Here is a 50,606-nt window from a genome sequence, read left to right as displayed (position 1 = left end):
GCACTAAGGTGAGTCGTGCATGGGTTACTTTCTGGCTGGCTTTCAGCTGCTGGTTTGTCGGTCTGGGCACTGTGTTCTCCTTCAATATCTGGAAGGAGGCCAAGTTCTTCGTGAACGAAGGCGGGATGTTCCACCTCTACCAATGGGGAGCCGCCGGTGGTCTCGACTTCTTTGGCGTGATCGATTTCTTCACCTCGCGACTCATGTTGCCGCTTGGCGGTTTGTGTTTCGTGGTGTTTGCGGGCTGGATCATGGGGCGTGAAGCGGTGCGCGACGAGTTGTCGATCCGCAACCCTGCGCTGTTTGGCCTGTCCTTGTTCTTGATGCGCTATGTGGCGCCCATCGGCATTCTCGTAGTGTTTGCCGCCCAGCTGTGGAAGTGACGCTGACATGACGACACATATTTCACGTTCGGCCTTGCTGCCGTACCCGGCACAAGCGCTGTATGACCTGGTCAACGACGTGGCGCGCTATCCGGAGTTTCTGCCGTGGTGTTCGTCGGCCGAAGTCCTGGAAAGCTCGCCTGAGCATATGAGGGCGAGCGTTGGCGTGGCGAAGGGCGGCCTCAGTCAGCACTTCGTGACGCGCAACGCTCTGGTTCCCGGTCAATCGATCGAAATGAATCTTGAAGAAGGCCCGTTCAATCAATTGCATGGTGTGTGGGTGTTCAAGCCGCTGGGCGAGAAGGCCTGCAAGATCAGTCTTGATCTGTCGTTCGATTATGCCGGGCCGCTGGTTCGCGCCACATTGGGGCCATTGTTCAATCAGGCCGCCAATACGCTGGTGGATGCGTTCTGTCAGCGCGCCAAGCAGATTCATGGTTGAAGCCGTGATCGATATCGAAGTGGTGTACGCCGCTGTGGACAGGCAGGTGCTACTTTCACTCGCGGTGCCGGTCGGCACTACGGTTCGGGCGGCCGTGCTCAAGTCTGGTGTAGGGGCAGAGTTTCCTGAGCTGGATCTTGCCGCCTGCCCGGTGGGTATCTTTGGCAAGGTGATCACCGACCCGGACACTCGAACGATTCAGGCGGGGGATCGAATCGAAATCTACCGGCCGCTGCTGGCGGATCCGAAAGAGGTCCGTCGCCTGCGTGCAGCAAAAGCGGCCGAGGCCAAGGCGCGGAATCAATGATTGAATTGCGCGCCAGGCACTAAAATTTCCGCCCACAGGTGGTTCAATCCCTGAGTGTAAATATGCTTTGTAGGCTTTTTATCGGGGGAATGTAGGATTGGTTTGAGTATTGAAGAGAATTTTCTCTTTGCTTCAATCTTGATTGAATGTGGTTCCGATTAAGCCTAAATCAAGTCTTGCCCTCGTTATGTGAGGGGCAAATAAACTCATTTAGGGATAAATCTGAAATGGACTTGATCAAGTCGTTGAAGCATATAAGTGTGCTGGCAGCAATGGCTGCGGCTTTCACTGTCATGCCGGCCAGTGCAGCCTCCAATGTGTTAACCGCCACGATAAGCGCACAAGGCAAGGTGGTGGCTCAGGCACCCGAGTGGATCTCTGCGGTAGAGTACTTCTCCCAGGCTGATTATTTTGCGAACTATAAGGTTAGCTTCAAGTCGGATGTCTTCATCCAGGCTCCACGGTTCTGCTCTGTATCCCTTACGAACAGCCGTTCCGAAGATGATATTTATTATGGGCGGGCGCGACTTGGGTCTACACCCAAGCAGAATAATTTGAGTGTGATCACTCAACTGGCAGGAATGAAGGGCCCTTCCGGTGATGGTTCCCAAGACTTTATGCTGATGTGTATTAAATAAGCGGGAATCATCGATAGTGATTCCGGCAAGCGATCCGGATCGATCACTATTGCCGGTACATAAAAAAATCCGCCGCCAGAGGTCTGGTAGCGGATTTTCAGAGCAGCCTTGCTGGAGCTTGAATGCCCAGGCAAGCGGCATCATTCGCCAATTACTGCGGCGAGGTGTCCAGCGGTTCAGGCGTCGGGACTGGAGCGGTTTCTACACCGTCGACGTCCTTCTGGATCTGATCCAGCAACGAACCTGGCTTGACCGGTTTTTCCGGTTTTGGCTTCTCGACGTTTTCTGCCGGGGCAGCCACTGTCGTGCCGCTGTCCTTACCAAGGATGGCTTCGTCGCGGCTCACGCCTGGCATGAAATCACCGGAGAGGCTGACAAGCTGGTCATTTGGGTTGAAGATAACGCTGATGCGTTCCTGTTGGCGTTCACCGCCACCGGGTTGCAGGCTGTACAGATAATCCCAGCGATCGGCATGGAAAGTGTCAGTCAGCAGAGGGTTGCCCATGATAAATCGTACTTGCTTACGGGTCATTCCCGGGCGCAACTGGTCTATCATGTCCTGCGTGACGACATTGCCCTGCTGGATGTCGATTTTGTAAACCCCGGGGAATGAACAACCGGCGAGTGCGAGCAGTCCCACAAAGGTGAAACTGGTTAGCAAGAGCTTGGTGTTTTGCATCGGTGGGCGACTTCCACTATCTTGGCTGGGACAACGTAAACGCCGATCATACCCGCATTAAGAGAAGCTGCGAAGCAGCATCGCGAGAAAGCTGACCATGGTTGAAAATAGCGAACTACGCAAAGCCGGCCTCAAAGTGACCCTGCCACGGGTCAAAATTCTGCAAATGCTCGATTCCGCCGAGCAGCGCCACATGAGTGCCGAGGATGTCTACAAGGCCCTTATGGAGGCTGGTGAGGACGTCGGTCTGGCCACGGTTTACCGTGTTCTGACCCAGTTCGAGGCAGCTGGCCTTGTGGTGCGGCACAACTTCGACGGAGGCCATGCGGTCTTCGAACTGGACGACGGAAAGCATCACGACCATATGGTCAACGTCGAAACCAGCGAAGTGATCGAATTCTTCGACGAGGAAATCGAGCGGCTTCAGAAAGCAATCGTCGACAAGTATGGCTTCGAGATGGTTGATCACAATCTGGTGCTGTACGTGCGCAAGAAAAAGTAAGCATGTCGCGCGAACTTGAGGTTCGCGAAACGAACGAAGGCGACCCCAGGGTCGCCTTCGTGCTTTCTGCCTTTATTCAGGCTTTTGCGGCAACCACCATTTTTTTTGCATGCGCCAAGGACTCTTTGGTGAGATCGATGCCCCCCAGCATCCGTGCGACTTCTTCGACGCGGTCGTTTTTGCTCAATCTGGAAACGGCAGTGCGGGTGGCATCTTCGCCGCGCACTTTATGTACAAATAAATGCTGATGACCTTGCGCTGCCACWTGCGGCAAGTGGGTCACGGTCAGTACCTGCCCGCGCTCGCCGAGCCTGCGCAGCAACTGGCCGACGATTTCTGCAGTCGGACCACCGATACCAACGTCCACTTCGTCGAACACCAGGGTGGGAACGCGAGATGTCTGCGCGGTGATGACCTGAATCGCCAGGCTGATCCGCGACAGTTCGCCCCCGGATGCGACTTTTGCCAAAGCTTTCAATGGTTGGCCCGGGTTGGCGCTGACCAGTAATTCAACCTGTTCAAGTCCGTTAGGCAGCAGTTCGTCGCTACTGTTTGGACGCAGCTCGATGGTGAATCGCCCACCAGGCATGCCCAGGCGCTGGATCTCCAGTTCCACGGCGCTGGCCAGGCTGCTCGAGGCTTGATGACGCAGATCGCTCAGTTCGCGAGCCTTTTCCTGATAATGGCGAGCGTATGAAGACAGCTCATCGCTTAGCCGCTCGATGGATTCGTCGTTGGCATTCAGGGTTTCGATTTCATCCAGCAGTTTCTGCTGCATCTCGGCGACTTCGGTCGGCTGGATGCGGTGTTTGCGCGCAAGGGTGTAGATCGCGTCGAGGCGCTCTTCGAGGTATTGAAGGCGCGACGGGTCGGCGTCGAAATTGTCGAGGAAGCGGTTCAGCTCGCCAACAGCCTCTTCAACCTGGATCTGTGCACTGGTCAACAAGCTGCTGGCTTCGCCCAGTGCACCAATCGAACTGTTCACGCTGGACAGGCGGTTGAGGCTGGCGGTGAGGGCGTTCAGTACATTCCCGGAATCGCTTTCACTGCATTGCTCGACGACTTGCCGGCAGATGCCCAGCAGGGTTTCGGCGTTGGTCAGGTTCTTGTGTTCCTGCTCTAGCTGCTCCAGTTCGTTGTCGCCAAGGCCGAGGTTTTCCAGTTCTTCGAGTTGATAGCTGAGCAGCTGATGGCGAGCGCGTTGTTCGTCGCCGGAGTTGGAGAGTCGCTCCAGCTCCTGGCGAGTCTGGCGCCAGCGCTGTGCGGCAAGCTGCACCTGGCGGGCAAGGTCCGTGGCCCCGGCGTACTCGTCGAGCAGGCGGCGATGGGTGTCGGTCTTGAGCAGGGATTGGTGTTCGTGCTGGCTGTGGATGTCGATCAGCAGCTCGCCCAGCGCCTTGAGGTCGCCAAGCGGGCAGGGTGTGCCGTTGATGTAGCCACGCGAGCGCCCTTCGGATGTGATGACCCGGCGCAGGATGCACGGGCCGTCGTTTTCGAGGTCGCGTTCGGCCAGCCAGGCGCTTGCTTCCGGAATGTCGACCAGATCGAAGGTGGCCAGGATGTCGGCCTTGTCGGCGCCGGGGCGGACCACGCCGCTGTCGGCGCGATCACCCAGGGTCAGGCCCAGCGCGTCGAGCATGATCGACTTGCCCGCGCCGGTTTCCCCGGTGATCACGCTCATCCCGCGATCGAGTTCGAGATCGAGATGTTCAACGATGGCGTAGTTGTGTACGGACAGGTGCACCAGCATATGGGCCGCTCCCAGGTGTTAGGTCTGGTTATTTATACAGTGTTTTGTTTCTGGCTGACAATGCCCCTCGTTAGCTCGATTCGCTCGACCCGACGAAAGCCTTATCGCGACCGGGAATGACAAAGCAGTTGTTTTTTGTAGGGTTAATCGTCGGCGCCCCTTGAAGCCGGATTTTGCGGCCCCATATAGCTGGGCAGAAGCGCGAGTTGAGCTCGCGGACGATATTGAAAGGAGAAATCTATGGCTGACGAACAGACAGTGGATACGCAAAACCCAGACGCCAACCAGGCGCCCGAGGCTTCGGGTGAAGACCTGGCGGCTCGTGTACAAGTGCTCGAAGAGCAACTGGCAGGCGCTCAGGATCAGGCTTTGCGTGTAGCCGCCGATCTGCAGAACGTCCGCCGTCGCGCCGAGCAGGATGTGGAGAAGGCTCACAAGTTCGCGCTGGAAAAATTCGCCGGCGACCTGCTGCCGATCGTCGACAGCCTGGAGCGCGGCCTGGAACTGTCCAGCCCGGACGACGAAAGCATCCGTCCGATGCGCGAGGGCATCGAGCTGACCCTGAAAATGTTCCAGGACACCCTCAAGCGTTATCAGCTTGAAGCGATCGATCCGCATGGCGAACCGTTCAACGCCGTTCAACATCAGGCGATGGCCATGCAGGAAAGCGCCGATGTCGAGCCGAACAGCGTTCTGAAGGTGTTCCAGAAGGGCTATCAGCTCAATGGTCGCTTGCTGCGCCYGGCGATGGTCGTGGTCAGCAAGGCGCCTGCGCCGGTTTCGCCTTCGATTGACGAGCAGGCTTGAAATCCGCCGCAAGGCCCCCATTTATAAGTCAAGCGTTTAAGTGCTACCGCAGTTAGCCACCACTGCTGCGGCAACCAAATCCAAAGTTTYGGGAGAGTGAACATGGGCAAAATTATCGGTATCGACCTGGGGACTACCAACTCCTGCGTCTCCGTGCTGGAAAACGGCAAGGCAAAAGTTATTGAAAACGCTGAAGGCGCGCGTACCACGCCGTCGATCATCGCTTACGCCAACGATGGCGAAATTCTGGTTGGCCAATCGGCCAAGCGTCAGGCTGTGACCAATCCGCATAACACCCTGTATGCGGTGAAGCGTCTGATCGGTCGTCGTTTCGACGAAGAAGTCGTGCAGAAAGACATTCAGATGGTCCCTTACAAGATCGTCAAGGCTGACAACAGCGACGCCTGGGTTGAAGTGAACGGCCAGAAAATGGCACCGCCACAAATCTCGGCTGAAATCCTGAAGAAAATGAAGAAGACCGCCGAAGACTACCTCGGCGAGACTGTGACTGAAGCGGTGATCACCGTTCCGGCCTACTTCAACGACAGCCAGCGTCAAGCCACCAAGGACGCCGGCCGCATCGCCGGTCTGGACGTAAAACGTATCATCAACGAACCAACCGCAGCTGCTCTGGCTTACGGTATGGACAAGGCGAAGGGCGATCACACCGTGATCGTTTACGACTTGGGCGGTGGTACTTTCGACGTTTCCGTGATCGAGATCGCTGAAGTCGATGGCGAGCACCAGTTCGAAGTATTGGCCACCAACGGTGACACGTTCCTGGGTGGTGAGGACTTTGACATTCGTCTGATCGACTACCTCGTCGACGAATTCAAGAAAGAAAGCGGCATGAACCTCAAGGGTGATCCGCTGGCCATGCAGCGCCTGAAAGAAGCCGCTGAAAAAGCCAAGATCGAGCTGTCTTCCGCTCAGTCGACCGACGTGAACCTGCCGTACATCACTGCGGACGCCACCGGTCCTAAGCACTTGAACGTGAAGATCTCCCGCGCCAAGCTCGAAGCGCTGGTGGAAGACCTGGTTCAGCGCACCATCGAACCTTGCCGCATCGCTCTGAAAGACTCCGGTATCGACGTTGGTGCGATCAACGACGTGATCCTGGTAGGCGGTCAGACCCGTATGCCTCTGGTGCAGAAGCTGGTAACCGAGTTCTTCGGTAAAGAAGCTCGTAAAGACGTTAATCCGGACGAAGCTGTTGCCATGGGTGCTGCTATCCAGGGCGCCGTACTGGCTGGCGACGTGAAAGACGTTCTGCTGTTGGACGTTAGCCCGCTGACCCTGGGTATCGAAACCATGGGTGGCGTGATGACCGCGCTGATCGAGAAAAACACCACGATTCCTACCAAGAAATCGCAAGTGTTCTCGACTGCCGACGACAACCAGGGTGCCGTGACCATTCACGTGCTGCAAGGTGAGCGTAAGCAAGCGGCGCAGAACAAGTCCTTGGGCAAGTTCGACCTGGCCGAGATTCCACCAGCTCCACGTGGTGTGCCGCAGATCGAAGTGACCTTCGACATCGACGCCAACGGCATCCTGCACGTAGGTGCGAAGGACAAGGCTACCGGCAAGACTCAGTCGATCGTGATCAAGGCTAACTCCGGTCTGTCCGACGAAGAAATCGAGCGCATGGTGCGTGATGCCGAGGCGAACGCCGAGGAAGACCGCAAGTTCGAAGAGCTGGCCGCTGCCCGCAACCAGGGTGATGCACTGGTTCACTCGACGCGCAAAATGGTTACCGATGCCGGCGATAAAGTGACCGCTGAAGAGAAGACTGCAATCGAAGCTGCCGTAGTTGCCCTGGAAGCCGCCGTCAAAGGCGACGACAAGGCTGCTATCGACGCCAAGGTTGAAGAGCTGTCGAAAGTCTCCGCTCCAGTGGCGCAGAAGATGTACGCCGAACAGGCTCAGCCTGCTGAAGGCGCGGCACCGCACGACGACAAGGCGGAAAAGGCTGACGACGTTGTCGACGCCGAGTTCGAAGAAGTCAAAGACCACAAGTAAGTTGTTGGTCGGCCGGTTGACTGCCTTCAGGCGGTGACTGGTAGGATGTCGCCGCGCGGGAGCTTGCTCCCGCGTTGGCGTATCTGGAATACGCGAATTTTTACAGCATGCGACAGCGTTCGCGTACTGGTGGTATGGCCGGAAATGCTCCTGCTTTTCGAGCCGCAAGTACCGCAGAATCAAAGACCAGGATCGTTGAATTGACGTGAGTTGGGTCCGGGCCTGTATTGGGGCTCAACGAGTTCGGCAAACTCAGGAGGGTTTTGTCGGACGTCCTCAAGAGTGCAAAGACTTATGGCAAAGCGTGACTATTACGAAGTGTTGGGTGTTGAGCGTGGCTCAAGCGAAGCGGACCTGAAGAAGGCTTACCGTCGCCTGGCGATGAAGCACCACCCGGACCGTAATCCCGATGACAAGGCGTCGGAAGAGATGTTCAAGGAGGCTAACGAGGCCTACGAAGTGCTGTCCGATTCCGGCAAGCGCGCGGCATACGACCAGTATGGCCATGCCGGTGTCGACCCGAGCATGGGTGGCGGCGGTGCCGGTTTCGGTGGTCAGAACTTCTCCGACATCTTTGGCGATGTCTTCAGTGACTTCTTCGGTGGCGGTCGCGGCGGTTCCCGTGGCGGCGCTCAGCGCGGCAGTGACTTGCGCTACACCCTGGAGCTGGACCTCGAAGAGGCGGTGCGCGGTACGACCGTGAATATCCGTGTTCCGACGCTGGTCAACTGCAAGCCTTGCGACGGCTCCGGCGCCAAGAAAGGTTCTGCGCCGGTGACCTGCCCGACTTGCGGCGGTATCGGTCAGGTGCGCATGCAGCAAGGCTTCTTCTCGGTGCAGCAGACCTGCCCGCGCTGCCATGGCCAGGGCAAGATCATTTCCGATCCGTGCGATTCCTGCCACGGCGAAGGTCGTGTCGAAGAGTACAAGACCCTGTCGGTGAAAGTGCCGGCCGGTGTCGATACCGGTGACCGCATTCGTCTGTCCGGCGAAGGCGAGGCGGGCGCTCATGGTGGCCCGACGGGCGACCTGTACGTGGTGATCAATGTGCGCGAGCACTCGATTTTCCAGCGCGATGGCAAACACCTGTTCTGCGAAGTGCCGATCAGCTTCGTCGATGCGGCGCTGGGTGGCGAGCTGGAGATTCCGACCCTTGATGGCAGGGTCAAGCTGAAGATTCCTGAGGGGACTCAGACCGGCAAGCAGTTCCGTGTGCGTGGCAAGGGCGTTGCGCCTGTGCGTGGCGGTGGTGCTGGCGACTTGATGTGCCGCGTGGCGGTCGAGACTCCGGTCAACCTGAGCCGTCGCCAGCGTGAAATGCTCGAGGAATTCCGTAGTTCGCTGGCGGATGACAACAGCCATTCGCCAAAAACCACCGGTTGGTTCGAAGGCGTGAAGCGCTTCTTCGGCGATTTGTAAGGAGACAGGCATGCGACGTATTGCAGTGATGGGCGCCGCCGGGCGCATGGGCAAGACCCTGATTGAAGCCGTGCAGCAAACTCCGGGCGCCGGTCTGACGGCGGCGGTGGATCGTCCCGACAGCACGTTGGTCGGTGCGGATGCCGGTGAGCTGGCTGCACTGGGTCGTATCGGTGTGCCTCTGTCCGGTGATCTGGATCGGGTGGTCGACGAGTTCGACGTGCTGATCGACTTCACTCACCCGACGGTGACCTTGAAGAACCTGGCTTTCTGCCGTAAGCACGGCAAGGCCATGATCATCGGTACCACCGGTTTCAGCGTTGAAGAAAAGCAGTTGCTGGCGGAAGCGGGCAAGGACATTCCGATTGTCTTCGCGGCCAACTTCAGTGTCGGGGTCAACCTGTGCCTGAAGTTGCTCGACACGGCAGCTCGCGTATTGGGCGACGATGTCGACATCGAAATCACCGAAGCTCACCATCGGCATAAAGTCGATGCGCCGTCCGGCACTGCCGTACGCATGGGCGAGGTGATTGCCGATGCGTTGGGCCGCGATCTGAAAAAGGTGGCGGTGTATGGTCGTGAAGGTCAGACCGGCGCTCGTGATCGTGAAACCATCGGTTTCGCCACGGTGCGTGCCGGCGACATCGTCGGTGATCACACTGTGCTGTTCGCCGCCGACGGCGAGCGTGTCGAGATCACTCACAAGGCGTCCAGTCGCATGACGTTCGCCAAGGGTGCGGTGCGTGCTGCATTGTGGCTGGACGGGCGCGAGCCTGGCCTTTACGACATGCAAGACGTGCTCGATCTGCGTTAAGATGCACCCGAAATCGGGCTCGCGCACAGCGTTTGAGCCCGGTTTTGTTCTGCCAAGCGACGTCCTGTCGCATTCTCCAGCCTTTAAGGCTCATTTGCGGTAGACCAAAAAGGCCTTTTTCTGTAAGCTACAGCTTTAGTGTGTCCACTAAAAGCGCGCAGAATAATTCAGTGAAGAAGCGGGGTGACGTGTCCATACGTCACTCCGCTTTTTTACAACCTGCGATCGCCCTTTCAGGCTTTATTTACGGGAGGTCTTCTTGACTAAGCCAGCCATACTCGCCCTTGCTGATGGCAGCATTTTTCGCGGCGAAGCCATTGGAGCCGACGGTCAAACCGTTGGTGAGGTGGTGTTCAACACCGCAATGACCGGCTATCAGGAAATCCTTACCGATCCTTCCTACGCCCAACAAATCGTTACCCTGACTTACCCGCACATCGGCAACACCGGCACCACGCCGGAAGACGCCGAGTCCAACCGCGTCTGGTCTGCCGGCCTGGTCATCCGTGACCTGCCACTGGTGGCGAGCAACTGGCGTAACACGATGTCCCTGTCCGACTACCTGAAGGCCAACAACGTTGTGGCCATCGCCGGTATCGACACCCGCCGCCTGACACGCATCCTGCGTGAAAAAGGCGCGCAGAACGGCTGCATCATGGCTGGCGACAACATTTCCGAAGCCGCCGCCATCGCCGCCGCCCAGGGTTTCCCTGGCCTCAAGGGCATGGACCTGGCGAAAGTCGTCAGCACCAAGGAAAGCTACGAGTGGCGCTCGACTGTCTGGGATCTGAAAACCGACAGCCACGCAACCATCGAAGCCTCCGAGCTGCCGTACCACGTGGTTGCCTACGACTACGGCGTCAAGGTGAACATCCTGCGCATGCTGGTCGAGCGCGGTTGCCGCGTGACCGTCGTGCCTGCACAAACGCCTGCTGCCGATGTGCTGGCACTGAAGCCGGACGGCGTGTTCCTGTCCAACGGCCCTGGTGATCCGGAGCCTTGCGACTACGCGATCCAGGCGATCAAGGACGTGCTGGAAACCGAGATTCCGGTCTTCGGTATCTGCCTCGGTCACCAACTGCTGGCCCTGGCCTCCGGCGCCAAGACCCTGAAAATGGGTCACGGCCACCACGGTGCCAACCACCCCGTCCAGGACCTGGACAGCGGCGTAGTGATGATCACCAGCCAGAACCACGGTTTTGCGGTAGACGAAGCGACCCTGCCAGCCAACGTCCGCGCGATTCACAAATCGCTGTTCGACGGCACCCTGCAAGGTATCGAGCGTACCGACAAGAGCGCCTTCAGCTTCCAGGGTCACCCGGAAGCCAGCCCTGGCCCGAACGACGTAGCGCCATTGTTCGATCGCTTCATCACCGAGATGGCAAAGCGACGCTGATCGCTGGCCCTGATGTAGCGAAGCTTGAGGGTGGTCCCGACACCGGCGGCCCCCTCAAGGCTTCAGAGATTGAACAAGACGGCTTGCCGACTGACCTGCGGATTTGAGTGACAAACCCATGCCAAAACGTACAGACATTAAAAGCATCCTGATTCTTGGCGCTGGCCCGATCGTGATCGGCCAGGCCTGTGAATTCGACTACTCCGGCGCCCAGGCCTGTAAAGCCCTGCGCGAGGAGGGTTACCGSGTCATCCTSGTSAACTCCAACCCGGCCACCATCATGACCGACCCGGCCATGGCCGACGCCACCTACATCGAGCCGATCAAGTGGCAGACCGTTGCCAAGATCATCGAGAAAGAGCGTCCGGACGCGCTGCTGCCGACCATGGGTGGCCAGACCGCCCTGAACTGCGCCCTGGACCTGGAGCGCGAAGGCGTTCTGGAGAAGTTCGGCGTAGAGATGATCGGTGCCAACGCCGACACCATCGACAAGGCTGAAGATCGTTCGCGTTTCGACAAGGCGATGAAATCCATCGGCCTGGCGTGCCCGCGTTCCGGTATCGCCCACAGCATGGAAGAGGCCAATGCGGTCCTCGAGAAGCTCGGCTTCCCGTGCATCATCCGTCCGTCCTTCACCATGGGCGGCACCGGTGGCGGTATCGCTTACAATCGTGAAGAGTTCGAAGAAATCTGCGCCCGTGGTCTGGACCTGTCGCCAACCAAGGAACTGCTGATCGACGAATCGCTGATCGGCTGGAAAGAGTATGAGATGGAGGTTGTCCGCGATAAGAAGGACAACTGCATCATCGTCTGCTCCATCGAAAACTTCGACCCGATGGGCGTGCACACCGGTGACTCGATCACCGTGGCTCCGGCACAGACCCTGACCGACAAGGAATACCAGATCCTGCGTAACGCCTCCCTGGCGGTACTGCGCGAGATCGGCGTGGAAACCGGCGGTTCCAACGTTCAGTTCGGTATCTGCCCGAACACCGGCCGCATGGTCGTGATCGAGATGAACCCGCGTGTATCCCGTTCCTCGGCACTGGCTTCGAAAGCCACCGGCTTCCCGATCGCCAAGGTCGCGGCCAAGCTGGCTGTAGGCTACACCCTCGACGAACTGTCGAACGACATCACCGGCGGCAAGACACCGGCGTCCTTCGAGCCGTCCATCGACTACGTTGTCACCAAGCTGCCACGTTTCGCTTTCGAGAAGTTCCCCAAGGCTGACGCGCGCCTGACCACTCAGATGAAGTCGGTGGGTGAAGTCATGGCCATCGGCCGTACCTTCCAGGAATCCCTGCAGAAAGCCCTGCGCGGTCTGGAAGTGGGCGTTTGCGGTCTGGACGAGAAGGTTGATCTGGCCAACCCGGAAAGCATGAGCGTACTCAAGCGCGAGCTGACCGTGCCGGGTGCCGAGCGTATCTGGTACGTGGCGGACGCAATGCGCGCCGGCATGACCGTCGAAGACATCTTCGGCATGACCATGATCGACCCTTGGTTCCTGGTGCAGATGGAAGACCTGATCAAGGAAGAAGAGAAGGTCAAGACCCTGGGTCTGACCAGCATCGACCGCGATCTGATGTTCCGCCTCAAGCGCAAAGGCTTCTCCGATATGCGCCTGGCCAAATTGCTGGGTGTGACCGAGAAGAGCCTGCGTGCTCACCGTCACAAACTGGAAATCTTCCCGGTCTACAAGCGCGTCGACACCTGCGCTGCCGAGTTCGCCACCGATACTGCTTACCTGTACTCGACGTACGAGGAAGAGTGCGAAGCGGCGCCATCGGGTCGTGACAAGATCATGATCCTGGGGGGCGGTCCTAACCGCATCGGCCAAGGCATCGAGTTCGACTACTGCTGCGTACACGCGGCACTGGCCCTGCGCGATGACGGCTACGAGACCATCATGGTCAACTGCAACCCGGAAACCGTTTCCACTGACTACGACACTTCCGATCGCCTGTACTTCGAACCAGTGACCCTGGAAGACGTGCTGGAAATCGTCCGCGTCGAGAAGCCGAAAGGCGTGATCGTCCAGTACGGCGGCCAGACTCCGCTGAAACTGGCGCGTGCCCTGGAAGCCGCCGGCGTGCCGATCATCGGCACCAGCCCTGATGCAATCGACCGCGCCGAAGACCGTGAGCGCTTCCAGCAGATGGTCCAGCGCCTGAACCTGCGTCAGCCGCCAAACGCCACCGTGCGCAGCGAAGACGAAGCGATTCGTGCCGCCGCCAAGATCGGTTACCCGCTGGTGGTGCGCCCGTCCTACGTACTGGGCGGGCGTGCGATGGAAATCGTCTACGAAGAAGAAGAACTCAAGCGCTACCTGCGTGAAGCGGTTCAAGTGTCCAACGACAGCCCGGTGCTGCTGGACCACTTCCTCAACTGCGCCATCGAAATGGACGTGGATGCGGTCTGCGACGGTAAAGATGTGGTGATCGGCGCGATCATGCAGCACATCGAGCAGGCTGGCGTTCACTCCGGTGACTCCGCATGCTCGCTGCCGCCGTACTCGCTGCCGGCGCACATCCAGGACGAGATGCGCGAACAGGTCAAGAAAATGGCCCTGGAACTCGGCGTGATCGGCCTGATGAACGTACAGTTGGCGCTGCAAGGCGACGACATCTACGTCATCGAAGTCAATCCGCGTGCTTCCCGTACTGTGCCGTTCGTGTCCAAGTGCATCGGTGTTTCCCTGGCAATGATCGCGGCTCGCGTCATGGCCGGTAAGACCTTGAAGGAAATCGGCTTCACCAAGGAAATCATCCCGAACTTCTACAGCGTGAAAGAGGCGGTGTTCCCGTTCGCCAAATTCCCTGGCGTTGACCCGATCCTCGGCCCAGAGATGAAGTCCACCGGTGAAGTGATGGGCGTGGGCGACACCTTCGGTGAAGCGTTCGCCAAGGCCCAGATGGGTGCCAGCGAAGTGCTGCCGACCGGTGGTACTGCGTTCATCAGCGTACGTGACGACGACAAGCCACTGGTTGCGGGCGTGGCCCGTGATCTGATCAACTTGGGCTTCGAAGTGGTCGCCACCGCCGGTACTGCCAAGCTGATCGAAGCGGCAGGCCTGAAAGTGCGCCGCGTGAACAAGGTGACCGAAGGTCGTCCGCACGTGGTCGACATGATCAAGAATGACGAAGTCACGCTGATCATCAACACCACCGAAGGGCGTCAGTCGATCGCTGATTCGTACTCCATTCGTCGTAATGCCCTGCAGCACAAGATTTACTGCACCACCACCATTGCTGCTGGCGAAGCCATCTGCGAAGCGCTGAAGTTCGGTCCCGAGAAGACCGTGCGCCGCTTGCAGGATCTACACGCAGGATTGAAGGCATGAGCATAACGAAGTACCCAATGACCGTTCAGGGCGCTCGCGCCCTGGAAGAAGAGCACACTCACCTGACYAAGGTCGTTCGTCCGAAGCTCAGCCAGGACATCGGTACGGCCCGCGAGTTGGGTGACTTGAAGGAAAACGCCKAATACCACGCTGCCCGCGAGCAGCAGGGTATGGTCGAGGCGCGGATCCGTGATATCGAAGGCCGGATTCAGAATCAGGTCATCATTGATGTCACGAGCATTCCGCACACCGGCAAAGTGATTTTCGGCACCACCGTTGAAATCGCCAACGTCGAGACGGATGAGCGCGTCACTTACCACATCGTGGGTGAGGATGAGGCTGACTTCAAACTCGGCAAAATTTCGGTCGGCTCGCCACTGGCTCGCGCCTTGATTGCCAAGGAAGAGGGTGATGTGGTTGCAGTCAAAACGCCTGGCGGCGTTATCGAGTACGAGATTGTCGAAGTTCGCCACATCTGAAGATCGGCGCCCGTTTCGTGCGGGCGCCATGCTTTGGCAGCTGACCCAGGTGTTGTGGGTCGGCGGCTTGTGGCTGTTGCAAATTGGTCTGTTGCCGGTGCTGGGGCGAATTGGCCTGGCGCCGCTGCTGATCGACGAAATCGCAGGCACGCTCAATACGTTGGTAGTGGGATTCGCCACGGCGTGTTTGATTTTTCAGGCTTTGGTGCTGATAAAGACCGAGGGCCTTGTCAGTCTATGGCGGGATATTCGCGGGAAACTGCTGTTGATGGCGCTGTATGCGTGCGCGATGTACTTCGCGGTGCGTTTCGGCTGGCCGGATGCCGTGCGTTGGCAGGCGTTCAGCTATCTTGTTCTGGGTTTTTCCGGACTGGTGCTGGTGTTGGAGCCGGTGCCGGGAGGGAGTGGCAGGGTGCGCGAAGCACACCCTTGACCCTTGTCATCACTTGAAGCGATGGACGTTCGACAGCTGCTTGTTGACGCTGAAGTTCTTGCGGTAGATCAGTGCCATCTTGCCGATGACCTGAACCAGATCCGCTTTGCCGACCTTGCAGAGCTCTGCAATGGACGCCAGGCGCGATTCGCGATCGAGGATGTTGAGCTTGATTTTGATCAGCTCGTGATCCGCCAAAGCGCGTTCGAGTTCGGCTAACACACCTTCAGTCAAACCATTGTCTGCCACAATCAAAACCGGTTTCAGATGGTGGCCAATGGATTTGTACTGTTTCTTCTGCTCTTGAGTGAGCGGCATAATCTGACCCCTGCGTCTGATCTTGTAAAAAGCGGCGGCCAGTTTACCCGAGCGAGTCCGGGACCGCCCAGTTAATCACGACCCGTTTTATTTCCGAGGTATCCCGTGGCCCGTTCCAAGACAAGCCTTAACTGGCTGAAAGAACATTTCAACGACCCATTCGTCAAAATGGCACAAAAAGACGGGTACCGTTCCCGCGCCAGCTACAAACTGCTGGAGATCCAGGAAAAGGACCGTCTGATCCGCCCGGGCATGAGCGTAATCGACCTTGGTGCGGCCCCCGGTGGGTGGTCCCAGGTGACCAGTCGTCTGATTGGTGGGCAGGGGACACTGATCGCTTCTGACATTCTGGAAATGGACAGTATCCCGGACGTAACCTTCATTCAGGGCGACTTTACCGAGGATGCCGTGCTGGCTCAGATCCTCGATGCCGTCGGAAATAAGGAAGTAGACCTTGTGATTTCCGACATGGCCCCCAATATGAGTGGATTACCGGCCGTGGACATGCCGCGAGCGATGTTCCTGTGCGAGTTGGCACTGGATCTTTCGACGCGGGTGCTCAAGCCCGGTGGTGATTTTTTGATCAAGATCTTCCAGGGCGAAGGCTTCGACGAATTCCACAAGAGCGTTCGCCAGCAGTTCGAGAAGGTGCAGATGCGCAAACCGACCTCGTCGCGCGACCGTTCTCGCGAGCAGTACCTGCTGGGCCGCGGTTTCCGCGGACGCAGTGAGGAATGAGTGAGTTTTCGATCGGGGTGATAGGATTTTTGTATTACGCCTTGTCAGAATTAGCGAATATTGTGTAGGAAGTGTTTCACAAAGGGTTACAGACGGCGCCTGCCAAGTTGTAGGTAATGTAGTAAGTTAGGCCGGTGAATATCATGCGAAGCGCGCGCCAGTAGCGGAGCTTGCTTCAGAGGGTAGTTAATTGAACGATATGGCAAAGAATCTGATCCTGTGGTTGATCATCGCGGCTGTCCTGGTGACGGTGATGAACAACTTCTCCAGCCCTAACGAGCCGCAGACCCTCAACTATTCCGACTTCATCCAGCAGGTCAAGGATGGCAAGGTCGAACGCGTGGCGGTTGATGGCTACGTGATTACCGGCAAGCGCAACGATGGCGACAGCTTCAAGACCATTCGCCCGGCGATCCAGGACAACGGCCTGATCGGYGACCTGGTGGATAACCACGTCGTGGTTGAAGGCAAACAGCCTGAACAGCAAAGCATCTGGACTCAACTTCTGGTCGCCAGCTTCCCGATCCTTGTGATCATCGCTGTGTTCATGTTCTTCATGCGGCAGATGCAGGGCGGTGCCGGTGGCAAGGGCGGGCCGATGAGCTTCGGTAAAAGCAAGGCGCGCCTGCTCTCCGAGGATCAGGTGAAAACTACCCTGGCTGACGTTGCCGGTTGCGACGAAGCCAAGGAAGAAGTCGGTGAGTTGGTCGAGTTCCTGCGCGATCCGGGCAAGTTCCAGCGCCTGGGTGGCCGCATTCCTCGCGGCGTGCTGATGGTTGGTCCTCCAGGTACCGGTAAAACCTTGATTGCCAAGGCGATTGCCGGCGAAGCCAAAGTGCCGTTCTTCACCATTTCCGGTTCCGACTTCGTCGAAATGTTCGTCGGTGTCGGTGCCAGCCGTGTTCGCGACATGTTCGAACAGGCCAAGAAGCACGCTCCATGCATCATCTTCATCGACGAAATCGATGCGGTCGGTCGCCATCGTGGTGCTGGCATGGGTGGTGGTCACGACGAGCGCGAGCAGACTCTCAACCAGTTGCTGGTCGAGATGGACGGCTTTGAAATGAATGACGGCATCATCGTGATCGCCGCAACCAACCGTCCTGATGTACTGGACCCTGCGTTGCTGCGTCCAGGCCGTTTCGACCGTCAGGTTGTTGTGGGGCTGCCGGACATCCGTGGTCGCGAACAGATTCTCAAGGTTCACATGCGCAAAGTGCCAATGGGCGACGACGTTGCTCCGGCCGTGATCGCTCGTGGTACTCCAGGCTTCTCCGGTGCTGACCTGGCCAATCTGGTGAACGAGGCATCGTTGTTCGCTGCTCGTGCCGGCAAGCGCATCGTCGAAATGAAAGAGTTCGAACTGGCCAAAGACAAGATCATGATGGGCGCCGAGCGCAAATCCATGGTCATGTCCGAGAAAGAAAAGCAGAACACCGCTTATCACGAAGCCGGCCACGCCATTGTTGGTCGCGTCGTACCTGAGCATGATCCGGTGTACAAGGTGTCGATCATCCCGCGCGGTCGTGCGCTGGGTGTAACCATGTTCCTGCCGGAAGAAGATCGTTACAGCCTGTCCAAGCGTGCGTTGATCAGCCAGATCTGCTCGCTGTACGGCGGTCGTATCGCTGAAGAAATGACCCTGGGCTTCGATGGCGTGACCACCGGTGCCTCCAACGACATCATGCGCGCCAGCCAGATTGCGCGGAATATGGTGACCAAGTGGGGTCTTTCGGAAAAACTCGGTCCGTTGATGTATGCCGAAGAAGAGGGTGAGGTATTCCTCGGTCGCGGCGGCGGTGGTCAGAATGCAAGCTTCTCCGGTGAGACAGCCAAGCTGATCGACTCCGAAGTGCGCAGCATCATCGATCAGTGCTATGGCACGGCGAAGCAGATTCTCACGGACAACCGTGACAAGCTCGATGCGATGGCCGATGCCTTGATGAAGTACGAGACAATCGATGCCGAGCAGATCGACGACATCATGGCGGGTCGTACGCCTCGCGAGCCGCGCGATTGGTCGGGTGGCACGGGTACTTCCGGCACCCCTCCGGTGGTGCAGGATGAGCGTCCGGAAACACCGATTGGCGGTCCTGCTGCTGACGTATAAGGTTTGAAATGACTTCTGTTCAGTCCTCGACCCGGTTGCCTTGCGGCAACCGGGTTCTTGATTTGGCCCAGACGCATGTCATGGGCATTCTCAATGTCACTCCTGATTCTTTCTCCGATGGTGGTCAATACAGCCAGCTCGACGCGGCCATGCGCCACGCCGAAGCCATGGTTGTGGCCGGCGCGACGCTGATCGATGTCGGTGGCGAATCCACCCGTCCTGGTGCCAGGGCGGTGTCGCCACTGGAAGAGCTGGAGCGCGTAGCGCCCATTGTCGAGCGCATCAGTCGCGAACTGGACGTCATCATCTCGGTCGACACCTCCACGCCAGCGGTCATGCGTGAAACTGCGCGCCTGGGTGCCGGGCTGATCAATGACGTACGTTCGTTGCGTCGCGATGGTGCCCTGGATGCTGCGGCGGCCACCGGGTTACCGGTTTGCCTGATGCATATGCTTGGAGAGCCAGGCGATATGCAGGACAATCCGCAGTATCAGGACGTTACAAGGGAAGTCGGTGAGTTTCTCGCCGAACGCATGCATCAGTGTTCATTGGTGKGAATTGCGGCTGAGCGGATCATTCTTGACCCCGGCTTTGGCTTCGCCAAAACCTTGCAGCACAATCTGAGTTTGTTCAAACATATGGAAGCCCTGCATGCCTTGGGGCGACCCCTGTTGGTCGGGGTTTCGCGAAAGAGCATGATTGGTCAGGCGTTGAATCGTCCGGTGGGAGACCGGCTGTATGGTGGTTTGGCGCTCGCGGCGCTGGCTTCGGCGAAAGGTGCGCGTATATTGCGCGTCCATGATGTAGCCGAAACAATGGATGTGGTGCGGATGATCGCCGCAGTGGAATCAGCCGAATAAGAATGATGGAGCACTTATGAGCAAAAAATATTTTGGCACCGATGGTATTCGTGGGCGTGTCGGTGAATACCCGATTACTCCTGATTTCATGCTCAAGCTCGGCTGGGCTGCAGGTATGGCGTTCCGCAAGATGGGCGCCTGCAAGGTATTGGTAGGTAAGGACACCCGGATCTCCGGCTACATGTTCGAGTCCGCGCTTGAAGCGGGACTGACGTCGGCAGGTGCTGATGTGATGCTTCTGGGGCCTATGCCGACCCCGGCGATTGCTTACCTGACGCGTACCTTCCATGCCGAAGCTGGCATCGTGATCAGTGCGTCGCACAATCCGCATGATGACAATGGCATCAAGTTCTTCTCCGGCAATGGCACCAAGCTGCCGGATGAGGTCGAGCACATGATCGAAGAGCTGCTCGATACCCCAATGACTGTGGTTGAGTCGAGCAAGATCGGCAAGGTGTCGCGAATCAATGACGCGTCGGGTCGGTATATCGAATTCTGCAAGAGCAGTGTGCCGACCGGTACCAGCTTTACCGGCCTCAAGATTGTGATCGACTGCGCCCATGGTGCGACCTATAAAGTGGCGCCGAGTGTGTTTCGTGAGTTGGGTGCCGAAGTCGTGGTCTTGTCCGCGCAGCCCAACGGTTTGAATATCAATGACAACTGCGGCTCGACCCATATGGGGCAACTGCAGGCCGCTGTGCTGGCTGAACACGCCGATCTGGGTATCGCCTTCGATGGTGATGGCGACCGGGTGTTGATGGTGGATCACACGGGGGCCATCGTCGATGGTGATGAGTTGCTGTTCATCATTGCTCGCGACCTGCATGAGCGAGACAAGCTGCAAGGTGGTGTAGTCGGTACACTGATGAGCAACCTGGGATTGGAGTTGGCCTTGGCCGACCTGGGGATTCCATTTGTCCGCGCCAATGTTGGTGATCGTTATGTGATTGCTGATCTGCTGGAGCGTAACTGGCTGGTCGGTGGCGAAAATTCGGGTCATATCGTTTGCTTCAATTACACCACCACTGGTGATGCGATTATCGCCGCGTTGCAGGTGCTGAAGGCGTTGAAAGCCCGTGCGCAAGGTTTGGCTGAAGCTCGTCAGGCGCTGCGCAAATGCCCTCAGGTGCTGATCAATGTGCGATTCGGTGGCGGCGCAAACCCACTCGACCATCCGTCGGTCAAGGAAGCCAGCGAGCGTGTGACCAAGGCCATGGCGGGTCGGGGGCGCGTGCTGTTGCGCAAGTCCGGAACCGAACCGCTGGTGCGTGTGATGGTCGAAGGCGAAGACGAAACGCAGGTTCGTGGCTATGCCGAAGAGCTGGCAAAACTGGTTACTGAAGTTTCTGCCTGAATTCGGCTTGCCAGCCATGATTGTGTTGGGTAACATCTGCGCCCACTTTGACCGACGAGGTACAGCATGCGTCGCCCTATGGTAGCTGGTAACTGGAAGATGCACGGTACCCGCGCCAGCGTCGCTGAGCTGATCAACGGCCTTCGTGACTTGGCCTTGCCGAGCAGTGTTGATGTCGCGGTATTCCCGCCTTTCCTGCATATCAATCAAGTGATTGATGGCCTGGAAGGAAAGTCGATTTCGGTCGGCGCGCAGAATTCTGCGGTGGAATCCGGGCAAGGTGCGTTGACTGGTGAAGTTGCAGCGAGTCAGTTGGTGGATGCAGGTTGTTCCCTGGTACTTGTCGGGCACTCCGAACGCCGCCAGATCATGGGCGAGCAGGACGCAGTGCTGATCCGCAAGTTCGCAGCGGCACAGGCATGTGGCTTGATTCCGGTGTTGTGCATAGGGGAAACCCTTGAGCAGCGTGAAGCCGGAAAGACTCTTGAGGTTGTCTCGCGTCAGCTGGGCAGTATCATCGAGGAGCTGGGTGTCGGTGCCTTTGCCAAGGCAGTGATCGCTTACGAGCCGGTCTGGGCCATTGGCACCGGGCTGACTGCAACGCCACAACAGGCGCAGGATGTGCACGCAGCCATTCGCGCCCAGTTGGCGGCAGAGAATTCTGAGGTCGCACAAGGTGTGCGGCTTCTATACGGCGGCAGCGTGAAGGCGGCCAATGCGGTCGAACTGTTCGGCATGCCGGATATCGATGGGGGCCTGATTGGTGGGGCTTCCCTGAATGCAGATGAGTTCGGTGCGATTTGTCGCGCCGCGGGAAACTGAAAAAATGCTGGAAACAGTCGTAGTCGTTTTTCATCTGCTGGGTGCATTGGGCGTAGTAGCTCTGGTTTTGCTGCAGCAGGGTAAAGGTGCGGATGCTGGCGCGTCTTTCGGAGCAGGTGCTTCAAATACTGTGTTCGGAAGCCAAGGTTCCTCTACCTTTCTTAGTAAGTTTACTGCTATACTTGCCGCAGGTTTTTTCATAACCAGCTTGGGGTTAGGTTACTTTGCTAAAGAGAAGGCTCACCAGCTGACTCAAGTAGGTCTCCCAAATCCAGCGGTACTGGAAGTTCCAAAGCAACAACCGGCTTCTGATGATGTCCCGGTGCTTCAAGAGCAAAAGTCGGCTACCCCAGCGACTGACGTGCCTCCAGCTCAAGAGCAGAAGTAAGAAGGGTTCCAAACGTAGTATTGCCGAGGTGGTGGAATTGGTAGACACGCAACCTTGAGGTGGTTGTGCCCATAGGGTGTAGGGGTTCGAGTCCCCTTCTCGGTACCAATTAGTCAGGAGAGCCCGCTGTTGCGGGCTTTCTTGCAGGTGGAAGGTTACATTGACCCTGTAGGGGATCGGTCGTATACTTCCGCCCCAGCTTTGTCGCGGGGTGGAGCAGTCTGGTAGCTCGTCGGGCTCATAACCCGAAGGTCGTCGGTTCAAATCCGGCCCCCGCAACCAGTTTAAGGAGCCCCTTTTAAGGGGCTTTTTGTTAGCTGGACACTTTCAACGCCGCTGTTCGACGGCGTTTCAAGGATGGGCGTTTCGCCCATTTTTTTATTTTGCATAGCATGCACATACATGCACTAGGGGGTTCAGGTGTCGAGCAAGCTAGAAGAGTTGCAGGCCTTGCTGGCCCCGGTGGTCGTGGCCCTAGGCTATGAATGCTGGGGTATCGAGTTTTCGGCTCAGGGTCGTCACTCGATGTTGCGCGTTTATATCGATAAAGAAGGCGGCGTGCTGGTGGACGATTGCGCCATCGTCAGCCGTCAGATCAGCGGTGTGCTGGATGTTGAAGATCCAATTTCCGTTGAATACACCCTTGAAGTTTCCTCGCCTGGCATGGAACGCCCGCTGTTCACTCTTGAGCAGTTTGCAAAATTTGCCGGTGAACAAGTGAAGATCAAGCTGCGCTCGCCTTTTGAAGGACGACGCAACTTTCAGGGCCTTCTGCGCGGCGTAGAAGAGCAGGATGTCGTGGTGCAGGTAGAAGACCATGAGTTCCTGTTGCCGATCGATATGATCGACAAGGCCAACATTATTCCCAGTTTTGACTGAGGCGTGCCAGATACTGCGGATCCCGCGGATCCAATGGCTTGCGAAAGGCGAGGCGTACGATGAGCAAAGAAGTACTGCTGGTTGTTGAGTCGGTATCCAATGAAAAGGGCGTACCGGCAAACGTTATTTTTGAAGCGCTGGAGCTGGCTCTGGCCACTGCTACCAAAAAGCGTTTCGAAGACGAAGTTGATTTGCGTGTGGAAATCAATCGCCACACTGGTGCATACGAGACATTCCGTCGCTGGACGGTCGTCGAAGAAGCAGACCTGGACGATCCGGCCATCGAAACCTGGCCGAGCAAGGTTGCCGAAACGCATCCTGGCGCCAAGGTCGGTGATGTCGTAGAAGAGAAAATCGAGTCCATCGAGTTCGGCCGCATCGCTGCACAGACTGCCAAGCAAGTCATTGTGCAGAAAGTTCGCGAAGCCGAGCGCGCTCAGGTGGTTGACGCTTACCGCGAGCGCCTGGGTGAAATCATCTCCGGCACCGTGAAAAAAGTCACCCGCGACAACGTGATCGTTGATCTGGGTAACAACGCTGAAGCGTTGCTGGCTCGTGAAGACATCATTTCTCGCGAAACTTTCCGGGTTGGCGTGCGTCTGCGTGCGCTGCTCAAGGAAATCCGCACCGAGAACCGCGGCCCGCAGTTGATCCTGTCGCGCACCGCGCCGGAAATGCTGATCGAGTTGTTCCGCATCGAAGTGCCGGAAATTGCCGAAGGCCTGATCGAAGTGATGGCTGCGTCCCGTGATCCGGGTTCGCGCGCCAAGATCGCCGTTCGCTCCAAGGACAAACGCATCGACCCGCAGGGCGCTTGCATCGGTATGCGCGGTTCGCGCGTCCAGGCAGTGTCGGGTGAGTTGGGCGGTGAGCGTGTTGACATCGTTCTGTGGGACGACAACCCGGCTCAGTTCGTGATCAACGCCATGTCCCCGGCCGAGGTTGCGGCAATTATCGTTGACGAAGATGCCCACGCAATGGACATCGCCGTTGGCGCAGACAATCTGGCTCAGGCCATCGGTCGCGGTGGTCAGAACGTGCGTCTGGCTAGCCAGTTGACTGGCTGGACCCTGAACGTGATGACCGAATCGGACATCCAGGCTAAACAGCAAGCAGAAACCGGCGACATCCTGCGCAACTTCATCGACGAGCTGGAAGTCGACGAAGATCTGGCGCAGGTGCTGGTGGACGAAGGCTTTACCAGCCTGGAAGAGATTGCCTACGTACCGTTGGAAGAAATGCTCAACATCGACGGCTTTGACGAAGACACCGTCAACGAGCTTCGCGCTCGGGCCAAGGATCGCTTGTTGACTAAAGCCATCGCTACTGAGGAAAAGCTGGCAGACGCCCATCCGGCCGAAGACCTGCTCTCGCTTGAGGGTATGGACAAGGATTTGGCGATGGAACTGGCGGTGCGCGGCGTAATTACCCGCGAAGACCTGGCCGAGCAGTCTATTGACGACCTGCTCGACATCGACGGCATTGACGATGATCGTGCCGGCAAGTTGATCATGGCCGCCCGAGCCCACTGGTTCGAGTAATTAGGCGCGGCCTGAGGAGAGAAGTGCATGACGCAAGTCACGGTGAAACAACTGGCCGATGAGGTCAAAACACCGGTAGAGCGCCTGTTGCAGCAGATGCGTGAGGCAGGTCTGCCGCACACCGCCGCCGAAGAACATGTGACTGACAGTGAGAAGCAATCGTTGCTGACTCACTTGAAAAGCAGCCACAAGGCGAAAGTGGAAGAACCACGCAAGATTACGCTGCAGCGTAAAACCACCAGCACCCTGCGGGTTGCTGGCAGCAAAAGCATCAGCGTTGAAGTACGCAAGAAGAAAGTCTTCGTACAGCGCAGCCCGGAAGAAATCGAAGCCGAGCGCAAGCGTGAACTGGATGAACGTCGCGCAGTAGAAAATGCTGCTCGTCAGAAGGCTGAAGAAGAAGCCAAGCGTCKCGCCGAAGAAGAAGCGCGTCGCCAGCCTGCTGCTGCGCCGACCGCTCAAGCCGTACCTGTTGCAGCGCTTGCTGTGGTGGCCGAGCCAGTTCGCGAAAGCGCACCGGTTGTGGCAGCCGCTCCAGCTCCTGCGGCCGATACCCGCAAGCGCGACGAACAGCGTCGTCCGGACAAGCCACGTGCCGACGACAACAGTCGTCGCGGTAGCGGCGATGGCGAGCGCAAAAACGCTCCGCATCGTGCTTCGGTCAAGGAAAAGGCGCCGGCTCCACGCGTCGCCCCACGTACTACCGACGAAGAAAGCGATGGCTTCCGTCGTGGTGGTCGTGGCAAGGCCAAGCTGAAGAAGCGCAACGCCCACGGTTTCCAGAGCCCGACCGGCCCTGTCGTGCGCGAAGTGAAGATCGGCGAGACCATCACTGTTGGCGATCTCGCCCAGCAGATGTCGGTGAAGGCTGCTGAAATCATCAAGTTCATGTTCAAACTGGGTACTCCAGCGACCATCAACCAGGTACTGGATCAGGAAACTRCTCAACTGGTTGCCGAAGAGCTGGGCCACAAAGTGACCCTGGTCAGCGACACCGCCCTGGAAGATTCCCTGGCCGAGTCCCTGAAGTTTGAAGGCGAGGCAGTTTCCCGTGCACCAGTCGTGACCGTAATGGGCCACGTTGACCACGGTAAGACTTCCCTGCTCGACTACATCCGTCGTGCCAAGGTAGCTGCTGGCGAAGCCGGCGGTATCACCCAGCACATCGGTGCGTACCACGTTGAAACCGACCGTGGCATGGTGACGTTCCTCGACACCCCTGGTCACGCCGCGTTTACCGCAATGCGTGCCCGTGGTGCCAAGGCGACCGACATCGTGATCCTGGTGGTGGCGGCGGACGACGGCGTGATGCCGCAGACCATCGAAGCTGTTCAGCATGCCAAGGCCGCGGGTGTTCCGCTGGTCGTCGCGGTGAACAAGATCGACAAGCCGGGCGCCGATCTCGATCGCATCCGTAGCGAATTGTCGGTTCACGGCGTGACGTCGGAAGAGTGGGGTGGTGACACGCCGTTCRTACCGGTCTCGGCGAAGATGGGTACTGGCGTCGACGAACTGCTCGAAGCTGTTCTGCTGCAAGCCGAAGTCCTGGAACTGACCGCAACTCCGTCGGCTCCTGGTCGTGGCGTCGTGGTTGAATCCCGTCTGGACAAGGGCCGTGGCCCGGTGGCTACCGTTCTGGTTCAAGACGGTACCCTGCGTCAGGGCGACATGGTCCTGGTCGGTTCGAACTATGGCCGCGTTCGCGCCATGCTCGACGAGAACGGCAAGCCAATCAAGGAAGCCGGTCCGGCCATCCCTGTCGAGATCCTCGGCCTGGACGGTACCCCGGATGCTGGCGACGAGATGAGCGTGGTTGCCGACGAGAAGAAAGCCCGTGAAGTGGCTCTGTTCCGTCAAGGCAAGTTCCGCGAAGTCAAACTGGCTCGCGCTCACGCCGGCAAGCTGGAAAACATCTTCGAAAATATGGGTCAGGAAGAGAAGAAGACGCTCAACATCGTCCTCAAATCCGACGTCCGTGGTTCGCTCGAAGCGTTGAACGGTGCCTTGAACGGCCTGGGTAACGACGAAGTGCAAGTGCGCGTGGTCGGTGGCGGCGTCGGTGGTATCACCGAATCCGATGCCAACCTGGCACTGGCCTCCAACGCTGTACTGTTCGGCTTCAACGTGCGTGCCGATGCCGGCGCGCGCAAGATCGTCGAGCAGGAAGGTCTGGATATGCGTTACTACAACGTGATCTACGACATCATCGAAGACGTCAAGAAAGCCCTGACCGGTATGCTCGGCAGCGATGTTCGCGAGAACATCCTGGGTATCGCCGAAGTGCGTGACGTGTTCCGTTCGCCGAAGTTTGGCGCGATCGCCGGTTGCATGGTTATCGAAGGTGTTGTGCACCGTAACCGTCCAATCCGTGTACTGCGTGAAGACATCGTTATCTTCGAAGGCGAGCTGGAATCCCTGCGCCGCTTCAAGGATGACGCTTCCGAAGTACGTGCCGGCATGGAATGCGGTATCGGCGTGAAGAGCTACAACGACGTTAAAGTCGGTGACAAGATCGAAGTCTTCGAGAAGGTGCAGGTTGCTCGCAGCCTCTAATTCGCGCACTTCAGGAGCCGTGACGGGTCGTCGCATGCAAATGCGCAGTTCGTCACCAGGACTCTAAACGCAACGCCCGGTCTGGCTTTTGTCAGGCCGGGCGTTTGCCGCTTTCAGACCTCACGGGTTTCACCGTGGGGCAGTAACAGGTAACAAGACATGGCAAAAGAATATAGCCGTACCCAACGCATCGGCGATCAGATGCAGCGTGAGCTGGCACAACTGATCCGTCGTGAAGTCAAAGACCCGCGCGTCGGCCTGGTCACCATTACCGCAGTGGAAGTCAGCCGTGACGTCGGTCACGCCAAGATCTTCATCACCGTGATGGGGCAGGACAGCGCCGAAGAAATCGCACAAAGCATCAAGGTGCTCAACTCCGCCGCCGGTTTCCTGCGCATGCAGCTGGCTCGCGAGATGAAGCTGCGCAGCGTTCCACAGCTGCACTTCCACTACGACGAAAGCGTCGTGCGTGGTGCGCATCTGTCGGCATTGATCGAGCGCGCAGTGGCTGAAGACAATCAGCATCCGGTTGCGGCAGAAGCCGAAGACACCAAGGAGTAATCGGTGGCTCAGGTCAAACGTATCCGTCGTAACGTCAGCGGCATTATCCTTCTCGACAAGCCGCTGGGGTTCACCTCCAACGCGGCCTTGCAGAAGGTTCGCTGGTTGCTGAACGCCGAAAAGGCCGGTCATACCGGCAGTCTCGATCCCTTGGCCACCGGCGTGTTGCCGCTGTGCTTCGGCGAAGCCACCAAGTTCTCGCAATACCTGCTCGACTCCGACAAGGGTTATGAAACCCTGGCGCAACTGGGCAAGACCACCACCACGGCGGATGCCGAAGGTGAAGTTTTGCAGGAGCGCCCGGTGACCGTTGGTCGCCCCGATGTCGAGGCGGTACTGCCGAAATTTCGTGGRCAAATCAGTCAGATACCGCCGATGTACTCGGCGCTCAAGCGTGATGGCCAGCCGCTGTACAAGCTGGCGCGTGCAGGCGAAGTAGTGGAGCGCGAACCGCGTTCTGTTACTATTACGCGCTTGGAATTGCTGGCCTTCGAAGGTGATACTGCGCGGCTGGCGGTGGATTGCACTAAAGGCACCTATATCCGCACCCTGGTGGAGGATATCGGTGAGCAACTCGGTTGTGGTGCTTACGTTGCAGAACTGCGACGTACCCAGGCCGGGCCATTCACCCTGGCGCAGACGGTTACCCTCGAAGAGCTGGAAGCGGTACATGCCGAAGGCGGCAACGAAGCGGTCGATCGCTTCCTGATGCCATCGGACAGCGGCCTGCTGGATTGGCCACTGTTGCAGTTCTCGGAAGCGAGTGCGTTCTACTGGCTCAACGGCCAGCCGGTACGTGCCCCGGATGCTCCGAAGTTCGGCATGGTGCGGGTACAGGATCACAATGGTCGCTTCATCGGTATCGGTGAAGTGAGCGAAGACGGGCGCATCGCGCCGCGTCGACTGATTCGGTCAGAATGACCGGAAACCAGCTTGTGTCAAAGCAGGCTGGCGAGGGTGGCTGTCAACAGGCACGGTCACTACTCATTTTTAGATACAGGGATTTGTCCCTGGCCTGTTGAAACTGTTTTTCTGAAACAGTTTCCTGATAAAAGGATTGCCTCATGGCTCTCGACGTTCAAGAAAAAGCTCAAATCGTAACTGACTACCAGCAAGCTGTTGGTGACACCGGTTCGCCAGAAGTGCAAGTTGCACTGCTGACCGCCAACATCAACAAGCTGCAAGGTCACTTCAAGGCCAACGGTAAAGACCACCACTCCCGTCGTGGTCTGATCCGCATGGTTAACCAGCGTCGTAAGCTGCTGGACTACCTGAAAGGCAAGGATCTGGGTCGCTATCAGACTCTGATCGGTCGCCTGGGTCTGCGTCGCTAATAAGCGATTGCGCTAGAGGTTGGTTGTCTGTCGTGCACCAGTGGGTTTCCCGCCGGTGCATGGCAGGCTCCCAGCCTCAAGTTTTATCTGGATACCTGCTTTGCCTGAGTAACACCTGGACAAACCAGTCGGGCCGATTCCCGGCGTTGCCCAAGAATTTCGCAAGAAACCAGTTCCCCCAAGAGCCACAAAGAAGGTAGGACACCGTGAACCCGGTAATCAAAAAATTCCAGTTCGGTCAGTCGACCGTTACCCTCGAGACTGGCCGTATCGCCCGTCAGGCCTCCGGCGCAGTATTGGTCACCGTTGACGACGACGTCAGCGTATTGGTGACCGTAGTCGGTGCAAAACAAGCCGATCCAGGCAAGGGCTTCTTCCCTCTGTCTGTTCACTACCAGGAAAAGACTTACGCTGCCGGTAAGATCCCTGGCGGTTTCTTCAAGCGCGAAGGCCGTCCTTCCGAGAAAGAAACCCTGACTTCCCGACTGATCGACCGTCCGATCCGTCCGCTGTTCCCGGAAGGCTTCATGAACGAAGTGCAGGTTGTCTGCACCGTCGTTTCCACCAGCAAGAAGACCGATCCGGACATCGCTGCGATGATCGGTACCTCGGCTGCCCTGGCGATCTCCGGCATTCCTTTCGATGGCCCGATCGGCGCTGCCCGCGTTGCGTTCCACGAAAGCACCGGCTACCTGCTGAACCCGACTTACGAGCAACAGGCTGCTTCCAGCCTGGACATGGTCGTTGCCGGTACTTCGGACGCTGTGCTGATGGTTGAATCGGAAGCCAAAGAGCTGACCGAAGACCAGATGCTGGGCGCGGTACTGTTTGCTCACGACGAGTTCCAGGTTGTGATCAACGCTGTTAAAGAACTGGCTGCCGAAGCTGCCAAGCCAACCTGGACCTGGGCTCCTGCGCCAGAAGCCACCGAACTGCTGGGCGCTATTCGTGCCGAGTTCGGCGAAGCGATCTCCCAGGCCTACACCATCACCGTCAAGGCCGACCGTTACGCTCGCCTGGGCGAGTTGAAGGACCAGGTCGTTGCCAAGCTGTCCGGTGAAGAAGGCCAGCCTTCTTCCAGCGAAGTCAAAGCCGCTTTCGGCGAAATCGAATACCGCACCGTTCGCGAAAACATCGTTAACGGCAAGCCACGTATCGACGGGCGCGACACCAAGACTGTACGTCCGCTGAACATCGAAGTCGGTGTTCTGCCGAAGACTCACGGTTCGGCCCTGTTCACCCGTGGTGAAACCCAGGCCCTGGTAGTCGCGACTCTGGGCACCGCCCGTGACGCACAGCTGCTGGACACCCTGGAAGGCGAGAAAAAAGACCCGTTCATGCTGCACTACAACTTCCCTCCGTTCTCGGTGGGCGAGTGTGGTCGCATGGGGGGCGCTGGTCGTCGTGAAATCGGTCACGGCCGTCTGGCCCGTCGTTCGGTTTCGGCCATGCTGCCTGCCGCTGACGTGTTCCCGTACACCATCCGCGTGGTTTCGGAAATCACCGAATCCAACGGTTCGAGCTCGATGGCTTCCGTTTGCGGCGCTTCCCTGGCCCTGATGGACGCCGGTGTGCCGATGAAGGCGCCGGTTGCCGGTATCGCCATGGGTCTGGTTAAAGAAGGCGAGAAATTCGCCGTCCTGACCGACATCCTGGGTGACGAAGACCACCTGGGCGACATGGACTTCAAGGTAGCCGGTACCGCCAAAGGCGTGACCGCGCTGCAGATGGACATCAAGATCAAGGGCATCACCGAAGAGATCATGGAAATCGCTCTGGGCCAAGCCCTGGAAGCGCGCCTGAACATCCTCGGCCAGATGAACCAGATCATTGGCCAGTCGCGTACCGAACTGTCGGCCAACGCTCCGACCATGATCGCGATGAAAATCGACACCGACAAAATCCGTGATGTCATCGGTAAAGGCGGCGCGACCATTCGTGCGATCTGTGAAGAGACCAAGGCTTCGATCGACATCGAAGACGACGGTTCGATCAAGATCTTCGGCGAAACCAAGGAAGCGGCAGAAGCTGCTCGTCAGCGCGTTCTGGGCATCACCGCTGAAGCCGAGATCGGCAAGATCTACGTTGGCAAGGTTGAGCGCATCGTCGACTTCGGCGCATTCGTCAACATCCTGCCAGGCAAGGACGGTCTGGTTCACATCTCCATGCTGAGCGACGCTCGCGTCGAGAAAGTGACCGACATCCTGAAAGAAGGCCAGGAAGTGGAAGTACTGGTACTGGACGTGGACAACCGCGGCCGTATCAAGCTGTCCATCAAAGACGTGGCAGCAGCCAAGGCTTCGGGCGTTTAATCGCGCCTCACGCCTGACCGCTTCAACGTTGTAAAAAATGCCCCGCCGTGAAAACGAAGGGGCATTTTTTTGTCTGCAGGAAATTGAGACGTTCCGGAAGTTGCCTGCCTCTGAAGTCAGTGCTAGGTTTAGCCCACCGCCCGTGTAGCTCAGCCGGTAGAGCAGCGCACTCGTAACGCGAAGGTCGCAGGTTCGATTCCTGTCTCGGGCACCAGCAAGACTTGTTTTCAGATGATCCCGAATGGTTCTGAAGGCCAGACAAACCGCGCTTTATACGGTTTTTTGCGTCAGAGAGATCCTTGATGATCCAGATCCATCTTCCATTCCCCAGATCAACGAGAACGCCATGACAATAAAAGAATTGACCCAAGAAGCCAGACACGAAGAAGCACTGAAAAAGTACATGCTGGATGTGCCGGATCTGATGGAAGAGATCAAGGACCTGAGTGCCGATGATCAGAAGGACCAGATTCAGTGGGCGTTTGAGGATGAAGCCGAAGCCCAGGGCTTGCAGCCGTGGGAGTTGAGCCTCAAATACACCTCGACACCAGAAGAGTACGAGACAGAACGCCTGAAGCTGCATAAAGAAGCGGCCGAGGTGCTAGGTGTCGAGTGGGAAGAGTACTGCGAGATGAACAATCTGGTGGTTTGAACAAAAACGCCAGCCTCAATGGGGCTGGCGTTTTTCATTGCACAAGAGCGATCAGATGCTCAGGCGCATCGAAAGGTCTACAGCCTTCACATCCTTGGTCATCGCACCGATCGAAATGTAATCCACCCCGGTCCGGGCAATCGGCAGCAACGTACTTTCGTTGATCCCGCCGCTGGCCTCCAGTTTGGCCTTGCCGGCATTCAGGCGCACGGCTTCGCGCATATCGTCCAGGCTCAGTTCGTCGAGCATGATGATGTCGGCACCGGCCGCCAGCGCTTCTTTCAGTTCATCCAGGCTTTCCACTTCAATCTCGACTGGTTTTCCCGGGGCGATCTTGTGCGCGGCGGCTATGGCCTGGGCGATGCCGCCGCTGGCGGCGATGTGGTTTTCCTTGATCAGGAAGGCGTCATAAAGGCCGATGCGGTGGTTATGGCAACCGCCGCAGGTCACGGCGTACTTTTGCGCCAGGCGCAGCCCCGGTAGCGTTTTACGAGTGTCGAGCAGTTTGACCTGAGTCTCGGCCACGAAGTCCGCCAGGTATTGCGCGCGGGTCGCCACGCCGGAGAGCAATTGCAGGAAGTTCAGGGCGCTGCGTTCGCCAGTCAGCAGTGAGCGTGCAGGGCCTTCGAGGTGGAACAGCACCTGGTTGGGCGTCACCCGTTCACCGTCGGCAACCTGCCAGTGCACCGCCACCCGTGGATCCAGTTGCCGAAACACGGCATCTACCCAGGCGGTGCCGCTGATGACGGCCGCGTCGCGGGTAATGATGGTGGCTTTGGCCAGGCGTTCAGCCGGGATCAACTGCGCGGTGATGTCGCCGCTGCCGATGTCTTCGCGCAACGCACGGCGCACGTTGGCTTCGATTTCGGCGGTCAGATCGGCGAGACGTAGATTCGGCATAATGGACTCCACAAACAAAGTGGCTCGATTATAGGGCCATGGCAGCGACCAACCCAAGGCATCAGCGCGTTACATTGGTGCTGGCGCCTGCATTTGGTCGAATCCCTGTCGTTGTCGGCGTAGGCCGTCGATTCCGAACAAACGCCAGTTTGAGATCGGCAACCTCCAGCGCCTCAATCGCGGCAAGTGATCGCGCCCCGGGGGATTATCACGGCATACTGTGTCAACTCAGTCGATGTCGAAGGAATATGTATGCAGTTGGACCCCGCGAGCGGTTGGATTCAGGGTGTGCATGTCTGCCCCTCACCCAACTTCAATGCGCGCCCCACAGGCGAAATTTCCCTGCTGGTGATCCACAACATCAGCCTGCCACCGGCGCAGTTCGCCACCGGTAAGGTGCAGGAGTTTTTCCAGAATCGTCTGGATGTCACCGAACATCCCTATTTTGAAGGGATCGCGGATTTGCGGGTGTCCGCGCACTTTCTGATTGAGCGTGACGGTACCGTCACTCAGTTCGTTTCATGCCTTGAGCGTGCTTGGCATGCGGGTGTTTCGAGCTTCGAGGGACGGGAAACCTGTAACGATTTTTCCGTGGGCATCGAACTGGAAGGCACGGATGATCAGCCGTTCACCGACGCGCAATACAGCGCGTTGACAGCCCTGACCCGCCAGTTGCAGCAGGCGTTCACGGCAATCACCACAGAGCGCATCTGCGGGCACAGCGACATTGCACCGGGGCGCAAAACCGATCCAGGGCCGGCGTTCGACTGGGCACGCTATCGTGCCGCCCTGGCACAAGAGGAAGGACGATGAGTTTTCTGGTGTTGCTGTTGGCGGTGTGGATCGAGAAGTTCTCGGCCTTGCGTCATCGGGTTCAGCGTGACAGTGGCTGGACACAGGAGCTGAACAAGCTTGAGGCCAGCCCGCGACTTTCGGGCCGGCCCTGGCTGGTGTTGTCGGTACTGGTCTTGTTGCCGGTGGCGTTGCTGGGTTTGCTGCTGGTCATCATCGAGCCGGTGGCCTACGGGTTGCTGGCGTTGCCGATTCATTTGCTGGTGGTGATTTACAGCCTGGGGCGCGGTGATCTGCTGGGCGATCTCGGGCCGTTCCGCGATGCCTGGCGTCGGGAGGACCTGCAAGCAGCAGCCCATGTCGCCAAGCGCGATCTGGACATTTGCGCCGACAGTGGCGAGCAACTGCTGGAACAGGTCGAAGGGCATTTGCTGTGGGAGGCCTACCATAGTTTTTTCGCGGTGATTTTCTGGTACTTCCTGTTGGGTCCGGTCGCCGCGCTGAGCTATCGGTTGCTGGCGCTGGCCGAAGAACACGGAAAAAACCCGGCGGTGGTCGAACGCGCCGGGCAACTGCGTCACGCCTTCGACTGGGTGCCGGTGCGTCTGCTGGCGGCGAGCCTGGCATTGGTCGGCAATTTTGTCGCGGTCAGCCGGGTCATGCTGCATGAGCTGCTGAACTGGAACATCAGCGCCGCGCAATTGATCGTGAAAGTCGGGCTGGTGGCCGGTGAAATTCCGGCGCCGGTGGCTGGCGCAGAAGGTATCAACAACCTGGACCGCATCTGGGAACTGCTGCTGCGTGCCGCAGTGCTCTGGTATGCCGGGTTTGCGCTGTGGACGGTCCTGCCTTAGCGCTGTAGTCAGAAATCAGAGCAAGCTCCCTCGCCACAGGGCGATCACTTGTCCGAAGTGCTTCGCCCTGTCGTTAACCTTAAGTTACAAAACCCCCTGCCGATTTAAGTTATACAGAGATAGCGCTGAATAGTGGCTATCTGCCGCCCGTCTGCGCCTGCCAATAAAAAAAATAAGAAATCGAAGGGAGACATCCAGTGAAGAGCTTGCTCTATCCCGCTGTCGCACTGATGAACCGCCTGAGCTTCGGCATGAAGTTCAGCCTGATCAGCGTACTGTTCCTGGTGCCGATGCTGGTGACCAACTTCTATCTGGTACGTGACTCCTACCGCGAGTTCCAGGGCACGCGCATCGAACTGCAAAGTCTCGACCTGTTGGGCAGCAGCCTGACGTTGCGGCGCGATCTGGAAACCCTGAACAACCTGGTGCAGATCGATGTCAGCCTCGGCCAGTCCGGCAAGGCCAGCAATGTCGAATCGAAAATCAGCGCCCTTGAGCAGAATATTCTGACTCGCCTGCAAGGGCTGACGGCAATGACCAGCGACCCGGAGCAGGTCGCGGTGTTTGATGGCAAACGCGATGAAATGATCGCCGCGTTCAAGGCCCAGCAAACGGAAAACTCCCTGCAAAGCAAAAGTGCCCTGATTGGCAAACTGGTCGGCAGCGCGCAGATTTTCAGCCAGCTCATCACCAGCCAGGCCGGCCTCAGTCGCGACAATCAGAGCGACATGCGCCAGTTGAGCGAGCTGGTCACCCTCGTCACGCCACGTGTCACCCAGATCCTGGGCGAAGGTCGGGCAATGGGTTCCTATTCGTTGGGGCAGGGTTTCATCAACTCGGCTTCGAGTACCCGTTTCGATGAATTGCTGGTGCAGATTGAAAAGCTCCAGGCCGAGTATGGCCTGAAACTGCAGGATGCCCTGGGTTCCAGCAAAGCCGCACGCGATACCTTGGCCGCTCAGGCCGATAGCAGCCGGGCATCCTTGAAGAAAGCCAGCGAGCTGTTTGAAGAACAAGTGGTCATGGCCGATACCCTCGACGCGCCGTGGCAGGGCTTTTACGATCAGGTCAGCGCCCTGATGGACCAGACCTACCAACTCAACGAGGCGACCCTGAAGTATATGGGCCCGCAGTTGCAGCAACGCCTGGACCAGAACCGTACGCACATGGTCTTGCAGGCCGTGGCGTTGTCAGTCGTATTTGTATTGATCTTTTATCTCTACGGCGCTTTCTATGTCTCGACCCGCACCACGCTCAAGCGCCTGGGGGCGGTGATGGACAAGGTGGCGGCCGGCGACATGACCGTGACCTTCAGCGCCCACAGCCGCGATGAGCTGGGGGAGTTGGGCGAGGTGTTCAACGGCACCGTGAAGAAAATCCATGACCTGATCGAGCGGGTGGGGCAGACCGTCAGCGAAGTCGAGCGTCAGGCCGGGCAAGTGGAAAATGTTTCCGCGCAAAGCAACCAGGCCGTCGCCGGGCAGCGCACGCAAATCGAGCAAGTGGCCGCGGCGATGAACCAGATGTCGGCCACTTCCCAGGAGGTCGCGCGCAGTGCCGCCGCGGCAGTGAGCAGTGCCCACAGTGTCAACGACGAAACCATCAGTGGTCGCGGCTTGGTGGAGTCGCAGCAAGGCAGCATTGCCGCGCTGGCCAGCGAGATCGATCAATCGGTGCGGGTGATCAATCAACTGGCCAACGACAGCCAGTCCATCAGCCGCGTGCTCGACGTGATCAAGAGCATCGCCGAGCAGACCAATCTGCTGGCGCTCAATGCCGCCATCGAGGCCGCACGGGCCGGTGAGCAGGGCCGTGGTTTCGCCGTGGTAGCCGATGAAGTCCGGACCCTGGCCAAACGGACCCAGCAATCGACCGAAGAAATCGAGCAGATGATCGCCAGGCTTCATGGCGGTGTCGGCGCGGCGGTCAAGGCCATGGGCACCAGCCATGAAATGGCCAACGGCACGGTGGGGCAGTCGGAGAAGGTCCAGCGGGCGCTGGAAAACATCCTGGGCGCGGTCGGCATGATCGTCGACCAGAACCAGCAGATTGCCGCCGCCGTGGAGCAACAAACCGCCGTAGCCCACGACATCGACCAGAACATCGTCGAGATCAATCGCGCCGGCGAGCGTACCGCTGAAGGTGCACATCAGACCGAAGATGCCAGCCGGGCGTTGTCGGCCCAGGTCGTGGAGTTGAAACAGTTGATCAGTGCATTCAGGGTCTGAAAGTCTTCTCGAGACCCTGTGGGAGCGGCGTTCCGCAAAATCTGTGAACCACCCAAATCACTGTAGGAGGGAGCTTGCTCGCGATGGCGKCRGCACATCCAACATCCATGTGGCYGACCCACCGTTTTCGCGAGCAAGCCCGCTCCCACAATTTTGGTGTACTGTCGGAAAGTTTCGTAATACTTTTTCCCTTTACGGGTGGGAGTCCTCCTGATTTCCTCCGTGCACTGGATTTTGGATGTCAATCAAGGAAGAGTTACGCGGCTTACTTCATGGAGGAAACCCGGTTATGTCTGTTGCAACATCAGGAATCCAGGGGCGCTGTGCGCATTGTCAGCGCACATTGCTGCTTCAACCCTGGCAGCTCAACGCCATTTCGATCAATGAAGCGTTTGCCTGTGCCCACTGCCAGAAGCACGTTCAGTTACGTTGCCCGGAACAATTCAAACGCTTCAAGTCCCTCGACTCTTTTTCGCTGTTGCGCGCCAGCCTGCGGGTGATGGTTTGCACTGCCTTGCTGGTGGCGTTGGTGATGGAGTGGTTGGGGATGCTCAGCGTCATCGAACAGCTGAATGCTTCGCTGATCGTCATATTCGTGTACTTCGCGGTGGTCCTTTATTTCCGCCGGCGCCAGCACCTGACGCTGGTCCTGGAGGCTGCCAGGGCTCACGTCGACTGATTACCAGCCGAACACTTCGCAGCTGTTGGCGGTGCTGGCAGCCGCCAATCGTTCCGGGCTGATCGCCATCCATTGCGCCAGTGCCGTGCAGATCGCCGGCAAGTGTGCCGGACTGTTGCGCTGGCCGGGGAACATGGCAGGGGCCATGTCCGGCGAGTCGGTTTCCAGCACCACCGAATCCAGTGGCAGTCCGCCGAGCACGCGGTGCATGCGTAGCGCCTGCGGCCAGGTCGGGGCGCCGCCAAGGCCGAGTTTGAAACCGAGCTTGATGTATTCCCGCGCTTCTTCCTGGCTGCCGGCGAAGGCGTGGATGATGCCGGCCCGTTTCAGGCGAAACCGTTTGAGCGTGGCAATCACCGCCGCATGGCTACGCCGCACATGGATCAATGCCGGAAGATTGAAATTCACCGCCAGTTGCAATTGCGCCTCGAACAACGCCTGCTGAYGGTCGCGGTCCAGGGTTTCGATGAAGTAGTCCAGGCCGATCTCGCCCACCGCACACAGTTGCCGATGGCCGGCCAGACGGGTCAGCCAGTCACCGAGTTCGCTCAGGTGTTGCGGTCGATGATCGTCCAGGTACACCGGGTGCAATCCGAACGCGGCGTGCAGGTCGGGATCACTCTGCACCAGCTCCCAGACCCGCTGCCAGTTGGCCTGATAAACCCCCAGCACCACGATCCGCCGCACCCCCAGGGCGCGGCTTTCGGCCAGCAGCGCCTGGCGGTCGGCGTCGAAGTCCGGAAAATCCAGATGGGTGTGGGTGTCGATCAGCTCCACGGTTCAGTCCTGAAGAATACGCTGCTTGAACGTGCGCGGGATGGCTTGCACGCCGGGCCGGTAATCAGACTGCTCGATGGCTGCCAGGGCCAGCGCGAGGACCTTGTCTGCGATCAGCTGATGTTGCTGGGCCATGGCGTTGACCGGCAGTGGCAGGAAGTCCAGTAACTGGGTATCGCCGAACGTGCCGAGGCGTAGCGGGCGGTTTCTCAGCGGGAAGTCGTGCAGCGCATCGAACACGCCCTGAAGCAGCACGTAGGAGGTGGTCACCAGGGCATCGGGTAAATGGCCCAGGCGCTGCAGCAACTCGTCCATCAATTGTTTGCCGCACTCGCGACTGAAGGATTCGCCTTCTTCGATCAGCACTTCCCCGTTGAACCCGACGAGCGCCTCTTTGAAGCCAGCGGCACGTTCCCGGCTGATGCTCAGCTCTGGGCGGGCGCCGATCAGCGCGATGTGCCTGGGCAGCGGCTCCAGCAGGCTGCGGGTCAGTTGCAGGCTGGCCTCGCGGTCGTCGCTGATCACCGAACAGAAATGCTCGGGCTCCATGACCCGGTCGATGGCGATGATCGGAAGGCCCTTGGCCTGCAATTGGCGATAGCTGTCGTCGCCGGTCGGCAGGCAACTGGCAACGATCAGTGCGTCGCAGCGCCGGGCGCGGAACAGTTGCAGCAATTGCCGTTCGCTGTCCGGTGCATCGTCGGAACTGGCGATCAGCAACTGATAGCCCCGGGCTCGCGCACCTTGTTCCAGCAATTTGGCGATTCGCGCGTAACTGGGGTTTTCCAGATCCGGCAGAATGAACCCCAATGTGCGCGTGTGTCGGCTGCGCAAGCCAGCGGCCTGTGGGTTAGGCGTGAAGCCATGCAGTTCGACGACTGCGCGCACGCGTTCGACGGTGGCGCTGCTGATGCGCTGTTGTTCGGCCTTGCCATTGATGACATAGCTGGCGGTGGTGACGGACACACCGGCCAACTGGGCGATATCACTGAGTTTCAACCCGCTGTTTCCTTGTTTTTTCGAGATTGCCTCGACATTTTCGTCAATCCTAACCGATTAAGGCAGGCGACCATTGTCGCAACGCATCCGACAAGTTGAGCTTCAAGGATGGGACATTATCGAGTAACGTGCCATTCATTCTAGATTAAACGTTTCAGCAAGCGTATTTTCTACGTTAGAGGCGCCTTTGGCCGGTTCTGCCGTGAAACCGCCAAAATGACGACCAAGCGCCTGAGCTGGCTCATTCAAAACAATACCTGGCGCCCCAAGGCGCCAAAAAGGAGAACACATGCTCGAGCTCACTGTAGAGCAGATTTCCATGGGCCAGTCGGCTGTGGATAAATCCGCAGCGCTGCAATTGTTGGCCCGGCATCTGGTCGCCGACGGCCTGGTTGCCGAGGGCTATCTCGCCGGTTTGCAGGCGCGGGAGGCCCAAGGCTCGACCTTTCTCGGTCAAGGTATTGCCATCCCCCACGGTACGCCCGAAACCCGCGACCTGGTGTTCACCACCGGTGTGCGCCTGATGCAGTTCCCCGATGGCGTGGACTGGGGCGATGGTCATATCGTTTACCTGGCGATCGGTATCGCCGCCAAATCCGATGAACACCTGCGCCTGTTGCAATTGCTGACCCGCGCCCTCGGCGAGACGGATCTGGGCCAGGCCCTGCGTCGCGCCGGTTCCGCCGAAGCATTGCTGAAGTTGCTGCAAGGCGCGCCGCAGGAGCTGGCGCTGGATGCGCAGATGATCGGCCTGGGTGTGGCGGCCGAAGATTTCGAAGAGCTGGTCTGGCGCGGCGCACGTCTGTTGCGGCAGGCCGACTGCGTGAGCAACGGTTTCTCCGCCGTGCTGCAGCAGGTTGAAGCGCTGCCCCTGGGCGATGGCCTGTGGTGGTTGCACAGCGAGCAAACGGTGAAGCGCCCTGGCCTTGCCTTCGTCACCCCGGACAAACCGCTGCGCTATCTCGGCCAGCCACTCAATGGACTGTTCTGCCTGGCCAGCCTTGGTGAGGCCCATCAAGCGCTGCTCGAACGCCTGTGCGCGTTGTTGATCGAAGGGCGTGGCCATGAGTTGGGACGCGCCACCAGCAGCCGCAAAGTCCTCGAAGTGCTCGGTGGTGAAGTGCCCGCCGACTGGCCCAGCGCGCGAATTGCATTGGCCAACGCCCACGGTTTGCATGCGCGGCCGGCGAAAATCCTCGCGCAACTGGCAAAGAGTTTTGAAGGTGACATCCGCGTGCGCATTGTCGATGGTCACGACAGCGCGGTGTCGGTAAAGAGTTTGAGCAAGTTGCTCAGCCTCGGCGCCCGTCGGGGACAGGTTCTGGAAATCATTGCCGAACCGGGCATCGCGGCTGATGCGTTGCCGGCCTTGTTGGCCGCCATCGAAGAGGGCCTCGGTGAGGAAGTCGAGCCGCTGCCGCCAGTAAGCCAGGCACGCGAAGTCGTTGCCGATATGGCCGAAGTGGTCCTCGCCCCGGTGTCAGGCAGCGTGGTCCAGGCGATTGCCGCCGCCCCGGGGATTGCCATCGGCCCGGCGCATATTCAAGTGCTGCAAACCATCGATTACCCGTTGCGCGGCGAGTCCGCCGGCATCGAGCGTGAGCGTCTCCAGCACGCCCTGGCGCAGGTGCGTCGTGACATTCAGGGCCTGATCGAGCGCAGCAAGAGCAAAGCCATCCGCGAAATCTTCATCACCCACCAAGAGATGCTCGACGACCCGGAACTGACCGATGAGGTCGATGCGCGCCTCAAGCAGGGCGAAAGCGCCCAGGCGGCGTGGATGGCTGTGATTGAGGCGGCGGCCCGGCAGCAGGAAGCGTTGCAGGATGCCTTGCTGGCCGAGCGCGCAGCCGACTTGCGCGACATCGGGCGCCGGGTGCTGATGCAGCTCAGTGGCATCGAAACCCCGAGCGAGCCGGATCAACCGTACATTCTGGTGATGGACGAGGTTGGCCCGTCCGACGTCGCGCGTCTGGATCCGGCTCGCGTGGCCGGGATTCTCACCGCCCGGGGTGGCGCTACGGCGCACAGTGCGATTGTTGCCCGGGCCTTGGGCATTCCGGCACTGGTCGGCGCCGGCCCCGGCGTGTTGCTGCTGGCGCCGGGTACGCCATTGCTGCTCGATGGCCAGCGGGGTCGCCTGCATGTGGACGCCGACGCGGCGACCTTGCAGCGCGCCACCGCCGAGCGCGATACCCGCGAGCAACGCTTGAAGGCGGCTGCTGAACGGCGCCATCAACCGGCGCTGACCACCGATGGCCACGCCGTAGAAGTGTTCGCCAACATTGGTGAAAGCGCTGGCGTAACCGGCGCGGTGGAGCAGGGCGCCGAAGGCATTGGCCTGTTGCGCACCGAACTGATTTTCATGGCCCACTCGCAAGCGCCCGACGAAGCGACCCAGGAAGTCGAGTACCGCCGCGTCCTCGACGGTCTGGCCGGGCGGCCGCTGGTGGTGCGCACTCTCGATGTCGGTGGCGACAAACCRCTGCCGTACTGGCCGATTGCGAAGGAAGAAAACCCCTTCCTCGGCGTGCGTGGCATTCGCCTGACCTTGCAGCGCCCGCAGATCATGGAAGCGCAATTGCGCGCCTTGCTGCGGGCGGCCGACAACCGGCCGCTGCGGATCATGTTCCCGATGGTGGGCAGTGTTGACGAGTGGCGCCAGGCCCGTGACATGACCGAACGTCTGCGCCAGGAAATCCCGGTCGCCGACCTGCAACTGGGGATCATGATCGAAGTGCCATCGGCGGCATTGCTGGCGCCGGTGCTGGCCAAAGAGGTCGACTTTTTCAGTGTCGGTACCAACGACCTGACCCAATACACCCTGGCCATCGACCGTGGCCATCCGACGCTGTCGGCCCAGGCCGATGGCTTGCATCCGGCGGTGCTGCAACTGATCGACATCACCGTGCGCGCGGCTCATGCTCACGGTAAATGGGTCGGTGTGTGCGGCGAACTGGCGGCCGACCCGTTGGCAGTGCCGGTGCTGATCGGCCTCGGGGTGGACGAACTCAGCGTCGGCGCTCGCAGCATTGCCGAAGTCAAGGCGCGGATTCGCGAACTGGGCTTCACTCAGACTCAAACCCTTGCCCGACAGGCCCTGGCCGTGGGCAGCGCCAATGAAGTGCGCGCACTAGTGGAGGCCCTGTAATGGCCCGGATTCTTACTTTGACCCTCAACCCGGCGCTGGACCTGACCGTCCAGTTGCCGCGCCTTGACGCCGGCCAGGTCAACCGCAGCGAGGTGATGCACACCCACGCCGCCGGCAAAGGCGTGAACGTGGCGCAGGTGCTGGCGGACCTCGGTCATCAGCTGACCGTCAGTGGCTTTCTTGGCGAAGACAACCTGCAAGCGTTCGAAACATTGTTCGCTAAACGCGGTTTTGTCGATGCGTTCATCCGCGTTCCCGGTGAAACCCGCAGCAATATCAAACTGGCGGAAAGCGACGGACGCATCACCGACATCAATGGGCCGGGACCGCAGGTCAGCGAAGCGGCGCAGCAGGCCTTGATGGAGCGACTGGAGCAGATTGCCCCGGGCCATGATGCGGTGGTGGTTGCCGGCAGTTTGCCGATGGGCGTCAGTGCGCAATGGTTGCAGGCGTTGATTTTGCGCTTGAAGAAGTTGGGCTTGAACGTCGCCCTCGACACCAGCGGCGAGGCATTGCGCGCAGCGCTGAAAGCGGGACCGTGGCTCATCAAACCCAACACTGAAGAGCTGGCCGAAGTATTGGATTGCGAGGTCGTCTCGGTCAGTGCCCAGGCCTTGGCGGCGGAGCGCTTGCACGCCCAGGGCATCGAGCATGTGGTGATTTCCCATGGTGCCGAGGGTGTGAACTGGTTCAGCGTCGGTTCGGCACTGCATGCCACTCCGCCCAGGGTCAGTGTCGCCAGTACGGTGGGCGCGGGCGACTCATTGCTGGCGGGGATGCTCCACGGTTTGCTCAGTGCCGATACGCCGGAGCAGACCTTGCGCACCGCCACGGCGATTGCCGCGATGGCAGTGACCCAGATCGGATTCGGCATTGGCGATGCAGCGCAACTGGCGCAGCTCGAACAGGGTGTGCGCGTGCGTCCCCTGACAGAACAATAAGAGGGTTTGTCATGAAGTTAGCCATCGTTACGGCCTGCCCGAACGGCATGGTCACCAGTGTGCTGTGTGCCCGGCTGCTCGATGCCGCGGCTCAGCGTCAGGGCTGGAGCACCAGTGTCGAAATCACCGATGCCGCGCATCCCGAAAAACAACTGTCGGCGGCCACCCTGGACGCGGCCGAGTGGGTGCTGCTGGTGACCAGCGCGCCGGTGGAGATGTCGCGGTTTGTCGGTAAGCGGCTGTTCCAGAGCACCCCGGCCCAGGCCCTGCAAGACGTGGAAGCCGTGTTGCGGCGCGGTGCGCAGGAGGCTCAGGTTTACGCCGCTGACGAAGCCGTCGTCGAACCTGTGACGGTGCCTCAAAACACGCCGCGACTGGTGGCCGTCACCGCGTGCCCGACGGGTGTCGCTCACACGTTCATGGCTGCCGAAGCCTTGCAGCAAGCGGCCAAACGCCTGGGCTATGACCTGCAAGTGGAAACCCAGGGCTCGGTCGGCGCGCGCAATCCATTGAGCGCGCAAGCGATCGCCGAGGCCGATGTGGTGCTGTTGGCGGCTGATATCGAAGTCGCCACCGAGCGTTTCGCCGGCAAGAAAATCTATCGCTGTGGCACCGGTATCGCTCTCAAGCAAGCTGAAGCGACCTTGAAAAAGGCCTTGGCCGAAGGCCAGCAGGAAAGCGCTTCGAGCAGCGCCAAGGGCCCAGCCAAATCAGAGAAAACCGGCGTCTATAAACACCTGCTGACCGGCGTGTCGTTCATGTTGCCGATGGTGGTGGCCGGCGGACTGATGATCGCCTTGTCGTTCGTGTTCGGCATCACCGCATTCAAGGAGCAGGGCACGCTGGCGGCGGCGTTGATGCAGATCGGTGGCGACACTGCATTCAAGTTGATGGTGCCGCTGCTGGCAGGCTATATCGCCTATTCCATCGCTGACCGTCCGGGCCTCGCGCCGGGGATGATCGGCGGTCTGCTGGCGAGCACCTTGGGCGCCGGATTTATCGGCGGGATCATTGCCGGTTTTCTGGCCGGTTATGTGGCCAAGGCGATCAACCGTTATGCACGTTTGCCGCAAAGTCTTGAGGCGCTGAAGCCGATCCTGATCATTCCGTTGCTGGCGAGTCTGTTCACCGGCCTGGTGATGATCTATGTGGTTGGCAAACCGGTCGCCGGCATGCTCGCCGGGCTCACGCATTTCCTCGACAGCATGGGCACCACCAACGCGATTCTGCTGGGTGTATTGCTGGGCAGCATGATGTGCGTCGACCTCGGCGGGCCGATCAACAAGGCGGCCTATGCCTTCTCGGTCGGGTTGCTGGCGTCGCAGAGTTACGCGCCGATGGCGGCGACCATGGCGGCCGGCATGGTGCCGCCGATCGGCCTGGGCATCGCCACGTTCATTGCGCGGCGCAAGTTTGCGCAGACTGAGCGCGAAGCCGGTAAGGCAGCACTGGTGCTGGGGCTGTGCTTCATCTCCGAAGGGGCTATTCCGTTTGCGGCGAAAGACCCGTTGCGGGTGATTCCGGCGAGCATCGCCGGCGGTGCGTTGACTGGTGCGCTGTCGATGTATTTCGGCTGCAAACTGATGGCGCCCCACGGTGGGTTGTTCGTGCTGGCGATCCCGAATGCGATCAACCATGCGCTGCTTTATTTGCTGGCGATTGTGGCAGGGAGCCTGTTGACGGCGGTGGTGTATGCGCTGGTGAAACGGTCGGAGGCGGTGGAGCTGGCGGTAGAGCCCGTCAGCGCCTGACACCCAATCCTGTAGGAGCGAGCCTGCTCGCGATGACGGCGTGATATTCAGCAAATATGGCGACTGTTACACTGCTATCGCGAGCAGGCTCTCTCCTACAATGGATCTGCATTGCTAGTAGATATTTGTGTCATGCCAGGGTCTTAGGGCCATGCTTTAGTTTTTCCTTTTTCAGGGAGAACACCATGAGCGATTTCAACCTCGGGCGCCGTCGTGTCATGCAAGCGGTCGGCGCCGGATTGCTGTTGCCGGGGCTGGCGCCGGCGGTGATCGCTTCGGTCAAGGACCGGCCGCAACTCACCGACGGCGTGCAGTCCGGCGACCTGCTGGGCGACCGGGCGATCATCTGGAGCCGCTGCGATCGCCCCGCGCGGATGGTGGTGGAGTGGGACACCCGCAGCCTGTTTTCCAACCCTCGACGTTTCGTCTCGCCCCTGGCCGATGCGCGCACCGATTTCACCGCTCGGGTCGAACTCAGCGGGCTGCCCGCCGACCAGGCGATTTTCTATCGCGTGCAGTTTGAGGACGCCCAGAGCGGCGTTGCCAGCGAGCCCTGGTTCGGTCACTTGCGCAGCGTGCCGCAGACCCGGCGCGACATCCGTTTTGTCTGGAGCGGCGACTCCGCCGGCCAGGGCTTCGGCATCAACCCGGACTTTGGCGGCATGCGCATCTACGAGGCGATGCGCCGGCGGCTGCCGGACTTCTTTATCCACAGCGGCGACATCATTTACGCCGATATCCCGATCCGGGCGCAGCTCACCACAGAAGGCGGCCGGGTATGGCGCAACATCACCACCGAGGCCAAGAGCAAAGGCGCCGAGACCCTCGATGAGTACCGTGGTAATTACCGCTACAACCTGATGGACGAAAACATCCGTCGCTTCAACGCCGAGGTCCCGCAGATCTGGCAGTGGGACGACCATGAAGTGGTGGACAACTGGTCGCCCGGCAAGCAGCTGGGTGCGCGTTACCAGAGCAAAGATATCCACAGTCTGGTGGACCGCGCACGCCAGGCCTGGCTCGAATACGCGCCGATGCGCTGGCAGAGCGCCGATGGCGGCGGGCGCATCTATCGCAAGCTCGGTTACGGGCCCATGCTCGATGTGTTCGTGGTGGACATGCGCAGTTATCGCGGGGCCAATGACGACAATCTGGGCGAGGCCAAGCCATTCCTCGGTCGTGAGCAACTGGACTGGCTCAAGCGCGAAATGCAGGCCTCGAATGCGCAATGGAAAGTGATCGCCGCCGACATGCCCATCGGCCTCGGCGAAGGGGACGGCGAAGTCAGCCCCGGTGTCACGAGGTGGGACGCGGTGGCCAACGGTGACCCCGGCCCGGCCCAGGGCCGCGAACTGGAAATCGCCGAATTGCTCGGCTTTCTGCGGGCGCAGCAGGTGCGCAATTTCCTGTTCCTGACCGCGGATGTGCATTACTGCGCGGCCCATCATTACCACCCGGATCGGGCGGCGTTTCAGGATTTCGAACCGTTCTGGGAGTTCGTCGCCGGGCCTTTGAATGCCGGCAGCTACGGGCCGAATCCGCTGGATAAAACCTTTGGTCCTGAAGCGGTGTTCGAAAAGGCCCCACCGGCGCAGAACCTCTCGCCGTTTGCCGGGTTTCAGTTTTTTGGCGAGGTGAACATCGATGGGCAGAGCGGGGAGTTGAGCGTGGTGTTGCGCGATCTGGATGGTGTGTCGGTGTTTGAGCAGAAGTTGCAGCCGGTCTGATCGCTGGACACAAAGCCCCTGTGGGAGCGAGCTCGCTCCCACAGGGAATTCAGTGAATCAGTACACGTCGCGGCGGTAGCGGCCCTGTTCGATCAGGCGCTCCACTTCGGCGGCGCCCAACACCTCGTTGAGCACCTGGTCCACGCCTGAAGCCATGCCTTGAAGGCTGCCGCAGATGTAGATCACCGCACCGTCCGCCAGCCACTTCTTGAGCTCGGCTGCCGATTCGCGCAGGCGATCCTGTACGTAAACCTTTTCGGCCTGGTCGCGGGAAAACGCCAGGTCGAGGCGCGCCAGATCACCATTGATCAGCCACTCCTCCAGCTCCTTTCGGCACAGGTAATCGTGTTCGCGATTGCGCTCGCCAAACAGCAGCCAGTGACGTTGCTGACCGTCGGCAATCCGCGCCTTGAGCAGGCTGCGCAACCCGGCCAGCCCCGTGCCGTTGCCCAGCAGGATCATCGGCACCGGCTGCGCCGGCAGATGGAAACCGCTATTGCGCCGCACTCGCAGGCTGATGGAACTGCCTACGGGCGCGTGCTCGGTCAGCCAACCGGAGCCGACGCCGAGGTTGCCGTCGGCATGCACTTCCTGGCGCACGATCAATTCCAGCACGCCATCGGCCGGGATCGACGCAATGGAATACTCGCGCATGGCCAACGGCACGAGGGCCTCTGCCAACGCTTGGGCGTGCAGGCCGACCAGATGGGCGCGGTTCTCCGGCAACTGGCGGCTGGCCAGGGCCTGTTCGAGGGTTTCCTCCAGGCCGTTGAGTTGCACCCTGGTTTCACCGTGAATGCCCAGGCCGTCGAGGAAATGCTCGATGGCCCACGGGCAATTGCGCGGCAACACTTCCACCAGGTCGCCCGCCAGCCAGCTGCTGGTGGAAGGAGGCTTGAGGCCCAACAAGTACACCGGCGAGCCACTGCTGTCCGGGTTGAGCAGTTCACGACGCAGCAGGGTCCAGTTGTCGTAGTTGGGTGCTTGCCAGGTATCCACGGGGGCCTGACCGGTCAACAGGCCCAGTTGCTGTTGCCAGTGACGCAAGGCGTAAGGGTCACCGCTGTCGACCTCCACCGGGGCGAACAGGGTCTTTGCGCCATGTTCACCCAACCAGGCGTGCAGGCGTTTGGCGAAACCGCAGAAGTGTTGATACTGCCGGTCGCCCAACCCAAGGACGGCATAATTCAGGCGTCCCAGGCTCGGTGCCCGGCCCAGTACCTTGCGCTCGAAACCGCGGGCGCTGTCCGGTGCTTCGCCGTCGCCGAAGGTGCTGATGACGAACAAGGCATTGTTCGATTCATGCAAGTCCTGCTCGCTGACGTCCGCCAATGGTTGCACTTTTACCGGCAAGCCTGCGGCCTGCAATTGACCGGCGGTCTGCCATGCCAACTGCTCGGCAAAACCACTTTGGCTGGCGAAGCCGATCAGCCACGCCGGCGCATCGCTGGCGGTTTGCACGAGGTCTTTGCGCGCATCCTTGATCTGGCGTTTTTTGCGCCGACGATCCAGGTACAGCATCCAGCCGGTGACGAAGAACAGCGGCATGGTCAACGCGGTGAGGGTCAGGATGATGCGCCCGACGATGCCGAAGTAACTGCCGACGTGCAGCGCATAGATGCTGGTCAGCAGTTGCGCCTTGAGGCTCTTGTCGCTGTAGCGATCAACCCGTTTGACCACACCGGTGGCCGGGTCGAGGGTGATCTGGTTGAGGGCGCGGTCGTGAGGCGAAGTTTTCAGCAGGAAGTACACGGTCGCTGGTTGGCCGGCCACGGGCGGCATGCGCACATTATAGGAACTGAGTTGCGGACCGGCCGCGCTGTAGATGCTGCTCCACATCGCCGCGTAATCGGCCGTCGGTGCCGGACCGCTTGGCGCAGGGCCGCGTCCGCCGCGAACGCGTTCGTTCTGCGGTGAGTCGGAGAGCAACCGGGTCAACCCCTTGTTGTACCACTCGTAGGACCAGGACAACCCGGTCAGCGCCGCCAGGAGGTAAAACACCAGGCACCAGGTGCCGGCCACCGAGTGCAGGTCCCAGTTGAAACTGCGACCCTTTTTCTTCCAGTCCAGAGTCAGCCAGGCGCGCCAGCTTCTCCACTGGCGAGGCCAGCGCAGGTACAGGCCGGACAGGCAGAAGAACACCAGGATCAGCGTGCACGCACCGGTGATCTGCCGACCCGTGTCGCCCATGGCGAGAAAGCGGTGCAGTTGCAGCATCAGGCCGAAGAAGTCCTGGCCGGTGGCGTCGCCGAGGAATTCGGCTGTGTACGGGTCGAAGTAGCGCATCTCGCCTCGGCGCTCACCCGGCGGCGGGGTGAACCACACTTTGGCGGCGTTGCCGCTGTCGGTTTCCACGGTGAGCATCGAGACTTTTTTGCCCGACACGGCTTCGATGCGCTCCACCAGTTCGGCAGGCGGCAGCACACCGGCGACCTGTTTTTCGACCTGCAACACGGAAGGGTTGAGCACATTCAGGATTTCATCCTGAAACGACACCGTTGCCCCGGTGATGCCCATCAGGGCCAGGACCAGCCCGGAGCTGATGCCGAAAAACCAGTGCAACTGGAACAGGGTTTTCTTCAACACGTCGCTCGCCTTGTTCGTTCAAATTGATTCATCACGGCGCGCATTATGCCGTGGGGTTGTCGAGAAGCATTCTTTCTTACACACAAAAGCCCCGTTCATGTGGATGAACGGGGCCTCGGGCTTCACACGTCTATCAGAAATGGAAGTTGGTGCTCAGCAGTGCGGTACGACCGGCCGCCTGGTTGGCGAAGTGAGTCGAGAACGCCTTGTCGTAGTAGGTTTCGTCGGTCAGGTTCTGCACGTTCAGTTGCAGGTCGACGTTCTTGGTCAGCTTATAGGCCGCCATCGCGTCGTAACGAACGTAGGAATCAACCATGGTGGTGTTGGCGGTACTGCCGAACACGTCATCGACATAGAACGCACCGCCACCGATGGTCAGCCTTGGCGTGACCTGGTAGGTCGTCCACAGGCTGGCGCTGTTTTCCGGCGTGTTAGGTAACTGGTTGCCGTCATTGGCCGCGCCCAATGGGCCACCATCGATTTGTTCGCTGTCCATGTAGGCGTAACCGGCGAACACTTGCCATTTGTCGGTGAGCTTGCCGCTGGCCGACAGTTCGATGCCTTGAACGCGGGTTTTGCCGACGTTTTCGAAGGTGGTGGTGTTGGTCTGCACACGAGCGTTGTCTTTCTCGGTGCGGAAGATATCGGCGGTCAACGACAGGCGATTGTTCAGCAGATCCCACTTGGTACCGATTTCGTAGTTCTTGGTGGTTTCCGGCTCCATGTCGCTGCTCAGCAGGTTGCCGTTGCGATCCGGCGTGCCACCCAACGGGTTGCCTTCCGAACCTTCGCCCAAGGTGTTGCCCGGTGGCGTGGCAGACGTCGCGTAGGACGCATAGATGCTGCCGTTTTCGGCTGGCTTGTAGACCACGCCGAACTGGCCAGTGACGAATTCGCTGGTGTCCTTGCCTTTGGCTGCGTTGCCTTTGGTCACGACGGTGGCGCCGGAACCGTCAAAGGTACGGTACTGGGTATTGAAATGGTCATACCGCAGGCCCATGTTCACCAGCCACTGCTCGGACAACGTCAGGGTGTCGAACACGTACAGTGCGTAGGTGTCGGCCTTGGTGTTGGTGCCGGCGTAATTACGCGAGATGGCACCGTTCCATGGATCATTCGGGTTCGGGTTGGACAGCGAGGTGCAGTTGAAGCCGCTTGGCGCGCCGATCAGTGCCGGCGAGCAGTTGGTGGTCACCGCTGCTGTTCCCGGGGTGGTGTCCGTGTTGACATTGTACGAGGATTTTTCACTTTCCTCGTGGGTGTATTCGACACCGGTGGAGAAGCTGTTCTTGAACCCGGCAATGTAGACATCGCCAAACAGGTCGGTCTGGTTGGTGGTGGTCTCGGTGTTGCTCACGCGGGTGTTCGCGCGGCGCCAGACGCTGCCGTTG

Annotated in this window: 41 protein-coding genes, 3 tRNA genes and 3 pseudogenes; 39 read left to right on the top strand and 8 right to left on the bottom strand. The window is 59.3% G+C overall.

What is annotated here, in order from left to right; translation table 11 throughout:
* From AC1DVH_RS04700 to AC1DVH_RS04685, 4 genes and pseudogenes are all read left to right on the top strand, one after another.
* Positions 1-383: pseudogene (locus AC1DVH_RS04700) on the top strand (sodium-dependent transporter); the annotation flags it as partial.
* A 7-nt stretch (positions 384-390) separates the two neighbouring features.
* Positions 391-825 carry a type II toxin-antitoxin system RatA family toxin gene (locus tag AC1DVH_RS04695; RefSeq protein ID WP_108218128.1) on the top strand — a complete coding sequence of 145 codons (435 nt, stop codon included), beginning with the start codon at positions 391-393 and terminating at the stop codon, positions 823-825.
* Positions 818-1,132, top strand: coding sequence for an RnfH family protein (locus tag AC1DVH_RS04690; protein WP_108218129.1), 315 nt, complete (start codon positions 818-820; stop codon positions 1,130-1,132). Before AC1DVH_RS04695 ends, AC1DVH_RS04690 begins: the two co-directional genes overlap by 8 nt.
* 227 nt (positions 1,133-1,359) lie before the next feature.
* Entirely contained in the window at positions 1,360-1,770 is a 411-nt protein-coding gene (locus AC1DVH_RS04685) for a hypothetical protein (RefSeq protein ID WP_477752820.1), read from the top strand.
* A gap of 151 nt (positions 1,771-1,921) precedes the next feature.
* On the opposite strand, the gene AC1DVH_RS04680 is transcribed toward AC1DVH_RS04685, so the two are convergent.
* Entirely contained in the window at positions 1,922-2,449 is a 528-nt protein-coding gene (locus AC1DVH_RS04680) for an outer membrane protein assembly factor BamE (RefSeq protein ID WP_223458575.1), read from the bottom strand.
* Positions 2,450-2,546: 97 nt separating this feature from the next.
* Between AC1DVH_RS04680 and fur the strand changes: the two genes are divergently transcribed.
* Positions 2,547-2,951, top strand: a complete 405-nt coding sequence (fur, locus tag AC1DVH_RS04675; protein WP_003197684.1) for a ferric iron uptake transcriptional regulator — start codon at positions 2,547-2,549, stop codon at positions 2,949-2,951.
* 76 nt (positions 2,952-3,027) lie between these two features.
* On the opposite strand, the gene recN is transcribed toward fur, so the two are convergent.
* Complete coding sequence (recN, locus tag AC1DVH_RS04670; RefSeq protein WP_477752819.1) at positions 3,028-4,701, bottom strand: DNA repair protein RecN; 1,674 nt, start codon at positions 4,699-4,701, stop codon at positions 3,028-3,030.
* 240 nt (positions 4,702-4,941) lie between these two features.
* On the opposite strand from recN, the gene grpE reads away from it, so the two are divergent.
* The 8 genes from grpE to AC1DVH_RS04630 all read left to right on the top strand — a co-directional run bounded on the left by grpE (position 4,942) and on the right by AC1DVH_RS04630 (position 15,408).
* Positions 4,942-5,508 (top strand): nucleotide exchange factor GrpE, encoded by a 567-nt coding sequence (grpE, locus tag AC1DVH_RS04665; RefSeq protein ID WP_477752818.1) that lies wholly within the window; start codon positions 4,942-4,944, stop codon positions 5,506-5,508.
* Positions 5,509-5,610: 102 nt separating this feature from the next.
* The gene (gene dnaK / locus AC1DVH_RS04660; protein ID WP_477752817.1) at positions 5,611-7,527 is read left to right on the top strand and encodes a molecular chaperone DnaK; all 1,917 of its coding nucleotides are present in this window, start codon (positions 5,611-5,613) and stop codon (positions 7,525-7,527) included.
* A gap of 294 nt (positions 7,528-7,821) precedes the next feature.
* Entirely contained in the window at positions 7,822-8,946 is a 1,125-nt protein-coding gene (gene dnaJ, locus AC1DVH_RS04655; RefSeq protein WP_477752816.1) for a molecular chaperone DnaJ, read from the top strand.
* A 10-nt stretch (positions 8,947-8,956) separates the two neighbouring features.
* A complete protein-coding gene (gene dapB / locus AC1DVH_RS04650) occupies positions 8,957-9,760 on the top strand; it encodes a 4-hydroxy-tetrahydrodipicolinate reductase (RefSeq protein ID WP_057716481.1) in 804 nt (267 codons plus the stop codon).
* A 259-nt stretch (positions 9,761-10,019) separates the two neighbouring features.
* A complete protein-coding gene (carA, locus tag AC1DVH_RS04645) occupies positions 10,020-11,156 on the top strand; it encodes a glutamine-hydrolyzing carbamoyl-phosphate synthase small subunit (protein ID WP_046038697.1) in 1,137 nt (378 codons plus the stop codon).
* 118 nt (positions 11,157-11,274) lie between these two features.
* Positions 11,275-14,496, top strand: a complete 3,222-nt coding sequence (gene carB / locus AC1DVH_RS04640; protein WP_477752815.1) for a carbamoyl-phosphate synthase large subunit — start codon at positions 11,275-11,277, stop codon at positions 14,494-14,496.
* 2 nt (positions 14,497-14,498) lie between these two features.
* Complete coding sequence (gene greA, locus AC1DVH_RS04635; RefSeq protein WP_477752823.1) at positions 14,499-14,975, top strand: transcription elongation factor GreA; 477 nt, start codon at positions 14,499-14,501, stop codon at positions 14,973-14,975.
* 28 nt (positions 14,976-15,003) lie between these two features.
* Positions 15,004-15,408: an MFS transporter gene (locus AC1DVH_RS04630; RefSeq protein ID WP_477752822.1), complete on the top strand. Its 405-nt coding sequence runs from the start codon at positions 15,004-15,006 to the stop codon at positions 15,406-15,408.
* A 9-nt stretch (positions 15,409-15,417) separates the two neighbouring features.
* On the opposite strand, the gene AC1DVH_RS04625 is transcribed toward AC1DVH_RS04630, so the two are convergent.
* Positions 15,418-15,726: a YhbY family RNA-binding protein gene (locus AC1DVH_RS04625; protein WP_007942889.1), complete on the bottom strand. Its 309-nt coding sequence runs from the start codon at positions 15,724-15,726 to the stop codon at positions 15,418-15,420.
* 105 nt (positions 15,727-15,831) lie between these two features.
* Here AC1DVH_RS04625 and rlmE point away from each other — a divergent pair, with 105 nt between their 5' ends.
* From rlmE to AC1DVH_RS04540, 17 genes are all read left to right on the top strand, one after another.
* The gene (gene rlmE, locus AC1DVH_RS04620) at positions 15,832-16,464 is read left to right on the top strand and encodes a 23S rRNA (uridine(2552)-2'-O)-methyltransferase RlmE (RefSeq protein ID WP_429368067.1); all 633 of its coding nucleotides are present in this window, start codon (positions 15,832-15,834) and stop codon (positions 16,462-16,464) included.
* 199 nt (positions 16,465-16,663) lie between these two features.
* Positions 16,664-18,574, top strand: coding sequence for an ATP-dependent zinc metalloprotease FtsH (gene ftsH / locus AC1DVH_RS04615; protein ID WP_057398827.1), 1,911 nt, complete (start codon positions 16,664-16,666; stop codon positions 18,572-18,574).
* An 8-nt stretch (positions 18,575-18,582) separates the two neighbouring features.
* Positions 18,583-19,434, top strand: a complete 852-nt coding sequence (gene folP, locus AC1DVH_RS04610) for a dihydropteroate synthase (protein ID WP_477752814.1) — start codon at positions 18,583-18,585, stop codon at positions 19,432-19,434.
* A gap of 16 nt (positions 19,435-19,450) precedes the next feature.
* A complete protein-coding gene (gene glmM, locus AC1DVH_RS04605) occupies positions 19,451-20,788 on the top strand; it encodes a phosphoglucosamine mutase (RefSeq protein ID WP_477752813.1) in 1,338 nt (445 codons plus the stop codon).
* 66 nt (positions 20,789-20,854) lie between these two features.
* Positions 20,855-21,610 (top strand): triose-phosphate isomerase, encoded by a 756-nt coding sequence (tpiA, locus tag AC1DVH_RS04600; RefSeq protein ID WP_477752812.1) that lies wholly within the window; start codon positions 20,855-20,857, stop codon positions 21,608-21,610.
* A gap of 4 nt (positions 21,611-21,614) precedes the next feature.
* Positions 21,615-21,998, top strand: a complete 384-nt coding sequence (gene secG, locus AC1DVH_RS04595) for a preprotein translocase subunit SecG (protein ID WP_017336473.1) — start codon at positions 21,615-21,617, stop codon at positions 21,996-21,998.
* Positions 21,999-22,020: 22 nt separating this feature from the next.
* A tRNA-Leu gene (locus AC1DVH_RS04590) sits at positions 22,021-22,106 on the top strand.
* Between the two features lie 97 nt (positions 22,107-22,203).
* A tRNA-Met gene (locus AC1DVH_RS04585) sits at positions 22,204-22,280 on the top strand.
* A 138-nt stretch (positions 22,281-22,418) separates the two neighbouring features.
* Positions 22,419-22,877 carry a ribosome maturation factor RimP gene (rimP, locus tag AC1DVH_RS04580; RefSeq protein WP_007973115.1) on the top strand — a complete coding sequence of 153 codons (459 nt, stop codon included), beginning with the start codon at positions 22,419-22,421 and terminating at the stop codon, positions 22,875-22,877.
* Positions 22,878-22,936: 59 nt separating this feature from the next.
* Positions 22,937-24,418 (top strand): transcription termination factor NusA, encoded by a 1,482-nt coding sequence (nusA, locus tag AC1DVH_RS04575; RefSeq protein ID WP_008057419.1) that lies wholly within the window; start codon positions 22,937-22,939, stop codon positions 24,416-24,418.
* 27 nt (positions 24,419-24,445) lie between these two features.
* Complete coding sequence (gene infB, locus AC1DVH_RS04570) at positions 24,446-26,971, top strand: translation initiation factor IF-2 (RefSeq protein WP_477752811.1); 2,526 nt, start codon at positions 24,446-24,448, stop codon at positions 26,969-26,971.
* Positions 26,972-27,130: 159 nt separating this feature from the next.
* Entirely contained in the window at positions 27,131-27,532 is a 402-nt protein-coding gene (rbfA, locus tag AC1DVH_RS04565) for a 30S ribosome-binding factor RbfA (protein ID WP_007973108.1), read from the top strand.
* 3 nt (positions 27,533-27,535) lie between these two features.
* The gene (gene truB, locus AC1DVH_RS04560) at positions 27,536-28,453 is read left to right on the top strand and encodes a tRNA pseudouridine(55) synthase TruB (RefSeq protein ID WP_046038714.1); all 918 of its coding nucleotides are present in this window, start codon (positions 27,536-27,538) and stop codon (positions 28,451-28,453) included.
* A gap of 143 nt (positions 28,454-28,596) precedes the next feature.
* Entirely contained in the window at positions 28,597-28,866 is a 270-nt protein-coding gene (rpsO, locus tag AC1DVH_RS04555; RefSeq protein WP_347910535.1) for a 30S ribosomal protein S15, read from the top strand.
* 206 nt (positions 28,867-29,072) lie between these two features.
* Positions 29,073-31,178: a polyribonucleotide nucleotidyltransferase gene (gene pnp / locus AC1DVH_RS04550; RefSeq protein ID WP_007915263.1), complete on the top strand. Its 2,106-nt coding sequence runs from the start codon at positions 29,073-29,075 to the stop codon at positions 31,176-31,178.
* Positions 31,179-31,316: 138 nt separating this feature from the next.
* A tRNA-Thr gene (locus AC1DVH_RS04545) sits at positions 31,317-31,392 on the top strand.
* 132 nt (positions 31,393-31,524) lie between these two features.
* Positions 31,525-31,830, top strand: coding sequence for a DUF6388 family protein (locus AC1DVH_RS04540; RefSeq protein WP_477752821.1), 306 nt, complete (start codon positions 31,525-31,527; stop codon positions 31,828-31,830).
* Positions 31,831-31,881: 51 nt separating this feature from the next.
* On the opposite strand, the gene nadC is transcribed toward AC1DVH_RS04540, so the two are convergent.
* Positions 31,882-32,730 (bottom strand): carboxylating nicotinate-nucleotide diphosphorylase, encoded by an 849-nt coding sequence (gene nadC, locus AC1DVH_RS04535; protein ID WP_477752810.1) that lies wholly within the window; start codon positions 32,728-32,730, stop codon positions 31,882-31,884.
* Between the two features lie 252 nt (positions 32,731-32,982).
* On the opposite strand from nadC, the gene ampD reads away from it, so the two are divergent.
* From ampD to AC1DVH_RS04510, 5 genes and pseudogenes are all read left to right on the top strand, one after another.
* Complete coding sequence (ampD, locus tag AC1DVH_RS04530) at positions 32,983-33,543, top strand: 1,6-anhydro-N-acetylmuramyl-L-alanine amidase AmpD (RefSeq protein WP_477752809.1); 561 nt, start codon at positions 32,983-32,985, stop codon at positions 33,541-33,543.
* The gene (gene ampE / locus AC1DVH_RS04525) at positions 33,540-34,376 is read left to right on the top strand and encodes a regulatory signaling modulator protein AmpE (RefSeq protein WP_477752808.1); all 837 of its coding nucleotides are present in this window, start codon (positions 33,540-33,542) and stop codon (positions 34,374-34,376) included. The genes ampD and ampE overlap by 4 nt, the downstream gene beginning before the upstream one ends.
* Positions 34,377-34,606: 230 nt before the next feature.
* Positions 34,607-35,698, top strand: a pseudogene (locus AC1DVH_RS04520) (methyl-accepting chemotaxis protein); the annotation flags it as partial.
* 369 nt (positions 35,699-36,067) lie between these two features.
* Positions 36,068-36,604: pseudogene (locus AC1DVH_RS04515) on the top strand (methyl-accepting chemotaxis protein); the annotation flags it as partial.
* Positions 36,605-36,893: 289 nt separating this feature from the next.
* Positions 36,894-37,283, top strand: coding sequence for a hypothetical protein (locus AC1DVH_RS04510; RefSeq protein WP_477752807.1), 390 nt, complete (start codon positions 36,894-36,896; stop codon positions 37,281-37,283).
* On the opposite strand, the gene AC1DVH_RS04505 is transcribed toward AC1DVH_RS04510, so the two are convergent.
* The gene (locus tag AC1DVH_RS04505) at positions 37,284-38,060 is read right to left on the bottom strand and encodes a TatD family hydrolase (protein ID WP_477752806.1); all 777 of its coding nucleotides are present in this window, start codon (positions 38,058-38,060) and stop codon (positions 37,284-37,286) included.
* Positions 38,061-38,063: 3 nt separating this feature from the next.
* Entirely contained in the window at positions 38,064-39,059 is a 996-nt protein-coding gene (gene cra, locus AC1DVH_RS04500) for a catabolite repressor/activator (RefSeq protein ID WP_477752805.1), read from the bottom strand.
* Positions 39,060-39,348: 289 nt separating this feature from the next.
* On the opposite strand from cra, the gene ptsP reads away from it, so the two are divergent.
* The 4 genes from ptsP (at position 39,349) to AC1DVH_RS04480 (ending at position 46,629) form a co-directional block, all read left to right on the top strand.
* Positions 39,349-42,210, top strand: coding sequence for a phosphoenolpyruvate--protein phosphotransferase (gene ptsP / locus AC1DVH_RS04495; protein WP_477752804.1), 2,862 nt, complete (start codon positions 39,349-39,351; stop codon positions 42,208-42,210).
* Complete coding sequence (gene pfkB / locus AC1DVH_RS04490; protein WP_477752803.1) at positions 42,210-43,151, top strand: 1-phosphofructokinase; 942 nt, start codon at positions 42,210-42,212, stop codon at positions 43,149-43,151. The genes ptsP and pfkB overlap by 1 nt, the downstream gene beginning before the upstream one ends.
* A gap of 11 nt (positions 43,152-43,162) precedes the next feature.
* Positions 43,163-44,902, top strand: coding sequence for a PTS fructose-like transporter subunit IIB (locus AC1DVH_RS04485; protein WP_477752802.1), 1,740 nt, complete (start codon positions 43,163-43,165; stop codon positions 44,900-44,902).
* Between the two features lie 185 nt (positions 44,903-45,087).
* A complete protein-coding gene (locus AC1DVH_RS04480; protein WP_477752801.1) occupies positions 45,088-46,629 on the top strand; it encodes an alkaline phosphatase D family protein in 1,542 nt (513 codons plus the stop codon).
* Between the two features lie 57 nt (positions 46,630-46,686).
* Here AC1DVH_RS04480 and AC1DVH_RS04475 read toward each other — a convergent pair whose 3' ends face one another.
* Together AC1DVH_RS04475 and AC1DVH_RS04470 are read right to left on the bottom strand one after the other, a co-directional pair.
* Positions 46,687-49,215 carry a PepSY domain-containing protein gene (locus AC1DVH_RS04475; RefSeq protein ID WP_477752800.1) on the bottom strand — a complete coding sequence of 843 codons (2,529 nt, stop codon included), beginning with the start codon at positions 49,213-49,215 and terminating at the stop codon, positions 46,687-46,689.
* Positions 49,216-49,348: 133 nt separating this feature from the next.
* Positions 49,349-50,606: TonB-dependent receptor (locus AC1DVH_RS04470; protein WP_477752799.1), on the bottom strand; the 1,258-nt coding region annotated here is incomplete at its 5' end.

Source organism: Pseudomonas sp. P4_C3, assembly GCF_056402075.1.
Note: the sequence above shows the minus strand (reverse complement) of the source record. Positions and strands in the feature narration are given on the sequence as shown.

Bases quoted from the DNA above. Each gene is read 5' to 3' on its own strand.
- rbfA (WP_007973108.1), top strand. From the start codon at position 27,131: ATGGCAAAAGAATATAGCCGTACCCAACGCATCGGCGATCAGATGCAG.
- dnaK (WP_477752817.1), top strand. From the start codon at position 5,611: ATGGGCAAAATTATCGGTATCGACCTGGGGACTACCAACTCCTGCGTC.
- nadC (WP_477752810.1), bottom strand. From the start codon at position 32,730: ATGCCGAATCTACGTCTCGCCGATCTGACCGCCGAAATCGAAGCCAAC.
- AC1DVH_RS04540 (WP_477752821.1), top strand. From the start codon at position 31,525: ATGACAATAAAAGAATTGACCCAAGAAGCCAGACACGAAGAAGCACTG.
- AC1DVH_RS04510 (WP_477752807.1), top strand. From the start codon at position 36,894: ATGTCTGTTGCAACATCAGGAATCCAGGGGCGCTGTGCGCATTGTCAG.
- pfkB (WP_477752803.1), top strand. From the start codon at position 42,210: ATGGCCCGGATTCTTACTTTGACCCTCAACCCGGCGCTGGACCTGACC.
- AC1DVH_RS04680 (WP_223458575.1), bottom strand. From the start codon at position 2,449: ATGCAAAACACCAAGCTCTTGCTAACCAGTTTCACCTTTGTGGGACTG.
- dnaJ (WP_477752816.1), top strand. From the start codon at position 7,822: ATGGCAAAGCGTGACTATTACGAAGTGTTGGGTGTTGAGCGTGGCTCA.
- AC1DVH_RS04685 (WP_477752820.1), top strand. From the start codon at position 1,360: ATGGACTTGATCAAGTCGTTGAAGCATATAAGTGTGCTGGCAGCAATG.
- AC1DVH_RS04485 (WP_477752802.1), top strand. From the start codon at position 43,163: ATGAAGTTAGCCATCGTTACGGCCTGCCCGAACGGCATGGTCACCAGT.
- AC1DVH_RS04625 (WP_007942889.1), bottom strand. From the start codon at position 15,726: ATGCCGCTCACTCAAGAGCAGAAGAAACAGTACAAATCCATTGGCCAC.
- tpiA (WP_477752812.1), top strand. From the start codon at position 20,855: ATGCGTCGCCCTATGGTAGCTGGTAACTGGAAGATGCACGGTACCCGC.
- ampD (WP_477752809.1), top strand. From the start codon at position 32,983: ATGCAGTTGGACCCCGCGAGCGGTTGGATTCAGGGTGTGCATGTCTGC.
- AC1DVH_RS04630 (WP_477752822.1), top strand. From the start codon at position 15,004: ATGCTTTGGCAGCTGACCCAGGTGTTGTGGGTCGGCGGCTTGTGGCTG.
- fur (WP_003197684.1), top strand. From the start codon at position 2,547: ATGGTTGAAAATAGCGAACTACGCAAAGCCGGCCTCAAAGTGACCCTG.
- ampE (WP_477752808.1), top strand. From the start codon at position 33,540: ATGAGTTTTCTGGTGTTGCTGTTGGCGGTGTGGATCGAGAAGTTCTCG.
- nusA (WP_008057419.1), top strand. From the start codon at position 22,937: ATGAGCAAAGAAGTACTGCTGGTTGTTGAGTCGGTATCCAATGAAAAG.
- AC1DVH_RS04695 (WP_108218128.1), top strand. From the start codon at position 391: ATGACGACACATATTTCACGTTCGGCCTTGCTGCCGTACCCGGCACAA.
- dapB (WP_057716481.1), top strand. From the start codon at position 8,957: ATGCGACGTATTGCAGTGATGGGCGCCGCCGGGCGCATGGGCAAGACC.
- AC1DVH_RS04690 (WP_108218129.1), top strand. From the start codon at position 818: ATGGTTGAAGCCGTGATCGATATCGAAGTGGTGTACGCCGCTGTGGAC.
- rpsO (WP_347910535.1), top strand. From the start codon at position 28,597: ATGGCTCTCGACGTTCAAGAAAAAGCTCAAATCGTAACTGACTACCAG.
- AC1DVH_RS04480 (WP_477752801.1), top strand. From the start codon at position 45,088: ATGAGCGATTTCAACCTCGGGCGCCGTCGTGTCATGCAAGCGGTCGGC.
- glmM (WP_477752813.1), top strand. From the start codon at position 19,451: ATGAGCAAAAAATATTTTGGCACCGATGGTATTCGTGGGCGTGTCGGT.
- secG (WP_017336473.1), top strand. From the start codon at position 21,615: ATGCTGGAAACAGTCGTAGTCGTTTTTCATCTGCTGGGTGCATTGGGC.